The organism is Flectobacillus sp. BAB-3569 (assembly GCF_002270355.1).
GTDB classification, from domain to species: Bacteria; Bacteroidota; Bacteroidia; order Cytophagales; family Spirosomataceae; genus Flectobacillus; species Flectobacillus roseus.
In genome coordinates this window covers 230,685-288,355 of the sequence record NZ_NJFZ01000005.1, presented here as the reverse complement: position 1 = coordinate 288,355, position 57,671 = coordinate 230,685, and the positions used below count along the sequence as shown (strand labels likewise).

Below are 57,671 nucleotides of genomic sequence, written 5' to 3'. Positions count from 1 at the left end.
TAAAATGCTTGTTCCAATTGGCCCTGTGGCTATTTTTGGTGCTAGCAATTTTCCTTTTGCTTTTTCTACCGCAGGCGGTGATACCGCAAGTGCATTGGCTGCTGGTGTTTCAGTAGTAATCAAAGCACATCCTGCCCATCCTGAAACTTCAGCACTGATGTTCTCGGCGATGGAAAAAGCCATTGTACGTTGCCAAATGCATCCTTTTACGATACAACATCTCAACGATGCTAGTAACGAAACAGGTAAAGCATTGGTGATGCACCCACTTACTACGGCGGTTGGTTTTACAGGCTCACAAGCAGGCGGAAAAGCCCTAAAAGCTTACGCCGACCAAAGAGAGGTTCCTATCCCTGTCTTTGCCGAAATGAGTAGTATCAACCCTGTGGTTTTATTTCCTGAATCCTTAAACCAAACAAATACAACGTTAGCAAAAACCCTTGCAGGGTCTATTTCGCTTGGGATGGGACAGTTTTGTACCAAACCGGGCTTGCTTTTGGCAATAGATAGTCCTGCATTAAGTACTTTTTCAGAGACTTTGGAACATGAACTAACACAGGTTGCCTTGCATCCTATGTTGCATACAGGTATCGCAAAAGCCTTTGATAAAGCACGCTACACTATTACATCGCAAGCAGGAGTAGCTTCTGAAGCTTCTCTAGCTGTGGTTGAGGATTTGGAAAAACCTACTCCTAGTCTTGCGAAGGTTTCAGCAAAAGATTTTATTGAAAATCCACTTTTACATGAGGAGGCGTTTGGGCCTTTTGCCTTACTCGTGATTTGTCAGGATGTACAAGAACTGTCACAGGCGCTCAAAGCACTTGGCGGACAACTTACCACAACATTGATGGCGACAGAACAGGACGTTGAAAACTATCCTGAAATTCTATCGCTCCAGTGCTCATTGGCTGGTCGTGTGATTCTGAACGCCGCCCCAACAGGTGTGGAGGTAGCTGCTAGTATGGTTCATGGAGGTGCGTATCCTTCCACTTTCGACGCTCGCTATACCTCGGTAGGCACAAGCGCCATTAAGCGTTGGGTTAGACCAATTTGTTTACAAGGATTCAAAGATTGGATGCTACCAGAAGAATTAAAAGATGGTAATCCATTAAAAATTTGGCGTTTGGTCAATGATACATTTACCAACGAAACAATTTAGTTAGTAAGTTAATGAATGATTACGTGATGAATTATTACTGCTTAGGCACACGAAATTAACGACTATGAGCTTTTGACTATTAGGTGTATGTATGTGGAAAACCTATTACAGTCAACTACTCACAGTTCAATGTAGCCCTTTCGGTGCCTTTGCTGTAATTTTTAATATTTGTAGATCGTGTAAAATTACCTTTAGCTTTCAGCTTCGGGCATTCAGCAAAATATCGGTAATCAAAAATTACACTCCAAACTCATCACTCAAAATTCATCACTCATACTTACCCCTGATAAAACTATGAAAAAAACATTTTTTTGTGTAGACGCCCATACTTGTGGTAATCCCGTAAGACTAGTGGCAGGAGGTGGGCCTGTGCTTGAAGGAAGTAATATGAGCGAAAAACGCCAGTATTTCCTTCAAAATTACGATTGGATTCGAAAAGGACTAATGTTCGAGCCTCGTGGTCATGATATGATGAGCGGAAGTGTTTTGTACCCTCCTCATGACCCAGAAAATGACGTAGCGGTATTGTTTATCGAAACCAGTGGCTGTTTGCCTATGTGTGGACATGGTACCATCGGAACAATCACTATTGCTGTAGAAGAAGGTCTAATCACACCAAAAGTAGAAGGAAAAATCCGTATGGAGGCCCCTGCTGGTTTGGTGTTAATTGACTATAAACAAGAAGGTAAAAAGGTAAAAAGTGTAAAACTTACCAATGTATCTTCGTTCTTAGCAGCCACCGATTTAAGTGTTGAATGTCCAGATTTAGGACCTATCAAGGTAGATGTTTCGTATGGTGGTAACTTTTATGCCATTGTTGATGTTCAAGAAAACTTCAAAGGTTTACAACATTACAGTGCTGACCAACTGATTAGTTGGAGTAGAACCTTACGTAATCGTATCAATGAGCAATATTCTTTTGTTCATCCCGAAAATGATACCATCAAAGGATGCTCGCATATCTTATGGACTGGCGACGTATTAGACCCAACGTCTACAGCTCGTAATGCAGTATTTTATGGAGATAAAGCCATTGACCGTTCACCATGTGGTACGGGTACTTCGGCACGTATGGCACAGTGGTATGCCAAAGGCAAATTAAAAAAAGGTGACGAGTTTATTCATGAAAGTATCATCGGTTCAAAATTCATTGGAAGAATAGAAGAGGAAACTATCGTAGGTGGAAAACCTGCCATGAAACCAAGCATTGAAGGTTGGGCAAGAATCTATGGATATAACACTATTAGCATCGACCCTGAAGATGACCCTTATGCTTATGGGTTTCAAGTACTTTAGCATTAATGCTGAGTTGTGAATTGTGAGTTGTGAATTTAAAATATAAGATTTTAATTATCAGTATCTTGTACCCACAATCACTCAAAATTTTAATTTGTAGAATTATCCTCATAAGTGAACAAGATATATCTGTGCTTCTCCAAGAATATTTTACCTAGTGCCTAAGGCTTACAGCCTAAAGCAATATGATTTTATTTTGCATTAATACCTAACTTTATTGAGTGATTGAGTGGTGGAGCGGTTGAGTGAGTATGAAGATTTGCACTTATTCAATCACTCATTCATCAATCACTAAATCACTCAATTATGTCTCAAGAACAACCATCATTCAAACGCTCCTTTCGCCTTTTCGATGCCACGATGATTGTGGCTGGCTCTATGATTGGGTCGGGGATTTTTATTGTAAGTTCGGATATTGTCCGAAATGTGGGCTCTACTGGAGGGTTGCTATTAGTTTGGATTCTTACTGGATTACTTACAGTAGCGGCGGCCGTTAGTTACGGCGAACTAAGTGGTATGTTTCCCAAAGCAGGAGGGCAATATATTTACCTCAAAGAGGCCTTCAATCCTTTAATTGGTTTCTTATATGGTTGGAGCTTTTTTACCGTAATTCAAACGGGCTCTATCGCGGCCGTTGGGGTTGCCTTTAGTAAATTTTCGGCTTACCTTTTTCCTGTTTTAAGCGAAAAAAATATTCTATTCTCAGTCTTAGGACTCAATATTTCAGCAGCACAGCTTACCTCTATAGCTCTCATCATTTTTCTTTCATTTATCAATACTCGTGGCGTTCAGTATGGCAAATACGTCCAATCAATTTTTACAGTTACCAAATTGCTTGCCTTATTTGGTTTAGTCGTTTTTGGATTTATTCTTACCGCCAATACCGAAACTTGGCATCATAACTGGGAAACGGGCTTTTCTATTCAACAACTTACCTCTTCAGGATTTTTACCATACACAGGCTGGGCCGCTTTCGGAGCAATCGCCGCTAGTATGGTGGGTAGCTTATTTAGTAGTGACTCGTGGAATAATGTGACATTTATCGCAGGCGAAATCCAAAACCCTCAACGCAATATTGGGCTGAGTCTTTTCCTCGGAACACTCATTGTAACAAGCATTTATTTGCTCGCCAACATCATGTATGTTTCGGTGTTAGACCTACCCGCAATTGCTTTTGCCGAAAACGATAGGGTGGGAGTAGTGGCATCCCAACATATTTTTGGAGAAGAGGGCACTATGATTGTAGCCATTTTCTTGATGATTTCAACTTTTGGTTGTGATAACGGACTTATCTTGGCTGGAGCACGAGTGTATTACACAATGGCAAACGATGGTTTATTTTTCAAGAAAGTAGGTGAGCTTAATAAAAATGGTGTGCCCGAAAAAGCGCTATGGATTCAATGTGTTTGGGCTTCGGTTTTATGTTTGAGTGGCAAATACGGCGAACTTCTCGACTATGTGATTTTTGCGGTACTCATTTTTTATGCACTTACCATTCTAGGAATTATTCGTTTACGAATCAAAAAACCAGAACTTGAGAGACCTTACAAAGCATTTGGATACCCTTTTGTACCATTACTGTATATTTTTACTGCAACTTGTATTTGCGTTTTATTACTGATTTACAAACCCAATTATACTTGGCCAGGCTTAGGCTTAGTATTATTAGGGATTCCTGTTTTTTATTTACTTAAAAAAAAATAGTGCGGTGTGAATTATGAATGAGTGAATGAGAGTATGTTAAAAAAATATTTGGCATTTATCGAAAAACAAAATTTCCACTCGCCACTACTCGCCTGCTACTCAAATAGCAGGGTAAAGAAAATAACTACAAACTTCCTCATTGAAATTTAAAAGAATTTAGTTGTTTGACTCATTTCATTCACTAATTCACAATTCACCAACTCACTAATTCAATAAATAGCTATGATACAAAAAACAATACTTTTCTGCTTTTTTTGTTTAGGAGCTTTTGCCCAAAAAGGCGATTATCCTATTCAGCCTGTGGCATTTACACAAGTTCATTTTAAGGATAATTTTTGGACCCCTAAAATGCAGGTTAATGCCAATGTGACTATTCCTTACACGCTTAATCAATGTAAAATCACGGGGCGTATTGACAATTTCCGTAAAGCTGCCAAGCAAATTCCAGCCGATAAGAGCACTTCTTTTACCTTTGATGACACAGATCTTTATAAGGTCATTGAAGGCGCTTCTTACAGCCTGCAAACTCAGAAAAACCCTCAGCTAGAAACCTATCTTGATTCATTAATTACGATTATTGGCTCGGCTCAGGAGGCTGATGGATATTTATACACTTTTAGAACCATGCCAATCCAAAAGCCTCATGAATGGCTTGGCACTAAACGTTGGGAAAAAGAAGAAGATTTGAGCCACGAACTATACAATTCTGGTCACTTGTTCGAGTCGGCGGTTGCACATTATCAGGCTACAGGTAAAAAGAACCTCTTGAATATTGCCATCAAAAATGCAGATTTATTAGTAAAAACCTTTGGTTGGGGCAAAGAAGAACGCTTTCCTGGACACCAAATCGTAGAAACAGGGTTGACAAAATTGTATAGAGTCACTGGCAAAAAAGCCTATCTTGATTTAGCTAAGTTCTTTTTAGACTTAAGAGGAAAAGAAGGGCATCTTAACCAAGAATATAGCCAATCGCACAAAAAAGTCGTAGAACAACACACTGCTGTAGGTCATGCGGTACGTGCCACATATATGTACACAGGGATGGCCGACGTGGCCGCACTTACTGGCGATAAGGCCTATTTGTCTGCTATTGATGATATTTGGCATGATGTAGTAGATAAAAAACTTTACATCACAGGAGGAATCGGGGCGACAGGCAATGGCGAGGCTTTTGGCGACGACTATGATTTGCCAAACATGAGTGCTTACGCAGAAACCTGTGCTGCTATTGCCAATGTATACTGGAACCAACGTATGTTTTTATTACATGGCGATGCTCAGTATGTCGATGTCCTTGAACGAACACTTTACAATGGTTTACTTTCGGGTATTTCATTGAGTGGCGACAAATTTTTCTATCCTAATCCACTAGCTTCTATGGGGCAACATCAGCGCCGTGCTTGGTGGGATTGTGCTTGTTGTGTTTCAAATATGACTAGATTCCTGCCCTCGGTGCCGGGATATACCTATGCTCAAAACCAAAAAAATCTTTACGTAAACCTTTTTGTAGGTGGTACTGCCACTATTCAATTACCCAATACGGCTGTAACAATTACCCAACAAACGGCCTATCCTTGGGAAGGGAAAAATGACATTACGATTGCTCCTGTAAAAACAGCACAATTTGCCTTACGCATTCGTATTCCGGGTTGGGCATTGAGCAAGCCTTCTTCGGGGGATTTATACAAAGATGAAACGCCAGAAAGTCCAATCCAGCTTTTGGTAAATGGTAAATTCTTTTCTTATAAAATGGAAAAAGGCTATGCCGTAATAGATAGAGTTTGGAAAAAAGGCGATCAAGTAAGTTTCACACTTCCGATGGATGTAAGAAAAATTTTGGCTAACAGCAATGTAAAAGCTGACAAATCAAAATTTGCTTTGCAAAGAGGCCCGATGGTATATTGTTTGGAAGGAAATGATAATACCTCAGCATCAGTCATGAGTTTGGTTGTGGATAAAACCGCTCCTATTACAGCTTCTTACCAACAAGATTTGTTGAACGGAGTAATGACTTTGAACATGAAAGGATTTACCACACAGAGACAAGTAGGTTCTGAAGAATTGGTAAAGAAAACGACAGATATCAAGGCTATTCCATACTATTCATGGGCCAATCGTGGAGCTACAGAAATGACAGTTTGGATTCCGTATGAAGAAACGGCGGCTCGTCCAACGCCTGCGCCCACTATTGCCAGCAAAAGTAAGGTATCAGGTTCTGTCAGTAATCTATTAATGCTCAAGGCACTAAATGACCAATATGAAGTAGAAAACTCCAATGATAAAAGTGCCAATTTCTTGCATTGGTGGCCTAAAAAGAATACTACCGAATATCTTCAATACGATTTTGACCAAACTTACACAGTATCCTCGTCAAGCATTTATTGGTTAGATGATAGTCCTTGGGGAGGATGTCGTATTCCTGCTTCTTACAAAATTTACTATCAAAAAGATGGAGAATGGATTCCAGTAAAAGTCATTAATCAAAGCCCAATAGCCAAAGATCAACTCAATACTGTACAATTTGAGCCTGTAACAACCAAAGCAATCAAAATGGAAGTGCAACTACCTGTTGATAATGCTGCTGGGGTTATAGAGTGGGCGGTGAAGTAGGTTTAGGCTATGCCGTAAGCAAAAGATTCAGTACGTATTTTGCTTACTGTAAAAGTTTATCATGATTAAAATCAAAAATCCTCAATCCGATATTATACTAAGAGCTTTGTGTTAGGCGTTTTAATATCAAATACTTTCACTCTCAAAAAAAAGATATTTTCTAATTACCTAACCATTGTAATTGCATGAATCCCAGTCAGAAATCTTCTGATTGGGATTTTTTGTTTTTTCATAAGAATCATTCATATTGAGTCCTGAAACAATCATCAATAAACAAAAAACTATGAAAATTATCGAATGCCCAAGAGATGCCATTCAAGGCTGGAAATCACCGGTTTCTACTGCATTAAAAGTGGAATATCTCAACACGCTACTGCAAGTAGGATTTGACACATTGGATTTTGGCAGTTTTGTCTCTCCCAAAGCAATTCCTCAAATGGCAGATACTGCCGAGGTATATCATCAGCTAAAATTGGAAGGTATTTCTACTAAATTATTGGCAATCGTTGCCAACCTAAAAGGAGCCGAACAAGCTGTTTTGTTTGAGCATATAACTTATTTAGGATTCCCATTTTCTATTTCCGAAACTTTCCAACAACGCAATACCAATAGCTCAATTGTCCAAGCTTTCGAAACGGTCAAGGCAATACAGGGATTATGTCTTAAACATGACAAAAAGCTGGTAGTCTATTTCTCAATGGGTTTTGGCAATCCCTACGGCGACCCGTATAGTCCTGATATTGTCGGAGAATGGGCCGAAAAAATGGCTTTATTGGGCGTAGAAATAATTGCTTTGTCAGATACCGTTGGCGTTGCAGAATCTCCATTAATTGGGCAATTATTTAGTCATTTAATTCCACTTTATCCTCAAATCGAGTTTGGAGCACATTTCCATGCGAGTCCTTTTAATTGGGAAGAAAAAATCCAAGCAGCCTATCATGCAGGTTGTCGTCGTTTTGATGGTGCTCTTGGGGGATTTGGAGGTTGTCCGATGGCGAATGACGAGCTTGTGGGAAATATTAATACCATAAATCTTATAGAAAAATTCAAAGACTCATATCCTATAAATCATCAAGCTTGGCAAAAGGCAATAGACTTGAGTCATAAGATATTTATTTAGCCTTGACAGGGTATTTCAAAACAAACAAAACCATGGAATTTTATCAATCAAACAAAGTGGATAACTTCGAATCACCTGATTTTTATCAAATAGATGATTTATTGACCGAAGAACACCTCCTAATACGTCAATCAGTGAGGGATTTCATTAAAAAGGAAGTATCCCCAATTATTGAAGATGCAGCTCAAAAAGCAGTTTTTCCAGCACATTTAGTCAAAAAATTTGGAGAAATGGGGCTTTTGGGCCCAACAATTCCTGAAAAATATGGGGCTGGAGGATTGGATTATATCGCTTATGGTCTGATGATGCAAGAAGTTGAAAGAGGCGATTCGGGTCTACGCTCGATGGCTTCTGTACAAGGCTCTTTGGTGATGTATCCTATCTATGAATATGGCTCAGAGGTACAAAAACAAAAGTATTTGCCCAAATTAGCCACAGGGGAATACCTAGGCTGTTTTGGTTTGACCGAACCAGATTTTGGTTCAAATCCTGCGGGCATGAAAACCCGAATTGAAGATAAAGGAGAGTATTATCTACTCAATGGTTCAAAAATGTGGATATCCAATGCTCCTATGGCAGATATTGCTGTTGTTTGGGCAAAAAATGAACAAGGACGTATCAAAGGGCTTATCGTAGAACGTGGAATGGAAGGCTTTTCGACCCCAGAAATACATCAAAAATGGTCTTTGCGAGCGAGTTGTACAGGCGAACTGGTATTTGATAATGTCAAAGTTCCTAAAGAAAATCTATTGCCCAATGCCGATGGCTTGCGTGGTCCTTTGGGGTGTTTGGATTCAGCACGCTATGGCATAGCATGGGGTGCTTTGGGGGCTGCGATGGATTGCTTTGATTCGGCAAAAAAGTATGCTCTAGAAAGAATTCAGTTTGATAAACCAATTGCTTCTTTTCAATTAGTACAAAAAAATTAGCAGAGATGCTTACTGAGATTACCAAAGCTCAATTAGTTTGCTGGCGTTTGGGGATGCTCAAAAATGCTGGAAAAGCCACCACAGCACAGATTTCATTGGCCAAACGCAACAATGTTGACATGGCGTTAAAAATAGCTCGTGAAGCACGCCAACTACATGGAGGTATGGGCATTACGGGCGAATATCCCATTATGAGACACCTCATGAACCTCGAATCGGTGGTTACTTATGAGGGTACACACGATATTCATCTCCTGATTTTAGGTGCTGAAATAACGGGTATTTCGGCATTCAAGTAATAAACCGCTTACTCAATCAAGCAAAAGGTGCTCAATAATTTGGGATAATTTTGGGTTTTATAGTCAAACAGCGACTCAACTGGGTCTGTCGTGATTGTTTTATTTTTCATTAAAATCCTTAATCTTATGCTTAACATTAAAAAATTCGCCATCCTTGCTTTATTGTGTGTATGTTCGCCACTTTTAAAAGCACAAAATTTATCTTTTGGTCCTACAGTTGGAGTAAACTCTTCAAGTCTCTCAGGGCTTTCTGACACAAAATCAAGAACTGGACTCTCAACAGGGCTTTTCTTGAATTATAGCTCTACTTCTCACTGGGGCTTTGGAATGCAGGTATTGTATAGCCAACAAGGCGCTAACTATGAGAGAAGCGATGATTATCTCAAATTAGATTATGTACAAGTGCCTTTGCTTGCAACGTATTACTTTGGTTCTCAAAAAACGACAGGGTCATGGAGACCAAAGGTTTTTGCTGGTCCTCAAATAGGGTTTTTAACAAGTGTAGCCAATAAAAGTGGATACGACTATGCCGGTAGCTATAGTTCAACTGACGTAAGTGCTGTTTTGGGTGTGGGTGTAAATTATGCACTTAGCCAAAAAATGTGGTTGAATTTGGATGCTCGTTATGCACTAGGGCTTACAGATATTGCCAAAAGTCCAATTTTAGATGTATCCAATCGTGTGTTTAGTGTTAATGTAGGACTAAGTTTTCCTCTTGGTACTTACAAATAAAAAAGGCCCGTAAGTAACCTTACGAGCCAGAGAACCACTTACTAGGAATAACTTTATAGATTATAGAAGTATTAATTTGCTTTAAGGAAAAGACAATGCAGACGTTTTGTATACTCCCGAAAAATAGCAAATATTCATTAGGTAGTGGTAGCGAATCTTATTAAACGGTCGCACTTTATGCAAAAGCCCCGAAATATCAATATTTCGGGGCTTTTGTTTTACGAATTACAAGTTCTTAGAACTTAATATTTACTCCTAACAAAAAGTTAAATCCTGCTTGTGGATAGTAGAAGTTTTCAGTAACCGTTTTGCCTTCGTAGATATAGCTATAAGTATAGCCATTTGATTCGTAGAGCGTATTGAAAATATTATTACCCAACAAACTCAATCCTAATTCTCTACAGAATGATGGCTTGAATGTATAAAGAATTCGTAAATCGTTGGTAAAATAAGCATTCAACTTGCGGTTTTCATTGCTTGTATTATCCATATATTGCTTTCCAACATATTTTGACAAAAGTCCTAGTTCAAGTCCTTTGGTTGGTGTATAGAGCAATTGCGATCCACCGATTACATTGGGTGAAAAGGCTATGTCTGTTTTAGCGAACTTGTTTTCCACATCAATATAAGGTTCGTCATAACTTGGTACTACCTCAGTGAAATTATTGATTTTGTTGCTTGAGAGGGTCGCATTTACATTCCATTTCACTGCTTTAGTCAATTGGACACCTGCTTGTAGTTCAAGTCCCATTCTGTAGCTACTTGGTACATTGATACGAATTGGAGTGCCCACATCATTCAATTTTCCTGTCAAAACCAATTGGTTTTTATAATCCATCCAATAAGCATTTGCTTCAAAAGCTACTTTTCCTTTTTGTGTTTTAAAACCAGCTTCCAAATCACGCAAGGTTTCTGCTTGTGGTGCTTTTCCTGGGTTATCTACAAAGTCTGAGCGATTAGGTTCTTTGTTGCCAATGCTATATGACAAAAATGCAGATGTTCCTGCCGAAACCTGATAGGTTAAGCCCATTTTAGGGTTAAAGAAATTATAGTTTTTACTTTGAGAAATATCTACCAAGTTATCGTCAATTCCTTTAATGCTGTATCCAACAGTACGATATTGCAAATCAGCAAAGGCATTTAGCTGCTCGCTTAATTGATAATAAACTTTTCCGTAAAGGTTAAAGTCTGTTTTTAGAGCGGTGCCACTGTAGTATTTATCGCCTAGCTTAGCGGTTGAAGCATATTGTGCCCAAATAATTTGTCCGTAGTGACGACCATCATATTGGTTCCAAGCACCACCAATATTGGCACTCAAGCGATTATTACCTTTGTAGTCAAATGAAAAAGTACTTCCATAGAAATCATTATCCAACCATTTCTGACGGACTAAATCGGTTTTTGTGATAGTCGTATTGCCAATAACTACATTGGGCAAACCATATTTCGAGAATTTATCTTGCTCCTTAAATTGCTCATAATAGCCACGTCCGTAAGTATAATGCAAGTTGAAGTTGAAAGACCAATTCGATGAAAGGCTATGCGACGATAATAATTGGTAATGGTCTTGCTGATAATTATCGGTTTGGTTTGGATACGTATAAGGATTGTAAGTACGGTTGGTGCTCAACAAGTACTCAGGAACACCTTCCCATGCTTGGTAAGTTTTTTCTTTACCAGAAAATACATTCAAACGATAAAAAGATTTTTTGGTAAAATAGGCACCTGATAAATAAAACGAACGAAGGTCGGAAGAAGCACGATCGATATAACCATCAGATTTAAGTCTCGACAAACGAGCGTCTAATGTAAAACGATTATTTAAAAGACCTGAACCAACTAAAACGGTATTTTTGAACGTATTAAATGATCCAAATGAATTGTTTGATTCTGCGTAAGCATCTTTTCTAAATTCGTTGGTAGACATATTGACACTTGCCCCAAACGCTCCAGCGCCGTTTGTAGAAGTACCTACACCACGCTGAATCTGGATAGAGTTGGTCGAACTAGCAAAATCAGGCATATTCACCCAATAAACTCCTTGTGATTCGGCATCGTTGAGCGGAATACCGTTGATGGTAACATTAATACGAGTAGCGTCTGTACCACGAATACGAATACCCGTATAACCAATCCCAGCTCCAGCATCCGAGGTTGTTACCAACGAAGGTGTAAAGTTGAGTAATTGTGGGATATCCTGACCCAGATTTTGCTTTTGAAGGTCTTCTTTACTCACATTAGTGTAAGCTACAGCCGATTTTTCATTAGCACGAGTAGCATTTACCACTACTTCGTCGGCCATAAAAGAGCTTTTTTGAAGCGAAAAAGAAATGTTAGTATTTTGCTGAAGCTCAATAGAATTACTTTGTTTCTCAAAACCTACAAAGCTTACCTTGATCGTATAAGTACCTTTTTTGAGATTTTTAATAACAAAATTGCCTTGTGCATCAGTAATTGTTCCACGCATCGTATTGTCGATGGTAAGGGTTGCGCCAGCCAATCCTTTTTTGGTTTCGCTGTCAGTTACTTTACCCGAAATACTCAATTGTGCATAAGCCGATATGGTCAGACTGCACAATAACATAACCATAAAAGCTTTTTGCGCTAACTCGCTTAGAAGAGTTTTTGCGAAAAAGCGCTCAGTCGTTAAATTTTTCATCATTTTTGAAAACATAACGACAGGTAAAGGAGCCAAATCCTGTCCGATTTAACAATAATAATAACCCGTAAAAAATTGATTGATTGAATGATAGAAAGATTGTACCACGATCTATCATCAAAATCCCTTCGACAGCATTACCTGTATCAGGTTCAATGGGTATAATCTCAGCCCGTTGTTATGAGGCACCCCTTTTTTGTGATTGTGACTGCAAAGGTATGATGAAAAGTGATACAATCGATTCGGAAGCTAGAAAAGTTTGAATTATCGTGGTACTTCTATTTTTTGTACAATTCCTTTAAGAACATCTTCTACGTTAGCTCCTTCCATTTCTTTTTCGGGCGTAAGTGCCACACGATGGCGAAGAATGGCAGGCAATAATTCTTGGATATCTTCTGGCGTAACAAAATCTCTTCCACGAATGGCCGCAAAAGCTTTAGATGCTTGCAACATGGCTACCGAAGCACGTGGAGAGGCGCCTAAATAGAGGAATTTTGAACGACGGGTTTCGTGAATCAACTTGGCAATGTATTCTAAAATGTTTTCTTCTACTATAACCTGTTTTACTTTGGCTCTCAAGCTATACAATTGTTCAGAAGACACAACAGGCGAAATACGGTCTTCTACCTTACCTGCGTCCTCTTTAGCACGACTTTGATGACCTTTCAGAATGTCAATTTCTTCGCTGAGATTGGGGTAGCCTACCAAAATTTTGAACATAAAACGGTCAAGTTGTGCTTCTGGAAGGCGATATGTCCCTTCTTGTTCGATAGGATTTTGGGTAGCAATTACTAAAAACGGAAATGACATCTGATAGGTCGTGCCTGCATTGGTAATCTGACGCTCTTCCATCACCTCAAACAAAGCCGATTGCGTTTTAGCAGGCGAGCGATTGATTTCATCGATTAGTACAATATTGGAAAAAATAGGCCCTTTTCTAAACTCAAAATCACTGACTTTGGGATTAAAAACGGCTGTGCCTATTACATCCGAAGGCATCATATCGGGCGTAAATTGAATTCGGCTAAAGTCTACCGAAATCGTGCGTGACAAAAGTTTTGCCATCAAGGTTTTGGCAACGCCAGGTACGCCTTCTAATAGGATATGTCCATCGGCTAAAAGTGCTGTCAGCAATAAATCAACCGTTTGTGGCTGACCAACAACAATTTTGCCTATTTGTTCGCGTATTTCTGTAACCGCCTGATGCAATTCGCTTAAATCTATGCGTGATTCAAAATTCATAATTTTGGTAAAAGAGCGTGAAATGGTATCAATAAGTATAAGTTACAAGTAAAGTTTCACCATCACCTAAGTAATGTATTAATAGGCATAAGTGGCAGAGGCACGAAGGCACAAAGTGGTTTCACTATCACCTGAGTAATGTATTAGTCAGTTTCAAAAGCTCTGTAGGAGATTTTGAAAAGACTTATCGCTGAAAAAATCCTAATAAACAGACATATTAATCATCAGCTTTAAACGATATGTTATAGGCTGAATTATCCGTTCTTTGTAAACCACAGAAATACAGCCAAAAGCCGATTGCTCAAAGCTGACCGCCTAAAGCCTATCTTTTATGATTTGACCATTTGATAAAACTCTTCAATGGCTTTATTGAGTTCAATAAGTTCTTTTTCAGAAATGCTATTCACCGTATTCAAATGCTGAATCGTATGAAAAAGAGCTTGTAGTTTGCCTAATTCTAACCCAGATTTATTACTCAATTCTGTCAAAAAGTCTTCATCGATTTGATAGGTATTGAGATAAAAATTATCTCTGATAAAGTGTAACAAATGAGTTACTTTCTTTTGTGCAATAGTCAAATGTTCCTTTTTGTTAAAATATAACTGTCCTATAGTCTTCACAAATATGACTGAGGTATTTTGAGGAATGTCAATAATAGGAATAATGCGTTGACGGCGTTTTGCCTCAAAAACCATAAAAAGGACAAGACCCAAAAGCGTTAGATAATAGGCCCATCGCAGGGCTGGTTGACTAATAATAAACCTAAATGGTGATTCATCATAAGAGGCCTCACTAGCTTTACGGATAGACTTGTTCATTACCCTAAAACGAGAACCAATAGAAGGTGCCTGATAATATTCGTCCCAATAAATGGTTTGCTGTGGAAGATAGCGCAAAGCGTTTATGGCAAAATAGCAATTCTGAGGTTTGATGAGATAATAGTTACTGAAAGCACTAGGCGTGGAATTGAGCAATAAGGTACCATTCCCCCATTTTACCTTGATAAAAATAGGCTTTTTGAGATGATTATAAGCCAGAACTGTCCACGGTATTGTTGATTTGGTCGTATCAACAAAAAAAGCTTCTGCATCTTCCATTCTAAAAACAAAGGGCTTTTTCTGGCGGAGTTCTGGATGGGTAAAATTAAGCGACGTGGCTGTACCCTTCTTCAAAAAACTAATATAATCGGTAGAAAGACGTAATGTATCGCCAAGTGAGCCAAAGTCCTCGGCCGAAATAAAGGCCGTATTTCCCATTGACACAAACCTTAACAGCTTTATCAATGAAATAGAATCTAGCGTAAAAGTATTACAAATGTTAATATAAGAAGTGTGTTGTAAATCAACACTTTGCTCTGTGTGTCGGGCTAAAACAGGAAATTTTTCGTCGTGAATTTGCTGAGAAGGAAAAAGCTCAGGAAGAATTTTATATAAAACTTCGCCTCCAAATGGAATATCGTCTTGATTGGAATAGGTAGGTGTCCAAATGACTGGCTTGGGCTTATATATTTCAATTAATATAAACCCCAATAGTGTAATACCCAATACAATAAGATATTTAGTTTTCTGCGTCATTCAGCGGTGCGATGTGGTTTTGTGTTAATAAAAGATAGTCTGATATTCCTTCCACACTTTTTCCACAAATCTATGAATCTATGTCAAATAAAAAAGCATTTGAGCTAACTCAAATGCTTTTTTATTTTATTCTTCTTCCTCCTCGTCATCAGTCACCGTTGTGATACTTTTGATCTTTGAGTTTTCGCAGTAAATTTCTAGGAAAGAATCCGAGCTACCGAACTGTACGCTAATCGTAATCCAAGAAGGATTAAATTCGTCGATATCACGGAATTTATAAGATTTAGGAAACATCTTTTTCACCTTTGCAATAGGATCTCCTACTTTCAATCCTCCAAGATTGTCGAGTTGGAATTTTGTTGATTTCAACTCAAAACCGCTTACTATTTCGTCCATTACATAAAATGAATCTTTTCCATAAAGATAGATTTCAAAATGGTCACTATTTTGAGCATCAGGAGTTTCTTCTTTTCTAACAGAATCTGGTGAGCCTAATTTTTCTAATAAAGCGCCATAAGGTCCTCCCAATTTTACACCTGAAACGATGGTTGATTCAAAATTGATGGTATCATATTCAACTTCCTCGATGCGTCTATGTTGGCTTGTTTTTACAATAGTGGTTTTAAAAGAGCTGAATGTTAGGGCTGTTGAAACTCCCAACAAAATAATTAAGCTTATCTTTTTCATGTTATTATCACGCGTTTTAAGGCTAGCGCCTACTTCGTGTTATACTGCGATTAAAGTTGGAAAATTGATTTTGTATAGATTCAAATTCGATTGCACTGATCAAAAAATCTCCGTACCAGATATATTCAAATAGGGTTGTAAGAGATTCGAATTCTTGACGTAACTCCGTCGATTGTAACTCGTAAATATAACTCCGATTAGTTTTATTTAATCGCCATTCGATTAGGTCTTGATTACTCAAAGATTTTAATACTTGTAAATAGTACAAGCGAGTCGCCAACCTAAACTGTTGCGTAGACAAAGCGCCCTCGATTGCTTTTTCAAAATCTAACGCATGAATATCTTGTTCTAGTACTTGATAATCAATAGAAATCGATTGGTCTTTGCGTCCGAAGATATTTGCAAATTCAATACCAATTAGCTTCATAATGACAAAGATTATCACAATTGCCAGAAAAATATACATACCTATCTTCAAAGATTTACCTGTAGTACTTTTCTCAAAAAACTGCGATAACCAACGTAAAAACATTAGCCAAAGCCTACTGCTCAATGACATCTGTTCGATAGGAATGGCTTGATACTGATACTTTTTTTCTTTTCGAAGACTCGTTAACGTTTTGTCTGGTTGCTTGAGCGGACTCAGTTGTGTGAGCGAGTCAACACGACTTATTTGCCCTTGAAGACGGCAAACAGGCATTAGAGTCACCCAAAAACAGAGTATGACGTATTTTAAAGTAATAGGAATATGTCTCTTTTTAACACTCATTTTTGAGTTAGAAAAATAATGGACAAGTTTCAAATCATTGTGAATTTGGGAGCACGGAGCTTCACATTGGCGGTTCAGCTATGCATATGCTTAAGTTCGTAGGCAAAATAAAATTCAACGTTTGGGCTTTCGACTTTCAGCTATCGGCTTTGGGAAAAACATTTTAGCACTCTTTGCCTTGTGCCTGTTGCCTAGTACCTAAAAACCTTATTCTGCACGATTACTTATATGTACTAATGGTTTCCCAAATTATTGATTTGCTTGAATAGACTGTTACCGTCTTTTTTCTCGACAAGATTAAAATACTGGAATCCTAAAGCAATATAGGTAATGGCTGATAAAATAGATGAGCCCACCATCGAAATCACCGTTGATATCACTACCACCCAGTCGCTGGTAATGCCAGATTGGATACCTAGTACTTTTAAAACTGATAAGATAGCAGCGGGAAGACTGAATACAAGTCCAATAAAATAAACAATGATTGATACCACCACGACGAGTCCGAAAGTAGACCACCATTTACCTTCGATAAGATATTTGGCTCTACGAAGCGAAAAACCTGGACTTGCATCTTCAAAAACAATAATAGCAGGACTAAGCAAAAACATAATCATAAAATAGATCATGACTGCAAAAATCACCAAACCAAAAATTCCTATAATCATGGGTCCTGCTACACCACCCACTGCTATACCCAAGGCTCCAGTAGCAAGTGATGCTAAAATGATGATGCCAAAAAAGACAAGCAACACCAAGAAAAAACCTCTAAAAACAGGAAGGAAATGTATTTTCACTTTTTCAGTTACTCTTTCTACCGTAATTCGTGATACTGAATCCTCCAAATAACATTGCATATAACTATAAACTGTTACCACCAAGAGAACCATAGAAATCACTGTGGCAAACAGTAATATAAAATAAGCTGGTCCGATGATATCGATACCATTTCTACTAAATCGTCTTAATATTTCTTCGACACCAGCGTTAGCATCGATGGGCGTGTCAGCGTAATTGCTATTCAATACATTGATTTGATGGAATCCTCCAGCAATGCCTGCAATAAGCAAAACAGGACCAACAATAAACAATAAAGCAAGAAATAAATCTTTGAAATTGAGACGAACAAAAGAGAAAGTATCGTTAATTTTTTGACTAAAATCACGCTCTCTTTCAAGAGGCAGGTACTGTTTTTCCATAATAGTTGTATTGGTAGTAATCGGGGATATAAGCTAAAAATAAGGTTTTCTGAAATAGAATAAGCTTTTGCTCAATGGTCTTTTCGTAAATATCATGTAAAATGGTCAGGGGAGAATTTTCAATTTTTTACGTTCAAAATTCATTCCTCTTGGTATCGTATTTTAACATAATTGACTTTTTTGAAATACTTTTTGAGGATATACGATAAAATACCACACAATAAATAGGAAAGACGGTACAATTATGAGCAAACTATAAAAGGTATTTAGATGCTGTCGTGTAATGAAACTTTCGATGAAGCCAGCCATAATAAACAAAGGTACTAAAGCAATAACGATTTTAATGCCATTTTTTGCGCCAATCTTGAAAGATTCCATACGTGAATAGGTTCGAGGAAATAAAAGGCTATTTCCCATCACTAATCCCGCACATCCTGCCACAATAATCGATGAGATTTCTAAAACGCCATGTAGCCAAATTGTCAAAAGAGATACTTTAAGAAAACCTTGCTGATAACAAAAATATTGAAATACCCCTAGCATAATTCCATTCATGATGAGCATATACGCCGTGCCTGCTGAGAACAAACAGCCCATTACAAAACACACAAAAGAAACTTTGATATTATTAGAGGTAATCTGCAAAAACATCATTAGCGGATCGGTACCTCCGTACACAGCCAAAGGATCTCCTTTTCGTATGTTTTCTAGCGTCATGTCAATATAGTCGTCGCCTAAAATCAGTCGGGCAAAAGTATCGTCGTGTGCCACAGAGATAGCCCCTATGATTGCCGAAATAAACGTAATACAGAAGGCTACCCAAAGCTCTTTTCGAAAACGAAACAAGAGATAAGGCACTTCAAACTTCCAAAACTCAACAAAACGATTGGAGGATTCTTTCTTATTGGCGTAAATTTTTCGGTAAAATTGAGCCGTCAGTTCATTCAAATAACGAGTAGTCGTTGAACTAGGGTAAAACGTCTGTGCGTAGGCCAAATCGTCGGTTAATTCTATAAATCTTTCGGCTAGTGTATCTGAATGAATACTTTGTACATCTTCTTCAAAAGATTGCCATTTATCAAGATTTTGTTTCTTAAATAATGCCTCTCTCATGGTGCATTTTTGCTTAAGGTAGTTTAATTTTAAGCAATATATCAAAATAACTTTACCACTGTGATAGATAATGAGTAAAATAAAAATACGGACAGCTCAAAATGTCGAAGTAGCTTTTACACCAGCTAGTATCGGAGATAGAATTATCGCATATTTGATTGATTTGGTAGTTTATTTCGCATGGATTCTTGTTTTTTCTTTAATTGCTACATGGCTGGATGACAGTCTATTCAACAACAGAATCAGAACGATTCTTTTCTTTGGGTTTGGTATTTTACCCCTCTTTTTTTATGATTTAATCTGCGAAATCTGGCTCAATGGTCAAAGCATTGGGAAAAGAGCTCGTAATATCAAAGTGATTAAACTAGATGGTAGTGCTCCTACCATTGGTGCCTATATCTTACGTTGGATTTTTAGAATTATTGATTTTAGTATTTTTGGTCAATGGGTTGGTGTGGTAGCGATTGCGGCAGGTGGTAAAGGACAGCGTTTGGGTGATATGGTAGCAGGTACAACTGTTGTGCGCATAGAACCTAAGGTGTCGCTCGATGCGCTTCGCCAGCCAGTACTTGATGAAGCCTACGAAGTCATGATTCCAGAAGTAAGTTTATTGTCTGATGCCGATATTGAAATTATTCGTCAAGTAATTCAACGAGTAGAAGAAACCCAAGATGAGCGCTTACTGAGTCAAACAGCTCAAAAGCTAAAGGAGATTATGCAAATAGAGTCAAATCTTGATGATAATGCCTTTTTGACACAAGTTTTAAATGACCATACTTTTTTGATGGCTTATGGCGACGAATAATTACATTGTCTGAAAAAGCTTTCGATAACCAAGGGGACTTTGTCCTGTAAAGGTTTTGAACTGTTTGTTGAAATGCGATACATTGCCAAAGCCACTTTCAAAACATACTTCAGCTACTTGTTTGTCGGTGCCAATCAACAAATTACAAGCATGTTTGATACGATATTCAGTAACTACATCGAGAAAGGTTTTCTTCGTAACTTTTTTGAAATATCTACAAAAAGCCGTTTCGGTCATATTGGCTAAATACGCGGCTGTTTCTAAGTGAACTTCCTGCGTATAGTTTTCAATCACATAGGCATAAACCTTGTTAATTCGTTCTAAATCGACTTTTGCTAATTGATATGCTTGATTTTGACTTTCTAAAATCTGATGGTCTTGTGGCGCTTGTGCTATGGTATTTAACAAATCTAACAAGCCTAAAACTTTCTGAACAGGAGGGACATTGAGTAGGAAAATTAATTCTTTAGCAATTCTGTTTCTCGTCTTTCCTGTGATAACCAAACCTGAAGCCGACTTTTCCAATAAATGACTAACTGCTTGCATTTCGGGGATTGTAAAAAACTTTTCTCCCAAAAAATCTGCTTTAAATTGTACCACTATAGCCTGCGACGAATCCTCTAAGCCAATCGTTTCATTTTTCCAGCAATGAGGCAAGTTGGGTCCCATCAAAACCAAATCTCCAGCACTAAAATCTGCCACATGATTACCGATATATCTTTTGCCTTCACTCTTGACAATGAGAGTCAGCTCATATTCAGGGTGAAAATGGTAAGGAGCGTCAAAATATGGCAAACTAAAATGTCTGAACCCCAAGGATTGATTCAAACCATTATCTAATTGCTCTAAGGAGGCTTTCATTTTGATAAAAATTATACTCAATATAAGGATATTGATAGGAAATAGGTAAAAATGCACAAATATTGGTAAAAAACGACAAAATCTGCCCGAAAAAATTCATGTTATTTTGCCTTCATCTAAAATTAAGATTACGATAATATAACTAAAGCTTGTTATTATTTTAGTATGAAATGTATGGCTGGTTTAACCTTTCCCGACTTATCTTCTATGTATCAGATTAATGCTCAACAACAGTCAGATTATCAGCAAAATGGACATATTTTGTTGCATAACATCGTCAACACCGAAGAGATAGAAATTTACAGACACTTGATTCATCATGGTGTAGAGCGATTCAATACGGAGTTTCGTGACATGTCAGAGCGCGACACTTATGGAAAAGCTTTTCTGCAAGTAATGAATCTTTGGGAGGTAGACGACGACATCAAGAAATTTACCTTTGCAAAACGATTTGCACAAATCGCTGCCGATTTAATGGGGGTCGAAAAAGTACGTTTGTATCATGATCAAGCGCTTTTCAAAGAAGCTGGCGGTGGTCATACCCCATGGCATCAAGACCAGTATTATTGGCCTATCGATACCAGCAATACGATTACAATGTGGATGCCTTTGATAGATATTTCGGAAGAAATGGGTATGCTTACTTTTGCTTCAGGCTCACATGAATTAGGCTTTTTAGGAAACCTAGCCATTTCTGATAAGTCGGATGATGTGCTAAAGAATATTGTTGAAGAAAAAGGGTATCCTATTGTAAGAGCCTCCTCCATGAAAGCAGGAGATGCAACTTTTCATGCTGGCTGGACCTTACATCATGCTCCAGGGAATAACTCTTCAAAGATGAGAGAAGTAATGACGATTATTTTTGTAGCCGATGGGGCAAAAGTTGCTGAGCCTAAAAACTCTCATCAAGAAGCAGACCGCCAACGATGGATAAAGGGTTTACCAGTTGGTAGCTTGGTAGCATCTGAGTTAAATCCTGTTTTGAATGGCTAAGCGTAATAGGTATAACTATTTACTAGAGGTAATATTGTTATTAGTTACTTGTATATCAGTTATTTGAAGGTATTCACAATTAAAAGGTTACACCCAAAGTGAATCGCAGATATACTATTAATGTAAGCTTTAGGCAATCTCCCCTATGCTTTAAGCATGTTTCTCAAGAAAATCATAGAAACTTTTGTCAAATGCCCATAGCTGATTGCCCTAAGCCTAATGTTTAGGACAGCCACAGTCTTTTTTACGGAACAAACCCCATAAAAATCCTTTTTTACGTCTTCTTTTATATGTGCTTTTGGTTGTTGATGCCGAGATATGTGTTTCGGCAGACTTATATTCTACCGTATTAGCTTCCGATTCTAGTTGTAAGCAACATATAGCAAAACCCAATAAAATTACCTTTTTCATAAGTGCTTGGCGTTGTTATATAAGAAAATGACTGAGTGATAACGGACAAAGTTAAAAGCAAAGTAAATAGATATTGCTCAATTAGTAGTTGTTAGATAACGAAAGTCTTGAGATTTAAGTATAAAAAAGGGAGGCAAATGAGCGCCTCCCTTTTTTTATATATTCACCAAAATATTATTTGTTCAATAATTCATCGAAAGTAATGCCAATGTAGTAAGTTGAACCTACTGAAGCACTACCATACGCTTGGAAATATGGATTACCAAATAGGTTAGTTGCACCTACTTTGATAATCGACTTGATTGGCGCTACTTTATAGCTGAATTGAGCATCCAAGTTATTGATAGCAGGAACAATTGTATTTGTGAAAATAGGTACATCAGTTGTTGTAGGTAACGGGAAGCTCGACTCCCAAACAAATGAATTTTGGTGACGGAATGAAACATTATATCCCCATTTGCTACCACTAGTAATACGTTTGCCAAAATTGAACTTCACACTATATGATGGTGTGTTGAAACCAGCATAAGGTACTTCTGTTGAAGCTACGAAGTTATTCATTTGGTTATGTGAGATATTCGCACCTACAGAGTAACCTTTATCTAATGAGTAGTTTAAGCCTGCAGACCATCCTGAAATAGCAATGTCTTCATCAGAGTTGGCTACTCTTGAGTAACCAGCACGAGTGCTACCACTACCCAAACCAGATTCGATTGGTAAGCCAGGACCAGCCGCTGCTGTAGGTACTACGATAGTTGCACCACCGATAAAGTTTTTGTAAACACTGTAGTAATAAGAAGCATCAACAAACAAACGTTTTGCAATTAAGCCTTTGTAACCAATTTCGTAAGACTGAATTTTTTCAGTAGTCAAAGGTTTTGCTTTGTATTTAGGCAATGCAGCCAATGCGTACGCTGGAGTAACTTGAGTAGCCACTTCTGTTACTTTTTGTCTTACAGTATTTTGTACGTTTGTCTGAATCAATGTTTGTACTGGAGCAGACGCCATTTGTTGCGTTACACCCACCTGGATCGCCGCTTGTGCATTGGCAGCTGGAAGTTGCCCTGCTGCTACCTGTGCCTGTACTGCTGCTGTTACTTGAGCTGTTACTTGTGCTTGTACTGCGGCAATTACTGCTTGTTGAATATTTGCTAATTGCGCTGTTACTGCTGCTGTTGCATATTGTACCGCGGCAGCTTTCACTGCGTCTGTAAGGTATTTTGAATTAGCACCATTCTTAGCAAGGTCAGAAGCAAAAGCTGTCAAGGTCTCACGAGTTACACCTGTTGCTAATTTGTAACGAGTATCAAATTCTGGTAATCCACCAATCAATGTTCCTGCTGGAGTAGCTAGGTCGATATATTGGTTTTGAGTTGTAGGAATACGGAAACCTGTTTGATATGACAAACGGATATTGTGGTCTTGGCTAGGTGATAATACCGCCGAAAAACGAGGGGTGTATTGTCCCTCAAAATTCTGGTTTTTATCATATCTCAACGACCCAGTCAATTTTAAGTGGTCATTCAATAGACTTTTTGATGCTTGGACAAAACCGCCATATTCATTAATAGAAATTGAGCCGTTTCTTCCCTCTTTCATATCCGAGAATAATGTCCCTGCCGAACGTAATTCATAATTACGGAAGTTAGCACCTACAGTCAAATCCAAAAACTTGATTTCATTTTTGAAGTTGTAAAAACCTTCTACATGGTACATATTACTTCTATCTGCAAAAGCACCTCCACCTTGTGTAATAGGAAGGTTACGGTATTTTTCTAGTAAAGTATTAAAAGCAGCCGAACCAGGAGCTGGCATATTGCGGTCTGCAAACTGACGAGCCGCTAGGTGTGCTGCATCTTCTGCCGCACCAGCTTGACGAGCTTGTAAGAACGCACCTGCATATTCGGTATACCAAGCAGTATTTGATTTGATTTCGTTGAGCATACCTACAGCCGCTAAACCAGCAGTGTATGAGCCTCCCGAACGCTCTTGAGTAGTGTAAGCACGGAAGCTGAAGTTATCGCCACGTAATTCTAATTTCGCTTGAGTAATATTGAAGTCACGCAATGAATAACGACCTGTACCTGTATAAAGCGTAGTACCTTCACCGTAGTTTAATTGAGCGATAGCTTCTACTTTTTCTGTTAAACGATAGTGTACAGCACCATTAAATTTCAAAGATTTAGTATTGTTATCAACTAAGTCTTTTTCCAAATAACCTGTACGGCTAACGTTTGCATTTGGCAATGCGGCATTCAAGGAACTTAAGTTCGTTTGAATTTCATCGCCATATACGTTCATACCGTCATAATCAGTTTTTGTACCAGCTCCACGACTAGGGTCTGCGTTACCACCTAAGTTGAGGTTGGTGTAATTAGTAGCTTCCCAGTCTTTCGCACGGATATACGAGAAGTTTAATTTGAAGGCAATTTTGTTATTGAATGCTTTAGCAAAACGCACCGACATATCTGTAAATGGCGTAGTAGCTGTGCTACGGTTGCTAGCATGCATAATACCCGATTTTACGTTTGCGCTTAATCCTTGATATAAAAATGGGCTTTTGCTATTCATCAAAACTAAGCCGTTGATAGCGTTTGGACCGTAAAGCGCTGATGCAGCACCAGGCAATACTTCCACATTCTCAACGTCTAATTCTGGCATACCGATAATGTTATCTACTGCAAAGTTCAAACCTGGTGCAGAGTTATCCATACCATCAATCATCTGAACGATACGTGGGTTACCAGTCGAACCAAATCCACGCATATTGATAGACTTAAACAACAAACCTTGTGTAGCCATATCAACACCTTTCAAGTTGGCTAAACCATCATAAAAGTTGTTTGAAGCTGTTTGCTGGATAGCTTTCAAGTCCATTTTTTCAACCGAAACAGGTGATTTCATTACGCTTTCTTCTACTCTGGAAGCCGCAACTACAATTTCTTGTCCCATTACAGTTTGTTCTTCTAAGGCAATAGAAAAATCTGAAGTTTTATCGGTCACCTTAAGTTCCTGAGTAGCATAACCTACGCTTGATACCGTAATCGAGAAAGGAACAGGCGTGTTTGTTTTTAAAGAGAAACTTCCTTTGGCATCTGTAATTGTACCAATCACTTTTCCTTTTACCGCAATACTAACCCCGATGAGCTTTTCTTTGGTAGCAGAGTCAAAAACCTTACCTGTAATAACAGTCTGCGAAAAGCTTGTGAATGCACAGAATAGAAATAAGACACTGGTAAGTAGTCTTATTGTAGTAGATAGTTTGTTCATACGTTTTTTAGTGAATTAAGATTACGAAAACTGTTTACTTCAAAAAGAATAGTAGATTTACAATTGTTTGAAAACTATACCGTTTGTGTTTCAAAACGATTTTAAACTCTTCTCAACTAAACAGTTGTTTGATTCGTAAATCTAACTAATGTTTAGAGAATTTAGTTAATATAAAAATGGTTTTTTTACAAATTTTTCAAAAAATCATACAATAAGATAACTTATGCGTTTTTATCCCTTGATTTTTGCATGGCTTATTCTTTCTTGTCAAAGAGTTCCTTATCAAATACAGAGCCATTATAATGAAAACACCAATCTTGTTAAGCCCAATTATGCCTTAAAGGAATATTGGGCCGCATTACCAGACCAAAATGACCCTGCCGACCAAGTACCCTTGAAGTCAGATTTCACTGATAATCAGGCATTAGCTAAGGTGGATGTTTTTTTTATTCATCCTACTATTTATACGCAAAAACCTCAAGGCCCATCTGATTGGAATGCCGATGTAAATGATGCCGATATGAATCAAAAAGTGGACGAATCTACCATTCTCAATCAGGCATCGGTATTTAATGGCTCGTGTCGTGTATATGCGCCGCGTTATCGTCAGGCACATTATCATGCGTTTGTTACCAAGGATTTGACCGATAAAGTAAAATCCTTAGATTTGGCGTATTCTGATGTAAAAGCGTCTTTTGAATATTATCTTCAACATTACAATGAAGGACGTCCTATCGTGATAGCTTCGCATAGCCAAGGTACTGTTCATGCCAAGCGATTGATAAAAGAGTTTTTTGATAAAAAACCTTTACAGAAACAGCTTGTAGTGGCTTATTTGGTGGGTATCGCCACACAGCCTAATACTTTTGAGTCAATCAAAGCGTGTGAAAATGGAGACCAAACAGGCTGTTTTGTATCATGGAATACTTATGCTAGAGATTATTATCCGTCATGGTATAACGAAGGGCTTAATACTTCGGTAAGTACCAATCCATTGACGTGGAAACTCGATGAGGAATTTGCTTCTCGTTCTTTGAGTAAAGGTGGTGTTGGACTCAAATTTACTTATATTCCTGAAGCGGTAGATGCTCAAAACCATGCAGGAATGTTGTGGATTAATAAGCCTTATGTAAAAGGTAGATTTTTATTAAATACCAAAATTTGGCATCGTGCCGATTACAATCTCTTTTATGGAAATATTAGAGAAAACGTACAGAATAGAGTGGAGAATTATTGGCGAAAAAAATAATTGATAAGTAAGTAATCGTGCAGAATAAAATTTAAGTTATGTGTTTAGGCACTAGGCAACAGGCACAAGGCAAAGAGTGTAAAATGGTTTTTTAGTAACGAAAGATATGTTTTTGCCGAAAGCTGATACCTGAAAGCCTTACCCACTAACTTAGGTATAAATCAAAAAGGCACAAAGTGATCAGTCACTTTGTGCCTTTTTGATTTTAAAACCGCAAACTAAATTGCCAACGACTAAACAAAACCTACTCTTCTGCAAAAGAAATAAGATGCTTTACTTGTGTCAGAATCTCAACATTGTCGGGACAATCTAAGTCTTGACCGATTACTTGATAACCTGTAATTAAGATTTTTGTATTAGGGAAAGTATGAGCTAATTTATAGACATACTTTTGGATTTCATCTTGCGCAGGTACACTCGTTATAACAGTAAACAAATAATCTGGTTTGTGAACGTTATAGGCGAATACGAGCTCTTCAAAAGGAAGGCTTTGTCCCAAATAAACTACCTTATTTTGTCGCGCACGCACCAAATAATTGGCAAACAGTAAACTAGTCTCATGTAATTCTCCCTCAGGTAAAAACAAGAGATATTTTTTGCACCAACTTTTAACGACGGCAACTGTCCATCTATCGCTACGATAATTTTCTGACGAATCAAATTTGAGATAAAATGCTCTTGTGCAGGACCAATCGAGCCTGTCATCCATAGCGTACCAATACGGCTTAAGAAGGGATGAATGATGTTGATCATCATATTTTCAAATCCAAACTGTAAGGTATTAGTACTGATAATTTTTTCGAAACGCTCTTCATCCAAGTCTAACATCGAAATCGTTAAGGCATGTATCTGATCGGGATAGTTCATCTGCTTATCCGAAATAACCATCACCTCACGCGCCATAGATTCAGCACTCATTTGAGCGATTTCCGAAATTTTGTAGCCGTGTTCTTTTAGCAACGCAATATTCAATACGAGCTTCAAATCTACATCATCATAAGTCCTAATATTAGTATCTGTACGTGTAGGTTTGAGAATATCATATCGTTGCTCCCAAATTCTGAGAGTATGTGCTTTTATACCCGATAACTGTTCGAGATCCTTGATAGAATAATTGCTCATGATTGTGGTATTGTTAGTCCTGTTGCTCTTGCACCTAAGCTAGAAAAAGAGGAATTCTAGCCTTAATTTCTTTTTGTTTGAGATATTTATCCAAATAGTATGAGGTAAAGCCTTTGTTCAATAAAAAGGTTTTATTTTTCAACAAAATTAATTCAATTATTCAACAAAAATGAAATTGTATGCCCTGCGAAGAAAAAGCATTGTAAGAAAAGCAATAAAATAGCTAATGGGTTATGCTTGTCAAACTTACTTACACTAAAGTAATAGCCTAAGATGGATGCAATAATCCACCATGCGACATAATTGCGAATAGGAATGATATTGTTTTCCCATTGCCAAAAATCCAATACTATTGCTACGGGTTCTATTAGATAATCTAAGCTCGTCATCAAGGTTCCTATCAAAATTCCTTGGATAATAGGATGCCAAGAAAGTTTGAAATATTCTCTGAATTTTTCCCAAAAAATACCGCTACAATACACCAGAATAAACCAATTGGTACCAATTACCAGTGGTACATTAAACAGCTTTGTTCCTAAACCAGCACCATATTGGTACACGCCAAATATTACGCCTGTGTGTACGCCAATTACTTCAATCCAATAGCCAACTAAATAACAAACGATACCTAAAATGATAAAATTCTTGTGAAAGTCTTGATGAAAAATCAATAATAAGCCAGCAGATACCCATAAATTAAAAGCCGATAATTCTTGAAAAATAGGCGTTAACATCGGAACCTGCAACCCTATTAATCCTACAACATACATCAGGACTAAGATGAATTGGGTTGTTTTTGTATATTTTTCGGTGAGTATTTGCCGTATTGAATGTATTGTCATAAATATTTTTAATCAAAAAAGCCTAATCGAGATTTGTATGGTTGTTGAATAAAAGTTACACATAAGAAATGTGTTATCCTTTATTAGATTAACATATCTATTAACGAAAGGTTTAAAAGGAGTGCGTATATAAAAAAAGTAGGCTTCGAGAAAATCTCAAAGCCTAGCATTTTAAATTTAGTCAAGGTAAAAAAAGTTTATCTAATATAGAGACTTGAAATGCCGTTCTTTACGAATGTCGTGTTCAATTATCTCTAGTGAGAAATCAATAAAATCCTTTATTTGCTTTAGCCATTTCACGAAGCTGGGTGGTTGGTCTAAAACGCTCACCGTAAGTATCGGCTAATCTATCACATTCTTTCACAAAATCCACAATTCCCACTGTATCCACAAAAGAAAGTGTTCCTCCCAAATAAGCAGGAAATCCCCAAGCAAAAATAGACCCTAAATCAGCGTCGAGTGGTGTTCTAAGAACTCCCTCTTCAAAACACTTTACGGTTTCGAGGACTTGACGATAAAAAAGTCGCTGTTTGATGTCTTCGGCAGAAGGTTGTACTGAATTTAAGGGAAATAATTGAGATAATCCTTCCCAAAGATACTTTTTCTTTCCTGTAGATGGGTCAGGGTATTCATAAAAACCTGCTTTGGCTTTTTTACCTAAGCGTCCCATTTCTGTAAACTGCTTACTGATTAGATACGCCGTATCATCTGGCGACAATACACCAGCTTGGACAGATTCGTGCGAAATTTTGTAAGCCAAATCTAACGCAACCTCATCTGAAACTGCCAATGGGCCGACAGGAAAGCCTATTTGTTTGGCTACATTTTCGATAACTACAGGATTTACGCCATCTCTCAACAATTCTAATCCTTCGGCAGTATAAGTGCTAAATACCCTCGAAGTATAAAAACCTCTAGAGTCATTTACGACAATTGGTGTCTTGCGGATTTTCTTGACATAATCCATTGCCATGGCGAGCGCATAATCGCTAGTTTGTTTGCCAACGATAATTTCTACCAATTGCATTTTATCTACAGGTGAAAAGAAGTGAATACCTATAAAATTCTCTTGCTTTTGAGTCGCTTTTGCCAGTTCTGTAATAGGAAGAGTGGAAGTATTTGAAGCAAATACGCCATCTTCTCGTAAGAACTTTTCTGCCTCTTGTGTAACATTGGCCTTGAGGCTTGGGTTTTCAAACACCGCCTCAATAATCAAATCTACGTCTTGAAGTGATTCGTAAATATCAGTAGTTTGAATAAGTGCTAAAATTTGTTCGGCTTTCTCAGCAGTCATTTTACCACGCTCAATACCTTTTTGTAATAATTTACGGGAATAATCCTTACCCTTTTCCGCATTTTCTAGTGAAGTATCTTTCAATACAACTTTCAAACCTGCCTGTGCAGATACGTACGCAATGCCCGCGCCCATCATACCCGCACCTAATATCCCAATACTGTTGATTTGTGTTGCTGGGACATTTTTGGGTCTTCCTGCGCCTTTATTTACTTCATTCAGACCGAAAAAGGTCGTTCTGATAAGATTTTTGGCGACAGAAGAGTTGGCTACTTTTACAAAATGACGAGCTTCTATCACAATGCCACGGTCAATATTGACCAGCAAGCCTTCATATACACATGACATAATTTCGATAGGGGCAGGATAATTCCCTTGAGTTTTGGCGAGAGTCATGGCAGTACCGCCCATCATCAATTGGACACCTTTAGGCGTTAAGACATTTCCTCCAGGTACTTTGAAGTTTTCTCTGGCCTTAATTTTACCCGTTTTTTTATCCACTTCATCCCAAGGCTGTACCGCAATTGGATGTGCTTCTATCCATTCTACAGCCTTCTGAAACATTTCTTCAGGCGAATCAGCTAATTGGTCGACCATACCAAAAGCCAAAGCATCTTTTGGAGAAACTCTTTTTCCTTCGAGCAATAGCGGTGCTGCGGCTTCCATTCCAATCATACGTGGGAGACGCTGTGTGCCGCCTCCACCTGGCAACAAGCCAATGGTTACTTCTGGCAAACCAATGATAGATTTAGGATTGTTGAGGGCTACTCGATGATGACAAGCCAAACAAACCTCATAGCCTCCGCCTAATGCCGTACCATTCATGGCTGCCACAATAGGCTTACCGTTGGTTTCCATTTTTCGGAAAATGGTATTCAGACTCATCGAAAGCTTGAAAAGTTCTTCGGGAGCTCGCCCATTATTTTGAAGAATCATTTTCAAATCAGCTCCTGCAATAAACTCAGGTCGTTCTGAGGTCAGAATAATTCCTTTAACATCAGGATTAGTATAGACTTTTTCAAGTGCCTCAGACAATGCAGGAATAGATTCATTGTTGAGCACATTCATAGGCTGATTAGCGATATTGATACCTAGTACAGCTATATTGTTTTGGATATTGATAGTAATCATTTGTGTCGTCATTAAATAGAAGTTGAATCATCATTTAAGCACTGTGGAGCAAATCCTAAATACGCTCAATAACGGTGGCGATTCCCATACCTCCTCCAATACATAAACTGGCAAGTCCAGTGCCTTTGCCTGTGCGTTCTAATTCATCGAGTAATGTCATCAAAATAATTGCCCCTGTAGCACCAAGTGGATGCCCCAAAGCAATAGCTCCACCGTTTACATTAACCTTGCTATGATCAACTCCCAAAACGTCCATAAATAGCATAGGAATGGCCGCAAATGCCTCATTAATCTCAAATAAGTCTATATCCTGAATGTTCATCCCATTGCGTTTGAGCACTTTTTGCGTCGCGGGTATCGGACCTGTCAGCATAATGGTAGGCTCTGAGCCACAAACCCCAAAAGCTGAAATCTTTGCTCTTGGCTTCAAACCCAATTTTTCTCCAATAGCTTTATTTCCTATCAATATTCCTGCTGAACCATCCACAATTTGTGAGGAGTTTCCTGCATGATGAACGTGGTTGATTTCGTTAAGTTCTGGATATTTCATCAATGCTAACTGGTCGAGTCCCATTTGTCCCATCATTTCGAAAGAAGGGCGCAATTTGGCCAAACCTTCTACGGTGGTGTCGGGTCGCATACCTTCATCGTAGTTGAGCACCTCAATACCGATTTCATCTTTTACCCCAAACATCGAATGACTAAAGCGTCCATCTGCATGAGCTACTGCTGCGCGTTGTTGTGATATTACTGCAAATTGGTCAACTGCCTGACGTGAATAACCATATTTGGTGGCAATCAAATCTGCAGAGATACCTTGAGGAACAAATTTGTGGGTTGCGATAAGTTGTGGATTCATCATCATAGCGCCACCATCGGCACCCATAGCCACACGCGACATCGACTCTATACCTCCTGCAACGATCAATTCTTGTTGACCCGACATGATATAAGCCGCCGCCATATTAACGGCCTCTAAGCCAGAAGAACAAAAGCGGTTGATTTGTACACCTGCGACCGACTGTGGATAACCCGCTGCCAAAACTGCTGTGCGAGCAATATCTGCACCTTGTTCACCAATAGGCGTTACACAACCCATAATTACATCATCGACCAATGAAGTATCGAGTTGGTTGCGGTCACGGAGTTGCTCTAATACTTGTTGGGCTAATTGTACAGGTTGGATATCGTGTAGTGAGCCATCAGATTTACCTCTTCCACGAGGGGTGCGAACGGCATCGTAGATATAAGCTTCGTTCATAGTTAAACGCTAGTTTTTGATGATTTGAATACCAGAGAAGAAAAACTATTTTAAAATTACATAAAAAGTATGCTTGCATAATATTTTTATGTAATTTTTTTTAATAATAAATTTAGTTTTGTAGAGAATTTGGTATCTTGTTTGTGAAAAATCTTCTATGGAGATTTATACATCGAAGAGTGTCATAAGAAGTATTTTTCCCTCGACAATTATGCGTGAGCATAGCGATAAAAAGCATTCGGCTGGAAAAAATAAAATTTATATTCTTGTTAAATCTTTGAAAATGAATTGATAGTATGAGTTTTCTTTCCCAAATTCCTTAATCAACTCAAACATTTTAACCATGCATCATTTACTTATCGCTTCACTGCTTTCGGTGGGACAGCCTACAGCTCAGTCATCTGACATCACTATTCCTCAGACTATTTCAGTACAGGCCGACTCATTGAGCTTCAAAGACTACTTTGGGAATTATAAAATGCAAGCCAATGATCAGATTCCTAAAATCAAGATTTATTATAAAAATGGCTCATTGGTGGCTTTGGCAGGAGATTATCCTGAAACTAAATTGAGCAAAAAACAAGATGATGAATTTGAGGAAGCGAATTACGGAGCTGCTGTATTTTTTATCAGAAAAGATGGGCTCGTTGTTGGAATAAAAGTAGTCGTACAAGGACAAGAAATGCTTGGCGATAAGGAGATATAAAAAAACTTCTGACAAGACAGAACACTATCGTCCAAAGCCGCCACTTTGTACAATGAGTTTGTTTAGTTTGTCAGAAGTTGTATCAATTTTAATTACCCTTTACTCAGCCGCCACTAAGTAAGTTGGTCCAATACATTTGTGATTAGTTATTTAGTAATTACAAATTTATCTGTCGTGACATATATTGACAAAAGTCAATGGATGAAATATGTATTTATTTGACAGTTGCCGAAAATTAATGTTAAATGAAAATGGTGTCAGTTGAATTCTGACACCATCTTTTTAATCTACCGCCTTTGTCTCTCTTAGATACAATTGTACCGTATTTTCGAGTCCATAATAGAGCGCATCGCATACTAATGCATGACCAATAGACACTTCTAAAAGGTTAGGAATATTTTGTTGGAAGTAGCGAAGGTTTTCCAAACTCAAGTCATGTCCAGCATTGATGCCCAGTCCTAATTGATTCGCCACTTTGGCAGCACTGATAAAATCTTTAATCGCAGCTTCACGGTTTTGTAGGTAATGTTCAGCATAAGGCTCGGTATAAAGCTCAATGCGGTCTGTACCTGTTTCTTTGGCTCCTTCAACCATACGCTCGTCGGCATCCACAAAAATTGATGTACGAATACCTGCTTCCTTAAACATCGCAATTAAATCTTGCAAGCGACTTTTATGCGTAATGGTATCCCATCCTGCATTTGATGTAATAGCGCCAAGCGCATCAGGCACAAGGGTTACTTGCGTGGGTTTGGTAGCTAATACCAACTCTACAAACTTGCCTTCGGTAGGGTTACCTTCGATATTGAACTCGGTGGTGACGATTTCTTTCAAATCATATACATCCTGATAACGAATATGGCGCTCGTCAGGACGAGGGTGTACTGTAATACCTTCTGCACCAAAGCGCTCGCAGTCCATAGCGACTTTAACCACATTAGGATTGTTGCCACCTCTTGAGTTACGAATGGTAGCAATCTTGTTGATATTTACACTAAGTTTAGTCATAGTATTCAAAAGCAATGCTCGACAAAAGTGCTCGAATGTCGAGAGTAATGGTGAATGATTGAATAGTTTTGTATTTTTGTAAAAACTGTACAAAATTTCTGTGAAGTTATAGCATAGCTCCTGTTATGGAAATGTTTTGCGGATGATTTTTGTTCAAAAGTAAGAAACAGTATTTTGGGTATCGGGTTTCAGCAATTGGTTTTCGGGTCAATGAGAGAAAGTTGATGATATGCCTTTGGCGGTAGGCTAAATGTTAAATAGTATTTCTTATGAAGTAATAGAAACTTTTTTTGCCTAATGCTCACAGTAAATACCCTTTTAATTTTAAAACAATTATTTATCAAATAGAACTATGTCACTAAAATCAAATATCGAAGGTGGTATCAAAGATGCCATGCGTGCCAAAGATCAAGATCGTTTGAGAGCGCTTCGTGCTATCAAATCTTTAATTTTATTAGAAGAAACTTCTGGTAACAGTACTGGCGAATTGACTACAGACGCTGAAATGAAAATCTTGACAAAAGCAGCCAAACAACGTAAGGACTCAATGGAAGTATTCGTGGCGCAAGGTCGTAGCGATTTGGCAGAAAAAGAACAAGCTGAGTTGACTGTCATTGAAGAGTTTTTGCCAAAACAATTAACAGAAGAAGAATTAAAAGCCAAATTGACTGAGATCATTGCTCGTGTAGGTGCTTCTGCTCCTTCAGATATGGGTAAAGTAATGGGTGTTGCTACCAAAGAATTAGCTGGATTAGCAGATGGCAAAGTTGTTTCTGCTACTGTTAAAGCACTTTTAGGATAATTTTCTTACATTTTTGACTGTTGATTTTGATAGATTTACTCAAAATCAACAGTTTTTCAACCTTCTATTCTGTGAAAGTCATTGATATTTTTATACTTCTTCCAATTCTGTGGGGAGCTTTTATTGGCTACCAACGAGGAATTATCATAGAAGTAATTTCTATATTGGCTTTTATCATTTCTGTCATTATTGGCTTCAAAACCCTAGGTGTTGCATCTGATTGGCTATCGCCTTACATGACCAGCAAGGTAACCGATAGGGTATTACCTTATGTTGGTTTTGGAGCAGTATTTTTCCCGATTGTTTATCTGATTAATAAATTGGGCTGGGTACTCCGCAAATCTATTAAAGCTACTGTATTGGGGCAATTTGATTCCTTAGTAGGTGCTTTGGTTGGTGGAATGACTTGGGCTTTTGGGATTAGTATCATTCTGTGGCTTGGCTCGGCGATTGGAGTGCAAATTCCTCCCAAAAACGAGAAAGGTCCTTACTATTTATTACCTATTGTAAAACCATTTGCTCCTTCAATTATTGAAAAAGCTGTGGATAAAGTTCCTACACAAATTAAGAGATTTAGCGAGCCACATAAATCATAAGATTGTTTTCCTCCAACCAACTCATAGAATATTATTAAATTGTAAAAAACTGTATAACAATTGTTTATAAGTTTTTACAAAAATACCATGAATCCATAAAATGCGATAAATCATTGTATTTAACTACCTCTCTGAATATCAATCCGATAAAAATTAGTCGTACCTTTGCAAAATCAATCACTTGTTTATTAAAACTAGACTATCCGAGGATAGTTGTAGCCACAAAAGATATGAGTTGTGCACAGCATTAAAAATTAGGGCTGTACGAAAGATTTCAAACTATTGCGGATTGAGGATTTCTGATTTCGGGAATAAAGTAAAACAACTCTGTTGTTGATAGAATATTAAGTAAAAAGTGGGTTGTAAGTAGGAAAACGTTATTAGTTAACAGTATATTGGTTATTTGAAAATATTCATAATCAAAAGATTATAGTCAAATTTTGCCTCAGATATACTATTAATTTAATCTTTCCTATTACTTACTTCCGAAATCAAAAAACTAAATCAATACCCTCTAGTATCTTTCGTGGAGTACTCATCAGAAATATTGAGAGTCCTAGAAAGTAGGCATATCGACTCATCTCGATTTAAGTATAAAGTTTATTATGGAAGTTGTAGTAGCTAACAAAAAAGATATTAGAAAGCTGAGCCTTAGCCAAATTAAAGAGTTTTTGGTAGAAAAGGGCGAGCAAGGATTTAGAGCCAAACAGGTATATGAGTGGCTTTGGAAAAAATCTGTACAAAGTTTTGACGAAATGACAAACCTCTCTAAAAAGATGAGAGAGGTTTTGGACGAAAATTTTGAAATTCGTGCCGTTACAGTAGCTGAAAAACAAGTATCTTCTGACAAAACGATTAAGTCTTCGTTTCAGTTATTTGACCAAAATTTGGTAGAAGGCGTACTAATTCCTGCCGATGACCGTATGACTGCTTGTGTATCCTCACAAGTAGGTTGCTCTTTAACGTGTAAGTTTTGCGCTACGGGTTATATGGATCGCAAGCGTAATCTTGACCCTGCCGAAATTTATGATCAAGTGGTGCGCATCCGTGACCAAGCAGAAGGGCATTATCAAACGCCATTGACCAATATTGTGTATATGGGTATGGGCGAGCCTTTATTGAATTATGCCAACGTATTGCAGTCAATCGAGCATATTACATCGCCAGAAGGCCTAGGAATGTCGCCCAAACGCATTACGGTATCGACAGCGGGTATTGCCAAAATGATAAAAAAATTAGGCGATGATGAAGTAAAATTCAACTTGGCATTGTCTTTACACGCTGCTAATGATGTGAAGCGTAATCAAATTATGCCAATCAATGAGAGCAATACATTAGAAGCCCTCAAAGAAGCATTGCAGTATTTTTACAAAAAAACAGGAAGTAGAATTACACTTGAATATATCGTTTTCTATCGTTTCAACGATACCTTAGAGGACGCAAAAGAACTTTGGCAATTTGCCAAACAGTTTCCTTGTAAGATTAACATTATTGAATATAATCCTATTGCGGAGGCCAACTATACTAACACTGATCCATTGACTTTGGAAAAATTTGCGAAGTTTTTAGACGAAAAAGGAATGGTTGTAAATGTGCGTCGCTCAAGAGGTAAAGATATTGATGCAGCTTGTGGGCAGTTAGCAGGTAAAAAAAAGGCTGAAAATTAATACATTTGTAATGCCAAGGATTTATGGCACATTTTTTAAAACAAAAAAATCAACAACTAGTTAATACTCAAAACTAACCCTATAATCTTTGAAGATAAAACTCTGTAAAGGGAATTAAAATTGATTATACAAGAAAACCATCTCAATGGAAAAAGTAAGTTTCAACAACAAGAACAGTGTTTTTTTAATGCATTACGCAAAAAAGTAAACGATTATTTTCAAGCTAACCAGATTAAGCCAACAGGTAATTACAAGTTGTATTTCAAATCAACGACCCTCCTTGCCAGTGCAGTTGCATTGTACTTGATTTTGGTGTTTTTTACACCTACTGCTTGGGTCTCTATTTTGCTTTCAGCTTTATTAGGGTTCAATATGGCTGCAATTGGATTCAACATCATGCATGATGGTGCTCATGGGAGCTTTTCAGAGCGTAAATGGGTAAATGAATTGATGGGGTATTCGTTGAATATGATTGGTGGAAGTGTGTACTTGTGGAAATTTAAACATAATTTCAATCACCACTCATTTACTAATATCGATGGGATGGACGATGATATTGATATTAAGCCTTGGATTCGTGTAAGTTCTACACAGGAAAAATATTGGTTTCACCGTTTTCAATACATCTATTGGGTGTTTTTGTATGGTTGGACATATTTGTTGTGGATTTACTGGCAAGATTTCCAAAAATACTTTACTGGAAAAGTAGGCGAAACAAAATTTAGAAAAATGGATACCAAAGAACATCTTATTTTCTGGATTACCAAAATCGGTTATGTAGCAGTTTTTGTAGCATTGCCTATTTACCGTTTAGGAATTGTAGATGCTATGATTGGTTATTTTGTTATTGCCTTTGTTTGTGGGTTTGTAAGTGCAGTAGTATTCCAATTGGCACACGTTGTAGAACACACAACATTTCCAATGCCAGATGAAGAAACTTCTAAGATTAATGTAGAATGGGCCATTCACCAAATCCAAACTACTGCCAATTTTGCTACTCGTAACAAAATTGTTTCATGGTTTACTGGAGGTCTTAATTTTCAGGTAGAACATCACCTTTTCCCGAAAATCAGTCATATCCATTATCCAAAAATCAACGAGTTGGTAAGAGAAACTTGTCAGCAATTTGGCATTGAATATCTTGAATATCCAAGTGTTTTAAGTGCCTTACGTTCGCATGTGATGTATTTGAAGCAAGTGGGAGTTGCATAAGTAATCGCGAATTATTGATGATTGAGCTTAACACTCAATCTTATGATATAAAGTCCATTGTGTCATTTTTGATGCAATGGACTTTTACTTATATAATGGTCTATGAAAATAAACATTTTGTCTTATAAAATCCTCTTTTGGGCGATTCGCCTACTGATTTTTCCTGTTCACTTTTAATCAACTATTTTTCAATAACGAACTCTCATATTCTCGAGTCACAGGTATGTAATCAATCAAAACCAATCAAGGATATGAAATTCAAAATCACTATTGCAATCGCAATTTTATTTGCCACATTGATAGCCTTTAGCTGTAAACAAGATGACTCTGTTGTTTCTTCTTCTGCTACGGCGTCTATTTCTACCTTAAACTGTTCTTCTACAACCTTTTCGGCTACCCCTGTAGCTGGTACTGCCTTTACGGGCACAGCTACTGTTCCTTACACTGGTGGTAATGGAGGTGCCTATGCTACTGGCACGGCGGTTGCATCGTCGGGAGTAACTGGTCTGACGGCCACGCTCGCAGCAGGAACATTGGCGTCTGGAACGGGTTCTGTAACCTTTGCTATTACAGGCACCCCTGCGACAAGTGGTACTGCTACTTTTGCCATTACTGTTGCAGGGCAATCATGTACTATCTCCATGACTGTCAATACTGCTAGCTCAGGCTCATCGAGTTCAAGCGGAACAGGTACTACTTGGTCTATAGATACAGACATTACCAATATCGTTTCGATGGCGGAGGCATTTAAAGCTACGCTTTCATCTACACAAATTACTTCGTTACAGGATACTTACAACAAAGCTCATGCTCAAAAATGGTCGAACCTTCCCGAAGGATTGTACCGTGGTCGCTCGGGTTTACAGACAAGTACTTTGAATACGGCACAGTGGACAGCTTTTTATAATTTATTAAAAGTAGCTACAAGTTCAGTAACCAATGAAGGTAATGCCGAATATTTAGGCATTCTGGCGGCGGATGACTACTTGAACTCGATTGGTGGAGGTTCAGATTATGGATCTGGCAACTACTATATTGCTTTTATAGGAACCCCAAGTACAACAGGCCTTTGGTGCTTGCAGATAGGTGGTCACCACGGAACCATTATTTATACCTATAATGGTGGAAAAATGACAGGTGGTACCCCTTCGTTTCGTTCTACCGAACCATTTCCTACTTACACATGGAAAACAGTCACATACAATCCCATGCAACAAGAACTAACTGCATTGGCTAATATGTTGAATGGGCTAAGTTCAACAGAATTAGCAACAGCGAAGCGTTCAGCGGCTCAGAATGATTTGATTTTGGGGCCTGCTCAAGATAACAAGTTTCCCACTACTAAAACTGGTATAAAAGTAGGAAACTTGACTGCTGCCAAGCAAGAGTTGGTATTAGCGGCTATCAAAACTTACACAGATGATTTGGATGACAAAGCTGCTGCTGCGGTTTACGCAAAATATAAAGCTGATATAGCAGATACCTATATTTCTTATTATGGAAATACCAGTTTGACCAATAGTGGCGACTACGTACTAATCGACGGCCCTAATGTATGGATTGAATTTTCGATGCAAGGAGGTATTATCGTTCGAAACGCTAATCATCCTCACTCTGTGTGGAGAGATAGAAAAGCTGATTATGGTAGCAACTAGGTGGTATTAATGCTGAATTGCGAGTGGTGAATTGTGAATGTAAATTTTTTTTAGTAATCAGTCATGAGGATTCGGTAACCATATTTCAATCATTTTCTGTAGAAACATTTTATAGTTTTAGACTAAATCTTAATGTGGGTAAAGTGGATAAGATTTTGCCCACATACGTAAGCTCAAAACTCTACATTTCAAAATCGCCACTCGTACTTATGTCGTCCGTTAAACTTAAATCTATATATCTTCTTTTGTTTTTTTAGGAAGTTTTCAACTTTTTAGTCACCCTATGCCAAGTTCGATGGTGGTGCTGAAAGTACATGAAAAAAGTATTTCAGGAGAAATACAATTACCTTTAGGTGAGCTCCAATCTGCCATAGGAATGAGTGTAAATGACAATTCTGAACATTTGGTTGAGCGCCTTGGGGATACGCTTCGTCATTACTTGATGGCGCATATTCGCCCAAAGAGTTTTGATGGCAAGGCTTGGGCAGTTACATTAGGGAAAATGTGGGTAACTGAGGAAAAAACAAATCGTGCCACGGGCGACTATAAAGAGCTGATCGTTGAGTTTATGATAACGCCACCATTGAATTATGATTTACGTAATTTTTACTTTGATTATGATGTAATCTTGCATCAAGTAGCTAGTCATCAAATTTTGGTAAATATCAAAGAAGACTGGCAACAAGGTTTGGTTTCGGAGGATTCAACTTTACAACAAATTGGGGTAATTGCGCTGGACACTCAAACGGGTAAGATTCCCGTTTTTCAAGTCAGTCTACAGGAGGGAAGTGTCTGGCAAGGATTCAAAAATATGGTAGTATTAGGAATCGACCATATCGCAGAAGGTACCGATCATATTTTGTTTATTTTGACCTTGCTTTTGCCAGCCATGCTTGTGGTGGAAGATAAAAAATGGAGTACCTACAAAGGGCTCAAGCCAAGCTTATTGTCCTTGCTTAAAATAGTAACAGCCTTTACCATTGGACATTCGTTAACCTTACTGTTGGGTGCTTCTCAATGGCTGAATTTACCCGTAAAGCCTATTGAAGTCTGTATTGCTATCACAATTTTGATTTCTTCAATACATGCTTTCAAACCTATTTACCCTAAAAAAGAAGTCTTAATTGCAGGAGGTTTTGGGTTAATTCATGGAATGGCTTTTGCCGAAACCTTGACTAATTTGGAGCTCTCTGTCAAGCAAATGATTTTGAGCATTTTAGGTTTTAATATAGGAATCGAACTAATGCAGCTATGTATTATTTTGGTGATATTTCCTTTATTGATTTTACTTTCTCAAACTCGATACTACACCATTTTTCGCCAAATTGGGGCAGTGTTAATGATTATCATGGCAATGGTTTGGATAGTTGAGAGAATGGGTGAATAGTATTTTCTAGTAGCAGGAGCTTTACCTCGCTACTAGAAATAAGAGTTTTTAGACAAGAACATTCATTCTTACACAATACACTCCTGAATTTGGAGCTGTAATGCTTTCCAATCGAGTGGCTCAGATGAAATGAGTTCCAAACGACTATCTCTTCTGTAGGCCAAATAATGGCTTGTTGGCATTCCTTCTACACAATTGTATAAATACCAATCTTCTCCCGTTCGTAAAATTCCTTTAGCTCGGTGGATTTTACTGTCAAAATACCAGCGTACAATCAACATATTGAGCTTGTTGAGGTCGAATACTTCTTTATGAGAAAAAATCCAACCGCATGAATAACTTCCCAAGCCTTTGTTGGGCTTCATGAGGGGTTTTCCTACTCTTGGAACTTGCTGAAATAAAACTGATTGGGTCGTATGATTTTCTACTGGCGACTCATGTTGCAAATGTTCATTTGGGAATTGAGGTAAACGATTTTCATCAATTCCTAAACTTAACCATTCGGGTTTTAAACGTCCTTGCTCAATCCTATCTATAACTAATTTAGGTGGATATAACTCTTCTGCATATTCCCAAAAAAACTCAAGTTCTTCCTCTGTACACAAATCGGTTTTGTTGGCTACCAACACATCTGCCAGCGAAATCTGATCGAGATAAGTACCGTCGGTTTGATAACGCTCACGACTCAGTTGCGCTGGATTCAGGATACAAATGGTGGTATCAACGTAAATATCATTTGAAAAGGCACGACTGCGCAACAAATCCAAAATGCTGGCAGGATGTCCCATACCTGTTGGTTCAATCAAAATACGATTGGGACGCAAACGCGTCAGCATCATTTGAAGCGAAAAGTGCATATTTTGTGCTGCCGAGCAACAAATACAACCTCCTTCTACTTCCATGACTTGCAATTCCTTGTCGCCTTCGGATGCCAACGTAAGGTGGTCGATAGACACTTCGCCAAAGTCATTGACTAATACAGCCCATTTTTCGTCTTCTGGCTTTTCTCTGAGCAGATTGACGATAGCAGTGGTTTTCCCAACTCCCAAATAGCCAGTAATCAAGTTGACTGGTATTCTCTCCAACATAATTTTATCTTTTTACTGAAACGTACGCTTTAATCGTGAATGATTTCAAACTATTGCGGATTGGGGATTTCTGATTTCGGAAATAAAGTAAAATACCTTTATTTTTTACAGAAAATAGAAGCTTACACTCCCGAAATCCAACATCAGATATCCGAAATAGATCAATACAGATTCCCTCAATTATTCTCGTTCCATGTTGCGTTTTACATCTTTTTCCTTGATGGTTTCACGCTTATCGTACAGTTTTTTACCTTTTGCTAAAGCGATTTCAACCTTAGCAAAACCTCTATCCGAAATATACATGCGCGTAGGAACCATCGTTAAGCCTTGGTCTTTTAGTTTGTTTTGTAACTTTCCTAACTCACGTTTGGTCAACAACAATTTTCTATCGCGAAGAGGTTCGTGATTATAGTGAGTACCTTCGCTATATTTCGAAATATTCATCTGACGGATGAATAGCTCTTCATTCAAAAACACGCAATAGGCGTCTGTTAGGTTTACTTTTCCTTGACGAATAGATTTGATTTCGGTTCCCATGAGCATAATTCCAGCTGTATAGGTTTCTAGGAAAAAGTATTCAAAAGAAGCTCTTTTGTTTTTGATATTAATACTTTTTTCAATTTTCTCTTTTCCCATTTTATTAATTGTGATTGTGTGAATTATGAATGAGAGATTGGCACTGTACGAAAGATGATAAAAACTGTTTATTTCGGATATCTGATGTTGGATTTCGGAAGTATAATCTTCTATATTTTGCAAAAAACAAAGGTATTTTACGTTATTTCCGAAATCAGAAATCCCAAATCTGCAATAGTTTGAAATCATTCGTACAGCCCTAATGAGAGATGTATCTCATTCATTTCAATTTCATAAATAGTTTTTTGCTCTAGTTATGACAAAAAAAGCCATACAGTTTATGGCTGTATGGCTTTATGAGCAAAAGACTTATAGCTAAGTCGGGCAGATAAGATTATTTCTTAGCAGCACCTTTTTTCTCAGCGTATTCTTTGTTAAGACCGTCGATAATTTGCTGTGTTACATCTACTGCGTTGTCAGCATATAGAATACCACCACCATTTGAACTATAACCTAAAACAAACTCGTATTTGTTCTCAGCATTGTGCTTTTTGATATACTCACGAATGTTTGAGTAAAGTTCTTCTTGTTTTTTAGCTTGCTCTTGAGCCAAAGCAGCTTGCTTTTGTTGGCTGTATTGTTGCAATTCGCCAGCTTTCTTTCTCAACATCATGTCTGCTGCTTGCAATTCTGCTTGAGTCATTGCTTGAGCACGTTGTTGGATTGCAGCGCCTTCAGTTTGAAGAGCACGCTCACGTTGACCTAAATCAACTTGCAAACGGTAACCTTTGTTTTCAAATTCTTTTTGAGCGTCTTTGTAAAATTGATAGTTCGTCAATAAAGAATCTGTATTTACAAAAACTACTTTTTTTCCGTCAACTGAGATTGCAGCAGAAGATGAAGAAGCTGTACTTGCTTTTTCTTCGCCTTTGTTACAAGAGAATAAAGTTGTTGCAATTGCCAAACCTCCACACAAAATTAGGGATAATTTTTTCATTTTTAAATTGTTAATAGTATTGATAAATCAGATGATACTGGTTAAAAAATGTTCGCAAAGATAGTTTTTTTTAGGAATTATCCATCGTTTTCTCACTGTTACTCAGCATAGTATTGGTGTGGGTGACTGCCTATCTATCTGATGCTAATCTTTGACAAGATAATCATTCTTGACCCAAAAATGCAAATTGAGGTTTGGTAATAGCTACTTTTAGAAGTATAAGGGGGAATTCTACCCTTATTTCTTGATTAATTGTCTTATTTGAAAACCACTGAGTGCTCCGAGTCCTCCGATTAATCCTCCTACGACAAGGGTCACCACAAATAGGGCAACAGCGCTGCCACCTAAGGGTAAAACGCCTGCAATTTTAGTCGTCAGAATGCCTTCGCTTCGCCAATGGCTCCAAAAGGCTAGTGCTAGCCACACAAGTATATTGATGAATGCACCTATTCGAAAAGCTCCTCCCGCCGAGCTTGCTAACAAAAATGCAGCTATAGCACTTGCCAAAGCCATAGACCACCACGGTAATAGATACTGAAATAAGATGGCTAATGCCAATAAGAGTCCTGTAAAAGGGCTGAATATGCTGTTATTTGAGGATGTGCTCATTTTCTTTCTACTATTTTGAATAAAACACCGTAAAATGACATGAATAGGTAATCTGATTATTTCTTTTTCAAGACCAAGGTTTGCTTGATTCTTTCACTCTTTTCTTCCTTGTTTTGTAAGAAAAGTAAAGAGTTCAATTCTCCCTTACGCCAAGTTTCGACCATATCATCATAATGTGGACTTCCCGGATTACCTGATTGTCCGCCAGGGAATACACCATATCCTTTTACGGATTTGTCTTTGCCTAACTGTACAATCATACGCCAAGATGGTCCAGTACGACCCGTTGTAGCATTGACTATTCCACTTCCACCGCCGATTTTAACGTCCATTTTACTCAAAGCATCTAAGCCTGGAATCAAGTGTTTGATGTCTGTTGATTTATATTTTTCCCAAGCCCAAGCTGTTCCTATTGGTGCATTTTGCCATTTGGTCAAACTGTCAATTGTTGCATTGAGTGTTACATTGGCTAATTCTTCGATGGTTTCTTTCTTATCTTTTGTTCTAAGGTCATCGAACCATGCGGCATTAGGTTGCTTCAAAATCAATTGTAGCGTACGTGCGTGCGATGGCGATTTCATGGGAATGTTTTTGTCGTAGCCAAAGTCATCTTCCCAGATAGCATTGTTCAATAAATCTACCCAGACAGTAAATATGGTTGGACCTATTTCATCAGGGTTATTATATTTGTTCCAAAGTTGCAAGACACGCAATGCTGCCATTTGCTTTTGGGTAGGTTTTTTCACAAAACTCAACATCGTTGGCAACCAGTCTTCTGCTTTGAGGTTATAATTATCATTTTGTAATTCTCTCAGGCTATCCACTATGGCCTTATTCATCGTTTGCAAACGAGTATTGATACGGCGTCCACGTTCGGCAGGAGCAAACTCCCAGTTGATATAATAAGGATATTTAGGATCAGTCGAAGATTGGTTTGCAGAGCTCACAAAACCACGTTTAGGATTTTTCACATGCGGGTTATGCAACTGAGGAATAAATCCTTGCCAATCTGCCGCAGGGTTAGTGCCATCCAAAATATATTTACCTTGCTCACGAGCCTTTAACGGGAATTTTCCATTGACCCACAAGGCAATATCGTTTTGATTACTAGCAAAAATAAAGTTTTGGGCAGGAGCCGAATAATATCCTAATGCTTTTACATATTCATCATAATTTTTGGCTCGGTTCAAATGATAAAAAGTACTCAATTCTTGTGATTTTTCATGAGCAATCCAACGCAAGGCGTGCCCAGTTGGGATATTGTCCCGAATAGGCTTTTCGTTATCCAAATACACAACAGGACCATGGTGTGTATAAAGAACGGTATCCACGACTGTTTTTCCACCCTTTACGGTATAGGTTTCTATACGTTTTTGTATTTTTTTCCATTGGTTATCGTGCCAATATTCTTCTTTTTTAGCATCCTTAAATTTTACTTGATACCAGTCTACCACATCTGCGCCCACATTGGTTACGCCCCAAGCAATATCGTTGTTGAAACCAATGATTACATTGGGCGTTCCTGGCATAGTAGAGCCATAGACATTTACCCCTGGGGCAGTCAACTGAACTTGATACCAAATAGAAGGCAAACTCAGGGTTAGGTGAGGGTCATTAGATAAAATCGGTAAGCCTGTCACAGATTTTTCGCCACCCACAGCCCAGTTGTTGGAGCCGATTCCCTTATCACGCTCTTCAGCAACTTTGTTACTTCCAATTCCGATAAAATCAACAGGAGCTTTGGGTAATGGGATAGGCTTAAAATCTAAAGGGGTTCCTTCTGGAATAATGGGGCTTTCTTTGAAAGGATAATTAGGAAAAAGCTCTTCAGCTACGGCTTTACCATATTTTCCTAAAATATTTGTCATGCGCAAATCGTCTGTACCAGAAGCAAGTACAAATGACATATTTTTGAGAAACAAAGCACTTTTGATAGGTGTCCAAGGTTCTGGAGCATAACCCAGTAATTTATATTCAACAGGGTAATCTCTTGGTTTGAGTTGTGTAATATAGGCGTTGATTCCATCAGAATAAGCTTCAAGTGCAACTTTTCCTTTAGGGTCTTCCATCATTCCTTCAAAAGATTTTTCTGCGCCAAAAACTGACCCCATTCTTCGTTGATAGCGGTCTTGTTCGAGGGCTTTTTCGCCTACAATTTCTGTTAGACGACCTGCGGCAAAATGCGTCTGAAATTCCATCTGCCAAAGACGGTCTTTGGCTGTTACATAGCCTTGGGCAAGATATAAATCATGGTCATTTTGTGCAAAAATATGTGGTACGCCAGTTTCATCGTATTCTACGGTAACTTCATCTTGTAAGCCTGAGATATTTAAGACTTGAGGTTCAGGTTTAGAAGAAATAGCCTCTGCATTTGTCCAAAAGCCAGTGAAGGGACTTAGAAAATTTCCCATAGGAGGAACATTTCCCCAACCACGATTCAAGGCATAACAAAGACCTACAGTGATACCGACGGTAACAAGAGTTTTAACAACTTTCATTGGGTGCTTGCGTTTTAGTTTGGTGAATCGGTAAGTTTACAGTGTTCAATTATTGAACAATTGCAATATTTATTATAAATATAAACATTAGAAGTAGAAGAACAATTCGTAGATTGAATACATTCTGTAATTAGTCGTACTTTTTGAAGAAGATAGCAATTAGAGGCCAGAAAAATTTGTAATATGCTATTATCAAAAAAGGTTCTTAAGGACAAATTACTTAAAATTAAGTACTTTTCTATTTTTACCACAATACACTTTTTATCATGATGCAATCTATTATTTTTCAAGGACATAGAGGTTGTAGAGGGCTTTTACCAGAAAATACAATCCCAGCCTTCTTGGAGGCATTGAAGTATCCTATCGACTATTTGGAGCTGGATGTTTGTCTAAGTAAAGACCTTGATGTTGTTGTTTCGCATGAGCCTTACATGAACTCACTTTTTTGTTCGTATCCAACAGGGAAAGTTGTGCGTAAAAGTGAGGAGAAAAACCTTAATTTGTTTCAGCTTTCGTATGAACAAATTCGCAGTTTTGATGTTGGTCAAAGGGGAAATAAGTTATTTCCTGAACAAAAGCCACAATCTGCTTATAAACCATTATTATCAGAAATGATTGAAGCTTGCGAGGCCAAACGCAGCTCTTTCCCTAATTTTGGCTATAATATTGAGATAAAATCTGAGGTGAAAGAATATGGAATTAGTCAACCATACGATGTAAAGGTATTTTGTGATAAAGTATTTGAAGTCTTGAAAAATATCAATCCTAAAAAGGTTATTGTTCAGAGTTTTGATTTTAATATTTTGAAATACTGTAAACAACAAATGGATTTGGGAGTTTATCCTAAAGTACAACTTTCAGCTTTGGTGACTAATGAGGGGGTTCGTCCTTCATTAGAAAAATTAGGCTTTTTACCTGATTTTTTCAGTCCGTATTATAAGAGTTTGACAGCGGGTAAAATAAAAATTTGTCATCAAAAAGGCGTTCGTGTAGTGCCTTGGACTATCAACAAGGTAGAAGATATGCGTCATTTGATTAGCATAGGAGTCGATGGAATTATCACTGATTATCCGAATAGGATTGTAGAGATTTGAAGCTTTTAGACTTTACCCAAAAATAGCCCAAGTCTGAGACTTAAACTAGAGTGTATCAACATAAACTACGTCTCTAGTATATTTGTGACTATTAAACATTAAACTTATCAGAATTACGCAAAATGCTAACTTTTCCCAACGCCAAGATTAATATAGGACTTTATATCACCGAGAAACGTGCTGATGGATTCCATAATTTAAGTTCATGTTTTTATCCTGTGGGTTGGAGCGATGCGCTAGAGATATTACCAGCAGAGACTTTGAGTTTTGAGAGTACAGGTATCGATATTCCTGGTGATGCTAGTCAAAACCTTTGTTTGAAGGCCTATCATTTGCTCAAAAAAGATTTTCCAGAAATGCCTCCTGTGCGTATTCATTTACACAAAGTTGTGCCAATTGGAGCAGGTTTGGGGGGAGGGTCGGCAGACTGTGCTTTTACGATTAAATCACTAAACTCGTTATTTGATTTAGGGCTAGACAATAAAGCCATGCAGACGTATGCTAGTCAGTTGGGGAGTGATTGTGCTTTTTTTATTGAAAATAACCCAAAATATTGTTTTGGAAAAGGCGACCAATTTGATGAAATAGCTGTTTCTCTAAAAGGAAAATATATTGTATTGGTCAACCCCAATATTCATATTTCAACGGCCGAAGCTTACGGTTCTATCAAGCCCAAGCCAGCCAATGTTGATTTACCAATAGCCTTATCGCATCCATTAGCGACTTGGAAAGATACTATTTTGAATGATTTTGAAACGAGTCTGGCGCCAAAATATCCTGTAATTCAAGAAATTAAAGATACGCTTTATGAACTAGGTGCGGTATATGCCAGTATGACAGGGTCTGGCTCGACAGTATTTGGTATTTTTGAAAGTACTCCAACAATAGAACAAGCATTTAAAGATTATATGGTTTGGCAAGGGATTTTAGAATAAATATAAGAGATTGCCTTTCTTCAATTTAAAATTATGCAACGCAAAGAACCTTTTAAGTTTATGCTACAGTTGGCCATGTTTGGAAGTGGCTTATTGTTTTTGGGCTTATTGGTATTCTATACCATATTGAACAGACCCGAAGCTGGTTTTGGCAAACTGATTTTACCCGAAATTTTTTGGGCAAGTACTTTACTAATGCTTATTAGTAGCCTAACGCTGTATCTTGCCGAATGGAGTTTCGATAAGCATCATTTCAAGAGCTATCGGTTTTATATGGGGACTACACTTACTTTAGGTATTTGCTTTATTATTATGCAATTGTTTGGCTGGAAGGAACTGTTTGAACTCAATGCCAACTCGGCGATTCGCACCTCACGAGGATTCATTATCATGATTTCTGGACTACATATTCTCCATATAGTTGTAGGATTGATTTTTTTAATAAAAATCTTTATTGAATCACTCAAAAGGCTCTCTTATGTAGAATCTTTTGTGTATTCGGTAAACCCTCCAAATCAGCTCAAAGTCAATCTAATTGTATTTTATTGGCATTTTGTAGATATTCTCTGGGTAATCCTGTTTTTGTATTTGTGGTGGCAGAATTAGATTTAAGTTTTTTATTGAAGGCATTAGGGAACAGGCACAAGGCACATAGTGTTTAAATGTTTTTAACGACCTTGGACATGCATTTTTGCCATAGCCCACCGCCGAAAGCCGATACCTGAAAGCTTAAAGCACAATCTTAAACTTTATTTTGCCCACTAACTTAAGTATTAGTACTGAATTACGAGTTGTGAATTGTGAATGTAAAATTATAATTATCAGCATCTTACATCTTATATTGATTAAATCTTATTTTGCACGATTACTTAAGTAATCGTGCAGAATAAGATTTAAGTTATGTTGTTTAGGTACAAGGCAACAGGTACTAGGCAAAGAGTTGTGCTTGCCTAATGCCTACAGCTTACCGCTTAAAGCTTACTAATGCAATTGTATGTAGCATCAATACTTATTTCTTGTAATACAGCATTTTTTTACCTGTGTTATAATCCGTTAATAGTAAAGCTCCTTTTTCGATATAGTATTTCGAATTGGGAACATCGGTTACTTTGCCATTGATAGTAATGCGCCAGTACAACATATTCCCTTTGGTAAACCAGCGAGCTCCCGCTGCTTTGATTTGAGCAATTACAGAGTTATCTCCTCCTCCTGAAGAGTTTCCAGAGCTATTGGGGCCACTTACATAAGCGCTTGAGCCTCCATCGTCGATAGTGCCATCGGCATTGAGTACAATAGTAGTGCTACTTCCTCCATAAAATCCTCCGTTTGAAGAATAATTTTCATGATGTGTCCATGCGCCAACAAGATTGGGGTCACGAAATAATCCATCAGGTTTTGTGGCTACGGTAGCAGGCTTTGTAGGCTCTGTTTTTTGGCAAAACTCCCTTGTAAAATAACCTGATTATTGTAGCTAATCTGTTGTTGGATTGTGTTGTTTTGCCAAATCATCTCAAGACCAAATACGGTTCCATCTTGGTATGAAAGCGTGCCAATGGCATTGGGAGTATTGACGGTACATTTTAATTCGTAGCTTTCAATATTTGCACCTGAGTGCACATGTAGTTTGCCAACGATTTGACTGTTCCCAGCACTTGTAATGGACATTTCGGCAGGTAAAGAACCTCCGCTGCCTTGAACTTGTCCTTGCCAGTTACCAATAAAATTTTGAGCAATAGTTTCAGATAGAGACATAAAGAAGAAAGATAGATATATGAGCGTTTTCATACCGAGCGTTTAGGATTATTACCTAACTAAAATAGCTCATCATGTGGCATTCTACAAAAAAACAGGAGGTTTCTGAGTAAGTGGAGATATATTCATATTTGATTTTCAGTAGCCAACTAATTGAGTGAATTGAGATTGAGAGAATGAGTGATTATTATAAAATTTGAATGCCAACTGTAGAGAGGCAATGATTGCGCCTTGAGCCGAGTTATATCAAAAAAGCGGTCAGAAATTATTTTCCGACCGCTTTTTAGACGCAAAGCATTGCGTCTCAACTACTAAAGATTCATGTTTCTCTCTACTCTTCACCTTCGCCACCTGCTAGCATTGCTTGTAAAACAGAAGCATTTGCTTTGACGATTTCTTTTGATGGTAGCGTTTTTTCAAGGATAATTTCTACCATACCATTTTCGGTAATACCTAGTTTTACAGGAATTTGTTGATAACTATTGGTTTTGAGTCTTACAAAAATAAAACCACCTTCTCCGCGACGAACCACTGCATCTTCGGGCAAGGTCTGAACAGCTTTTTTACCTGTCAAAATCTTGGTATTTACGTATTGTCCTACTACTAATTTTTGTTCCAAAACCTCATTATCTAGGTGTCCATGAACCAAAATAGCTTTGGTTGGGCCTTCGATGGTTTGTCCGACCAAAATCACTTTCCCTGTTAAAGGCTTATCGGCAAGTCTAGGATTTTCAAGCAAAAATGTTTGACCCACTTGTACTTTATTAGCATCCTTTTCAAAAACATTCAACTCCAAGTGCATGTGCTCACGGCTCACGAGTTCCATCATGACATCAGTAGGAGCGATGTTTTTCCCAATATTGACATACACCATTTTGGTTACGCCATTAATGGGAGAAATAACGTTAATTGATGGCGTAATTGTGCCCGCTTTGAGTTTTGCAATATTGCACCCAATCAATTTAAGTTTTTCCTCTAAACCGTTAATAATTGCTTTACCTGTTTGGTATTCAGCATCAATTTGTTGCAATTTCTTTTTTGAACCAACATTCTCTTGATTTAGGGTTTCTTGACGGCTCAAATCCTGTTCTTGGAATTTTTGTTTGCTCAAGGCTTGTAAATATTCCTGTTGAAGCTGCACATATTCCATACTCTGTACTACTGCCAATACTTGCCCTTTACGTACTGGCGTGCCAGGCAATAAATCAATTCTTTTGACAAAACCTGCAATCGGCACGCTCACCGAAATCATTTGTTGAGGTGGCACTTCTACCTTGCCATTAGCAGTAACCTCTTCGCCTACAATGGTTTGTTCAAAATCACCCACTGGCAACTGAACATTTTTCGCTTGAGCGTCGCTCACATGAACGATATCTACCACTTTTTCGGTAATTGCTTCAGTTGCTGTTTCGGATTTTGGGTCTTTTGAGCAGTTCCATAAAAGTAAACTAGACAAAAGAGTAATATATATAGGGGCTTTCTTATTCATGACCTACAAGAGTTTCGATATTGATAATTACTTGATTAAAATTGTGTACTTCGCTCAAATACATTTCTTTGATTTGCCAAGCCTGCGTAATGCTTTGGACAAACTCTACATACTCGATTTCACCAGCTTGATAGCTTTTGTGTGCCGTGCTAATCATCAAATTAGCCTGCGGAATAGCTGAGCTTTGATAATACTGTACCGACTTTTGCAGTTTATTGAGCTGAATCTTTAATGATTGTAGCTGCTTGGCAGTTTGCTGTTCGGCTAGAGACAAGCTTTCTTTGGCAATTTGCTCATTGATACCCGCGGCATTGATTCGTGCCTTTTGTGCCTTGGCAAAAAGAGGAAAATTGAGCCCTGCTTGAACAAAGTTTTGGTTATAATTTCGCTCAATACTTTGGTTGGTAATTCCTACTTTAAAATCAGGCTTCAAACGTTCTTTCTCAAGTTTTGTTTGTAATTGACTTACTTCAATTTGCTGTCTAAGCAATTCCAGATATGGATTATTGCTTACTTCTGTTATTTGAAGCTGCAAAGGCTTTTGCATATTGATCTGGGTATCAATCACAAAATCAGCAGGAATATTGAGTAAAAATGAAAGGCTTTGATAGAGACTCTTTTCATCAGACAAAATACTTTGAATTCTATTTTGAATTTCACGCAGACGAGTTTCGGTCGAAACCTTTTCGAGTAAATTGGTTTCACCTGTCTGGTAGCGTAAAGATGCCGCCTTGAAAGCACTTTGGTACAAGCTATCTTGTTGCTGAACCACCTTGAGTAATTGGGTATTGAGTAAAATTTGATAATACAAACTTTTTACCTCTGCAACTACTTGATTCTTCGTCATATTTAGACGTTTTTCGGACGAAGTGGTATGACTTTTCAACAAATTTTCTTGTGCCTTGTACAAAGAGGGAAAAGCAAATGATTGACCCAAACTAAAGGTTACATCATTGTTGGTATAGGTCTGCGTGCGACCAAATTGGGTATCAAAACTAGTTTTGGGCAAGTCCTTCGCTGTTTTTTCTAAAGCCCTATTACCCGAAATTTCAAGTTTGCCCACCTGTATACTTTGATTTTGTTGAACAGCTTTTTCTATACAGTTATCCAGCGTCAAAACTGGCGTGTTTTGGGCAGGCGCAGTTTTAACTATTCCGAAGCTCAACAATACAATAATCGTTGCTATCGAAGGTTTGATTTTGACCCTAGTAGCCACTAAGCTATAAATGGCAGGTAATACCACCAAGGTCAATAACGTTGCAGAAATCAAACCTCCGATTACTACTGTAGCCAAAGGACGTTGTACTTCAGCACCCGGCGAATGTGAAAGTGCCATTGGCAAAAAGCCTAAAGAAGCTACAGAAGCCGTCATAACTACGGGGCGAAAACGAGTTTTAGTACCTTCTATAATTCGCTCATAAATATCAGTAATACCCTGTTTTTCAAGACTATTGAAATAAGCGACCAATACGATCCCGTTGAGTACAGCTACACCAAACAGTGCAATAAATCCGATACCCGCTGACACCGAAAACGGCATTCCACGAAGCCATAGCGCCATTACGCCGCCAATAGCAGATAACGGAATAGCGGCAAAAATGATAAGTGCTTCTTTGAGAGAATTAAAGGTAAAAAACAGTAAAGCAAAAATTAGGAATAGCGCAACGGGCACTGCAATTGCCAAACGACTTTTGGCTGCATTGAGGTTTTCAAAAGCTCCTCCATATACAAAATTGTACCCTACAGGAAGTTCTACTTTTTTGTCTAATACCTGTTGTATTTCATGCACCAAGCTTTCAACATCGCGGTTACGAACATTAATCCCAATTGTAATACGACGGCGTGCATTATCACGAGCAATTTCGGTAGGAGCGTCCTGATATGAAATATTGGCCACCTGAGACAATGGAATTTTACCCCCATTTGGCAAATCGACATACAAATCGCTGATATTTTGTAAATCTTTGCGATATGCAGAATCAAGACGAACTACCAAACCGAAGCGTTTTTCTCCTTCATACACTACCCCAGCTTCTTCGCCAGCAAAAGCAGTTTTTACAAGAGCGTTCAATTCTTTTATTTTAAGACCATACTGAGCGATTTTCTCACGATTATAGTCCACAACCATTTGTGGTACGCCCTCGATTTGTTGTACCTTTAAATCTCCTACACCGTCGATTTTAGCGATATGCTTGGCACATTCTTGTGCTTTTTGATATAAAATATCCAAGTCCTCTCCAAAAATTTTAATCGCAACATCAGATTTTGTACCTGCTATTAGCTCATTAAAACGCATTTGAATAGGTTGTGTAAACTCAAAATTTACCCCAGGCAATTCCGACAAAGCATCATCCATTTTGGCAGAAAGCTCTTCCATCGTTTCTGCTTTTTTCCAGTGCTTCATGTCTTTTAGTTCAATAATCAAATCGCAAGAATTGATGCCCATTGGGTCGGTAGGAATTTCGGATGCTCCAATACGTGATACTACTTGACTTACCTCATCTGGAAATTCTCGAAGAATAATTTGTTGCGCTCGGGTATTCATTTTAATACTTTGAGATAAAGAAGCATTACTATGTAAAAGCGTCTCCACCGCAAAATCACCTTCGTTTAGTTCTGGAATAAACTCACCACCCAACGAACTGAATAGCAATAAACTACCCGCAAACATTGCCACTGCCGAACCAACTACCACCGTCTTGTGATGCAATACCCAACGAATAATAGGGGCGTAGAATTCGTATAAAAAGTTGATAATTTTATCAGAAATTGTCTCCTTCAAATTGACTTTTTTACTCAATAACAAAGATGACATCATGGGGACATAGGTCAACGATAAAATCAATGCTCCAATGATAGCAAAGCCAACCGTTTGGGCCATAGGCTTAAACATTTTTCCTTCAATACCCGTCAAGGCTAATATCGGGAAATACACAATCAAAATGATAATCTCACCAAAGGCTGCTGATTTTCGGATATTTACTGCTGAATGATATACTTCATCATTCATCTCTTGTTGTGTCAATGTAAGTGTATGATTTCCTGCCTTTTGAGCTCGCTCGTGTAAATGATGAATAATGGCTTCGACAATAATCACGGCGCCATCCACAATCAACCCAAAGTCAATAGCACCCAATGACATCAAGTTGGCAGATACGCCAAAGAGGTTCATCATACTAAATGAAAACAGCAAACACAATGGAATCACAGAGGCCACCACAAGCCCAGCACGAAGATTCCCTAGGAGTAAAACCAAGACAAAAATGACAATCAGACCACCTTCTACCAAGTTTTTCTCCACAGTACCTATTGCCTTGTCAATCAATTTACTACGATCCAAGAAAGGTTGAATGGTAATACCTTCTGGAAGTGATTTTTGAATTTCTTTGATTCTAGCTTTTACGTCTTGAGTTACGACCTGAGCCGAAGCGCCTTTGAGTAAGAGTACAACCGCACCAACAGCCTCACCTTCGCCATTGCGAGTCATTGCCCCGTAGCGCACAGCGTGTCCAAACTGCACAGAAGCCACATCTTTGACCAACACAGGCAACCCTCCGCGATTAGCTACTACGATATTACCGATATCTTCGACATTTTTCACCATCCCTTCCGAGCGGATAAAATAGGCATCTGTTCCTTTTTCGATATAGCTACCTCCAGAGTTCGAATTATTATCTTGCAGCGCAGTAAAGAGCTCATTTAAAGTAACATTAGCCGCACTCAGGCGTTCTGGATTAATGGCAACTTCGTATTGTTTCAGATTTCCTCCAAAAGAACTAACTTCTACAACTCCCTTAATACCAAGCAATTGCCTTTTTACAATCCAGTCTTGAATTGTACGAAGTTCGGTGAGAGAATAGTTGTTTTTAAATTTTGGATCAACTGCTAGCGTATATTGATAAAACTCTCCAAGTCCTGTCGTAATAGGTGCTAATTCGGGACGCCCAGCACCTGCAATCAGATTGGGCTCCGCTTCCTTAAGCTTTTCAGTTACCTGTTGACGAGCTTTTTCAATAGGTACATCGTCTTCAAATACTACAGTAATAATCGACAAGCCCATTCTCGAAAAAGAGCGAATTTCCTTCGTATTCGGAACGGTTCTTAAGGAGATTTCTAGTGGAATAGTGATAAATTTTTCAACCTCAGTAGCTGGTAACGCAGGAGATTGAGTGATTACCTGCACTTGGTTAGATGTAATATCTGGCAGGGCATCTACGGTAAGCTGAGTCAAGGAAATTCCACCCCAAGCAATTAAGCTCAAGACAAATAATCCAATAATCAGCTTTTGATTTATGCTGAATCGAATTAATGAATCTATCATTAGTGTATTAAAATAAAGGTAGTGAGGCTGGTTATTGAGCGAATTGGTGATGGAGCAATTGAGTGATTATAATGGTTTATTAATCTCTCAAAACATGAATACAAGTAGGAGGGCTGTGTAGTGATTTGAATCGTTGAAACTCATTATTACACTCAAACTTATAGTCATGCTGATTATTGAGAACAGAGTAAATACATGAGATTTTTAAAATCCATTTACGTATTTAACCACAAAATGCTCAATAGCAAATCACTCATTCACTTTCTCTCAATAAAGAGCCGAGAATGTTAATTTTAAATAAAAGGAAGATATTCGATTAGAATCGGGGTGGATTGAGTAGCGACGAGGCTAATAGGAAGTCGTAAAGGTTTTGCCAAACAAAGTTTGGACCAACAAAACCCTTAATAATAGGCTTAAATTTCAGCGAAATTTGCTGAAAAAAGGATGGCAAAAAGGCATGAACCGCCTGAGAGTCCAGACTAGGCAAGTGTGAGTGTGAGTGCTTGGCAGTTTTGGTATGATTTGAGGCTGCCGAATAGTGCATTGCTAAAAAGCTCAAAAAGCTCATATTGCTTTTTTCGGTTTTGCAATGCCACTGGTAATGCTTCACTAACTCGCCTATTTTTGCCAACTGCAAAGTATCCACCTTTGGAAAAAGACTTCCCAAAAGGATAGTGACACTTAGAAATATGGCAATAATTTGTTTCATGAAACAAAGGTAGTTGTTAAATCCAATCTAAAGGTACTTCGCCATAAAAACTTTTCCAGATTGGATTATTTTTATTTTTTGATTGGAGCAAATTAAGACTAGAAAGTTTAATCTTATTACTCATTTTTATAAAAATGTTGAAAAATAGATAGTCAAATGCCCTTTCTTATACATTTCCAGTCAAAATATAACAATTTTCCACAAAAGTTATCCACATTTTAAACTTATACACTGTGGAA

Annotated in this window: 44 protein-coding genes, 2 pseudogenes and 1 riboswitch (1 of these 47 only partly in view); of the genes and pseudogenes, 20 read left to right on the top strand and 26 right to left on the bottom strand. The window is 38.0% G+C overall.

What is annotated here, in order from left to right:
• From BWI92_RS04960 to BWI92_RS04930, 7 genes and pseudogenes are all read left to right on the top strand, one after another.
• Window positions 1–1,159, top strand: the 3' portion of a protein-coding gene (locus BWI92_RS04960; RefSeq protein WP_095161014.1) for an aldehyde dehydrogenase (NADP(+)). 308 nt of this gene lie to the left of the window's left edge; 1,159 of the gene's 1,467 nt are visible here — the last part of the coding sequence; its start codon lies off the left edge, out of view; its stop codon occupies window positions 1,157–1,159.
• Window positions 1,160–1,453: 294 nt separating this feature from the next.
• Window positions 1,454–2,455, top strand: a complete 1,002-nt coding sequence (locus BWI92_RS04955; RefSeq protein WP_095161013.1) for a 4-hydroxyproline epimerase — start codon at window positions 1,454–1,456, stop codon at window positions 2,453–2,455.
• A 306-nt stretch (window positions 2,456–2,761) separates the two neighbouring features.
• Window positions 2,762–4,159, top strand: a complete 1,398-nt coding sequence (locus BWI92_RS04950; RefSeq protein ID WP_095161012.1) for an APC family permease — start codon at window positions 2,762–2,764, stop codon at window positions 4,157–4,159.
• 222 nt (window positions 4,160–4,381) lie between these two features.
• A complete protein-coding gene (locus tag BWI92_RS04945; protein WP_095161011.1) occupies window positions 4,382–6,769 on the top strand; it encodes a beta-L-arabinofuranosidase domain-containing protein in 2,388 nt (795 codons plus the stop codon).
• A 283-nt stretch (window positions 6,770–7,052) separates the two neighbouring features.
• Complete coding sequence (locus BWI92_RS04940; RefSeq protein WP_095161010.1) at window positions 7,053–7,889, top strand: hydroxymethylglutaryl-CoA lyase; 837 nt, start codon at window positions 7,053–7,055, stop codon at window positions 7,887–7,889.
• A gap of 32 nt (window positions 7,890–7,921) precedes the next feature.
• Window positions 7,922–9,117, top strand: a pseudogene (locus BWI92_RS04935) (acyl-CoA dehydrogenase family protein).
• A gap of 126 nt (window positions 9,118–9,243) precedes the next feature.
• Window positions 9,244–9,849, top strand: coding sequence for a porin family protein (locus BWI92_RS04930; protein ID WP_095161009.1), 606 nt, complete (start codon window positions 9,244–9,246; stop codon window positions 9,847–9,849).
• Window positions 9,850–10,084: 235 nt separating this feature from the next.
• On the opposite strand, the gene BWI92_RS04925 is transcribed toward BWI92_RS04930, so the two are convergent.
• From BWI92_RS04925 to BWI92_RS04895, 7 genes are all read right to left on the bottom strand, one after another.
• Entirely contained in the window at window positions 10,085–12,439 is a 2,355-nt protein-coding gene (locus BWI92_RS04925) for a TonB-dependent receptor (protein WP_095161175.1), read from the bottom strand.
• Window positions 12,440–12,614: 175 nt separating this feature from the next.
• Window positions 12,615–12,711, bottom strand: a riboswitch (TPP riboswitch).
• Between the two features lie 61 nt (window positions 12,712–12,772).
• Window positions 12,773–13,750, bottom strand: a complete 978-nt coding sequence (locus BWI92_RS04920; protein WP_095161008.1) for a MoxR family ATPase — start codon at window positions 13,748–13,750, stop codon at window positions 12,773–12,775.
• 329 nt (window positions 13,751–14,079) lie between these two features.
• A complete protein-coding gene (locus BWI92_RS04915; protein ID WP_095161007.1) occupies window positions 14,080–15,324 on the bottom strand; it encodes a DUF4350 domain-containing protein in 1,245 nt (414 codons plus the stop codon).
• A 126-nt stretch (window positions 15,325–15,450) separates the two neighbouring features.
• Window positions 15,451–16,011 (bottom strand): hypothetical protein, encoded by a 561-nt coding sequence (locus BWI92_RS04910; protein WP_095161006.1) that lies wholly within the window; start codon window positions 16,009–16,011, stop codon window positions 15,451–15,453.
• Between the two features lie 22 nt (window positions 16,012–16,033).
• Window positions 16,034–16,780, bottom strand: coding sequence for a DUF4129 domain-containing protein (locus BWI92_RS04905; protein WP_095161005.1), 747 nt, complete (start codon window positions 16,778–16,780; stop codon window positions 16,034–16,036).
• Window positions 16,781–17,013: 233 nt separating this feature from the next.
• Complete coding sequence (locus BWI92_RS04900; RefSeq protein ID WP_095161004.1) at window positions 17,014–17,979, bottom strand: hypothetical protein; 966 nt, start codon at window positions 17,977–17,979, stop codon at window positions 17,014–17,016.
• A gap of 162 nt (window positions 17,980–18,141) precedes the next feature.
• On the bottom strand, window positions 18,142–19,092 hold the full coding sequence (locus BWI92_RS04895) for a stage II sporulation protein M (protein ID WP_095161003.1): 951 nt from the start codon (window positions 19,090–19,092) through the stop codon (window positions 18,142–18,144).
• 70 nt (window positions 19,093–19,162) lie between these two features.
• On the opposite strand from BWI92_RS04895, the gene BWI92_RS04890 reads away from it, so the two are divergent.
• Window positions 19,163–19,897 (top strand): RDD family protein, encoded by a 735-nt coding sequence (locus BWI92_RS04890; RefSeq protein WP_095161002.1) that lies wholly within the window; start codon window positions 19,163–19,165, stop codon window positions 19,895–19,897.
• On the opposite strand, the gene BWI92_RS04885 is transcribed toward BWI92_RS04890, so the two are convergent.
• Window positions 19,898–20,758, bottom strand: a complete 861-nt coding sequence (locus BWI92_RS04885) for an AraC family transcriptional regulator (protein WP_095161001.1) — start codon at window positions 20,756–20,758, stop codon at window positions 19,898–19,900.
• Between the two features lie 174 nt (window positions 20,759–20,932).
• Between BWI92_RS04885 and BWI92_RS04880 the strand changes: the two genes are divergently transcribed.
• Complete coding sequence (locus tag BWI92_RS04880) at window positions 20,933–21,751, top strand: phytanoyl-CoA dioxygenase family protein (protein WP_095161000.1); 819 nt, start codon at window positions 20,933–20,935, stop codon at window positions 21,749–21,751.
• A 216-nt stretch (window positions 21,752–21,967) separates the two neighbouring features.
• Here the strand turns inward: BWI92_RS04880 and BWI92_RS04875 are convergent, their stop codons facing one another.
• Both BWI92_RS04875 and BWI92_RS04870 read right to left on the bottom strand, forming a co-directional pair.
• Window positions 21,968–22,162: a hypothetical protein gene (locus BWI92_RS04875; RefSeq protein ID WP_095160999.1), complete on the bottom strand. Its 195-nt coding sequence runs from the start codon at window positions 22,160–22,162 to the stop codon at window positions 21,968–21,970.
• 174 nt (window positions 22,163–22,336) lie between these two features.
• A complete protein-coding gene (locus BWI92_RS04870; RefSeq protein WP_095160998.1) occupies window positions 22,337–25,432 on the bottom strand; it encodes a TonB-dependent receptor in 3,096 nt (1,031 codons plus the stop codon).
• 223 nt (window positions 25,433–25,655) lie between these two features.
• On the opposite strand from BWI92_RS04870, the gene BWI92_RS04865 reads away from it, so the two are divergent.
• Window positions 25,656–26,681 (top strand): DUF3089 domain-containing protein, encoded by a 1,026-nt coding sequence (locus BWI92_RS04865; protein WP_095160997.1) that lies wholly within the window; start codon window positions 25,656–25,658, stop codon window positions 26,679–26,681.
• 244 nt (window positions 26,682–26,925) lie between these two features.
• Here BWI92_RS04865 and BWI92_RS04860 read toward each other — a convergent pair.
• The 4 genes and pseudogenes from BWI92_RS04860 to BWI92_RS04845 all read right to left on the bottom strand — a co-directional run bounded on the left by BWI92_RS04860 (window position 26,926) and on the right by BWI92_RS04845 (window position 32,331).
• Window positions 26,926–27,803, bottom strand: a pseudogene (locus BWI92_RS04860) (MerR family transcriptional regulator).
• 152 nt (window positions 27,804–27,955) lie between these two features.
• Window positions 27,956–28,645, bottom strand: coding sequence for a carotenoid biosynthesis protein (locus BWI92_RS04855; RefSeq protein WP_095160996.1), 690 nt, complete (start codon window positions 28,643–28,645; stop codon window positions 27,956–27,958).
• 265 nt (window positions 28,646–28,910) lie between these two features.
• Window positions 28,911–31,082, bottom strand: coding sequence for a 3-hydroxyacyl-CoA dehydrogenase NAD-binding domain-containing protein (locus tag BWI92_RS04850; RefSeq protein WP_409024743.1), 2,172 nt, complete (start codon window positions 31,080–31,082; stop codon window positions 28,911–28,913).
• Between the two features lie 43 nt (window positions 31,083–31,125).
• Complete coding sequence (locus tag BWI92_RS04845; RefSeq protein ID WP_095160995.1) at window positions 31,126–32,331, bottom strand: acetyl-CoA C-acetyltransferase; 1,206 nt, start codon at window positions 32,329–32,331, stop codon at window positions 31,126–31,128.
• 343 nt (window positions 32,332–32,674) lie between these two features.
• Here BWI92_RS04845 and BWI92_RS04840 point away from each other — a divergent pair, with 343 nt between their 5' ends.
• On the top strand, window positions 32,675–33,037 hold the full coding sequence (locus BWI92_RS04840) for a hypothetical protein (protein ID WP_095160994.1): 363 nt from the start codon (window positions 32,675–32,677) through the stop codon (window positions 33,035–33,037).
• A 282-nt stretch (window positions 33,038–33,319) separates the two neighbouring features.
• Here the strand turns inward: BWI92_RS04840 and BWI92_RS04835 are convergent, their stop codons facing one another.
• Window positions 33,320–34,045, bottom strand: coding sequence for a pyridoxine 5'-phosphate synthase (locus BWI92_RS04835; protein ID WP_095160993.1), 726 nt, complete (start codon window positions 34,043–34,045; stop codon window positions 33,320–33,322).
• 352 nt (window positions 34,046–34,397) lie between these two features.
• Between BWI92_RS04835 and BWI92_RS04830 the strand changes: the two genes are divergently transcribed.
• The 6 genes from BWI92_RS04830 (at window position 34,398) to BWI92_RS04805 (ending at window position 41,364) form a co-directional block, all read left to right on the top strand.
• Complete coding sequence (locus BWI92_RS04830) at window positions 34,398–34,847, top strand: GatB/YqeY domain-containing protein (protein WP_095160992.1); 450 nt, start codon at window positions 34,398–34,400, stop codon at window positions 34,845–34,847.
• 71 nt (window positions 34,848–34,918) lie between these two features.
• A complete protein-coding gene (locus tag BWI92_RS04825) occupies window positions 34,919–35,443 on the top strand; it encodes a CvpA family protein (protein ID WP_166576923.1) in 525 nt (174 codons plus the stop codon).
• A gap of 605 nt (window positions 35,444–36,048) precedes the next feature.
• A complete protein-coding gene (gene rlmN / locus BWI92_RS04820) occupies window positions 36,049–37,110 on the top strand; it encodes a 23S rRNA (adenine(2503)-C(2))-methyltransferase RlmN (RefSeq protein ID WP_095160990.1) in 1,062 nt (353 codons plus the stop codon).
• Window positions 37,111–37,230: 120 nt separating this feature from the next.
• A complete protein-coding gene (locus tag BWI92_RS04815; protein WP_229362696.1) occupies window positions 37,231–38,322 on the top strand; it encodes an acyl-CoA desaturase in 1,092 nt (363 codons plus the stop codon).
• Between the two features lie 251 nt (window positions 38,323–38,573).
• Entirely contained in the window at window positions 38,574–39,977 is a 1,404-nt protein-coding gene (locus BWI92_RS04810; RefSeq protein ID WP_095160989.1) for a DUF3500 domain-containing protein, read from the top strand.
• Between the two features lie 283 nt (window positions 39,978–40,260).
• Window positions 40,261–41,364 carry a HupE/UreJ family protein gene (locus tag BWI92_RS04805; RefSeq protein WP_095160988.1) on the top strand — a complete coding sequence of 368 codons (1,104 nt, stop codon included), beginning with the start codon at window positions 40,261–40,263 and terminating at the stop codon, window positions 41,362–41,364.
• Window positions 41,365–41,432: 68 nt separating this feature from the next.
• Here the strand turns inward: BWI92_RS04805 and BWI92_RS04800 are convergent, their stop codons facing one another.
• The 5 genes from BWI92_RS04800 to BWI92_RS04780 all read right to left on the bottom strand — a co-directional run bounded on the left by BWI92_RS04800 (window position 41,433) and on the right by BWI92_RS04780 (window position 47,132).
• Window positions 41,433–42,452, bottom strand: coding sequence for a GTP-binding protein (locus tag BWI92_RS04800; protein ID WP_095160987.1), 1,020 nt, complete (start codon window positions 42,450–42,452; stop codon window positions 41,433–41,435).
• A 180-nt stretch (window positions 42,453–42,632) separates the two neighbouring features.
• Window positions 42,633–43,088 carry an SsrA-binding protein SmpB gene (gene smpB / locus BWI92_RS04795; RefSeq protein WP_095160986.1) on the bottom strand — a complete coding sequence of 152 codons (456 nt, stop codon included), beginning with the start codon at window positions 43,086–43,088 and terminating at the stop codon, window positions 42,633–42,635.
• Between the two features lie 334 nt (window positions 43,089–43,422).
• Window positions 43,423–44,025: an OmpH family outer membrane protein gene (locus BWI92_RS04790; RefSeq protein WP_095160985.1), complete on the bottom strand. Its 603-nt coding sequence runs from the start codon at window positions 44,023–44,025 to the stop codon at window positions 43,423–43,425.
• A gap of 237 nt (window positions 44,026–44,262) precedes the next feature.
• Window positions 44,263–44,634 carry a hypothetical protein gene (locus BWI92_RS04785; protein WP_095160984.1) on the bottom strand — a complete coding sequence of 124 codons (372 nt, stop codon included), beginning with the start codon at window positions 44,632–44,634 and terminating at the stop codon, window positions 44,263–44,265.
• A 56-nt stretch (window positions 44,635–44,690) separates the two neighbouring features.
• Window positions 44,691–47,132, bottom strand: a complete 2,442-nt coding sequence (locus BWI92_RS04780) for a penicillin acylase family protein (RefSeq protein ID WP_095160983.1) — start codon at window positions 47,130–47,132, stop codon at window positions 44,691–44,693.
• Window positions 47,133–47,398: 266 nt separating this feature from the next.
• On the opposite strand from BWI92_RS04780, the gene BWI92_RS04775 reads away from it, so the two are divergent.
• The 3 genes from BWI92_RS04775 to BWI92_RS04765 all read left to right on the top strand — a co-directional run bounded on the left by BWI92_RS04775 (window position 47,399) and on the right by BWI92_RS04765 (window position 49,767).
• Complete coding sequence (locus BWI92_RS04775) at window positions 47,399–48,226, top strand: glycerophosphodiester phosphodiesterase family protein (protein WP_095160982.1); 828 nt, start codon at window positions 47,399–47,401, stop codon at window positions 48,224–48,226.
• A gap of 122 nt (window positions 48,227–48,348) precedes the next feature.
• A complete protein-coding gene (ispE, locus tag BWI92_RS04770; protein WP_095160981.1) occupies window positions 48,349–49,161 on the top strand; it encodes a 4-(cytidine 5'-diphospho)-2-C-methyl-D-erythritol kinase in 813 nt (270 codons plus the stop codon).
• 33 nt (window positions 49,162–49,194) lie between these two features.
• Window positions 49,195–49,767 carry a cytochrome c oxidase subunit 3 gene (locus BWI92_RS04765; RefSeq protein ID WP_095160980.1) on the top strand — a complete coding sequence of 191 codons (573 nt, stop codon included), beginning with the start codon at window positions 49,195–49,197 and terminating at the stop codon, window positions 49,765–49,767.
• Between the two features lie 403 nt (window positions 49,768–50,170).
• Here the strand turns inward: BWI92_RS04765 and BWI92_RS28455 are convergent, their stop codons facing one another.
• The 6 genes from BWI92_RS28455 to BWI92_RS04745 form a co-directional block, all read right to left on the bottom strand.
• Window positions 50,171–50,302 (bottom strand): hypothetical protein, encoded by a 132-nt coding sequence (locus tag BWI92_RS28455; RefSeq protein WP_255406674.1) that lies wholly within the window; start codon window positions 50,300–50,302, stop codon window positions 50,171–50,173.
• Window positions 50,303–50,400: 98 nt separating this feature from the next.
• On the bottom strand, window positions 50,401–50,550 hold the full coding sequence (locus BWI92_RS27225; protein ID WP_176464354.1) for a hypothetical protein: 150 nt from the start codon (window positions 50,548–50,550) through the stop codon (window positions 50,401–50,403).
• Between the two features lie 12 nt (window positions 50,551–50,562).
• A complete protein-coding gene (locus tag BWI92_RS04760) occupies window positions 50,563–50,946 on the bottom strand; it encodes a hypothetical protein (protein ID WP_141234689.1) in 384 nt (127 codons plus the stop codon).
• A 298-nt stretch (window positions 50,947–51,244) separates the two neighbouring features.
• Window positions 51,245–52,402, bottom strand: coding sequence for an efflux RND transporter periplasmic adaptor subunit (locus tag BWI92_RS04755; protein WP_095160978.1), 1,158 nt, complete (start codon window positions 52,400–52,402; stop codon window positions 51,245–51,247).
• Complete coding sequence (locus BWI92_RS04750) at window positions 52,395–56,723, bottom strand: CusA/CzcA family heavy metal efflux RND transporter (RefSeq protein ID WP_095160977.1); 4,329 nt, start codon at window positions 56,721–56,723, stop codon at window positions 52,395–52,397. Before BWI92_RS04750 ends, BWI92_RS04755 begins: the two co-directional genes overlap by 8 nt.
• A 316-nt stretch (window positions 56,724–57,039) precedes the next feature.
• Window positions 57,040–57,432, bottom strand: a complete 393-nt coding sequence (locus BWI92_RS04745; RefSeq protein ID WP_095160976.1) for a hypothetical protein — start codon at window positions 57,430–57,432, stop codon at window positions 57,040–57,042.
• Window positions 57,433–57,671 lie beyond the last annotated feature (239 nt).

What these genes read in the sequence shown, in the direction of transcription:
- BWI92_RS04955 (WP_095161013.1), top strand. Translation starts at nt 1,454, where the DNA reads ATGAAAAAAACATTTTTTTGTGTAGACGCCCATACTTGTGGTAATCCC.
- BWI92_RS04950 (WP_095161012.1), top strand. Translation starts at nt 2,762, where the DNA reads ATGTCTCAAGAACAACCATCATTCAAACGCTCCTTTCGCCTTTTCGAT.
- BWI92_RS04945 (WP_095161011.1), top strand. Translation starts at nt 4,382, where the DNA reads ATGATACAAAAAACAATACTTTTCTGCTTTTTTTGTTTAGGAGCTTTT.
- BWI92_RS04940 (WP_095161010.1), top strand. Translation starts at nt 7,053, where the DNA reads ATGAAAATTATCGAATGCCCAAGAGATGCCATTCAAGGCTGGAAATCA.
- BWI92_RS04930 (WP_095161009.1), top strand. Translation starts at nt 9,244, where the DNA reads ATGCTTAACATTAAAAAATTCGCCATCCTTGCTTTATTGTGTGTATGT.
- BWI92_RS04925 (WP_095161175.1), bottom strand. Translation starts at nt 12,439, where the DNA reads ATGGTTATGTTATTGTGCAGTCTGACCATATCGGCTTATGCACAATTG.
- BWI92_RS04920 (WP_095161008.1), bottom strand. Translation starts at nt 13,750, where the DNA reads ATGAATTTTGAATCACGCATAGATTTAAGCGAATTGCATCAGGCGGTT.
- BWI92_RS04915 (WP_095161007.1), bottom strand. Translation starts at nt 15,324, where the DNA reads ATGACGCAGAAAACTAAATATCTTATTGTATTGGGTATTACACTATTG.
- BWI92_RS04910 (WP_095161006.1), bottom strand. Translation starts at nt 16,011, where the DNA reads ATGAAAAAGATAAGCTTAATTATTTTGTTGGGAGTTTCAACAGCCCTA.
- BWI92_RS04905 (WP_095161005.1), bottom strand. Translation starts at nt 16,780, where the DNA reads ATGAGTGTTAAAAAGAGACATATTCCTATTACTTTAAAATACGTCATA.
- BWI92_RS04900 (WP_095161004.1), bottom strand. Translation starts at nt 17,979, where the DNA reads ATGGAAAAACAGTACCTGCCTCTTGAAAGAGAGCGTGATTTTAGTCAA.
- BWI92_RS04895 (WP_095161003.1), bottom strand. Translation starts at nt 19,092, where the DNA reads ATGAGAGAGGCATTATTTAAGAAACAAAATCTTGATAAATGGCAATCT.
- BWI92_RS04890 (WP_095161002.1), top strand. Translation starts at nt 19,163, where the DNA reads ATGAGTAAAATAAAAATACGGACAGCTCAAAATGTCGAAGTAGCTTTT.
- BWI92_RS04885 (WP_095161001.1), bottom strand. Translation starts at nt 20,758, where the DNA reads ATGAAAGCCTCCTTAGAGCAATTAGATAATGGTTTGAATCAATCCTTG.
- BWI92_RS04880 (WP_095161000.1), top strand. Translation starts at nt 20,933, where the DNA reads ATGGCTGGTTTAACCTTTCCCGACTTATCTTCTATGTATCAGATTAAT.
- BWI92_RS04875 (WP_095160999.1), bottom strand. Translation starts at nt 22,162, where the DNA reads ATGAAAAAGGTAATTTTATTGGGTTTTGCTATATGTTGCTTACAACTA.
- BWI92_RS04870 (WP_095160998.1), bottom strand. Translation starts at nt 25,432, where the DNA reads ATGAACAAACTATCTACTACAATAAGACTACTTACCAGTGTCTTATTT.
- BWI92_RS04865 (WP_095160997.1), top strand. Translation starts at nt 25,656, where the DNA reads ATGCGTTTTTATCCCTTGATTTTTGCATGGCTTATTCTTTCTTGTCAA.
- BWI92_RS04855 (WP_095160996.1), bottom strand. Translation starts at nt 28,645, where the DNA reads ATGACAATACATTCAATACGGCAAATACTCACCGAAAAATATACAAAA.
- BWI92_RS04850 (WP_409024743.1), bottom strand. Translation starts at nt 31,082, where the DNA reads ATGACGACACAAATGATTACTATCAATATCCAAAACAATATAGCTGTA.
- BWI92_RS04845 (WP_095160995.1), bottom strand. Translation starts at nt 32,331, where the DNA reads ATGAACGAAGCTTATATCTACGATGCCGTTCGCACCCCTCGTGGAAGA.
- BWI92_RS04840 (WP_095160994.1), top strand. Translation starts at nt 32,675, where the DNA reads ATGCATCATTTACTTATCGCTTCACTGCTTTCGGTGGGACAGCCTACA.
- BWI92_RS04835 (WP_095160993.1), bottom strand. Translation starts at nt 34,045, where the DNA reads ATGACTAAACTTAGTGTAAATATCAACAAGATTGCTACCATTCGTAAC.
- BWI92_RS04830 (WP_095160992.1), top strand. Translation starts at nt 34,398, where the DNA reads ATGTCACTAAAATCAAATATCGAAGGTGGTATCAAAGATGCCATGCGT.
- rlmN (WP_095160990.1), top strand. Translation starts at nt 36,049, where the DNA reads ATGGAAGTTGTAGTAGCTAACAAAAAAGATATTAGAAAGCTGAGCCTT.
- BWI92_RS04810 (WP_095160989.1), top strand. Translation starts at nt 38,574, where the DNA reads ATGAAATTCAAAATCACTATTGCAATCGCAATTTTATTTGCCACATTG.
- BWI92_RS04805 (WP_095160988.1), top strand. Translation starts at nt 40,261, where the DNA reads ATGCCAAGTTCGATGGTGGTGCTGAAAGTACATGAAAAAAGTATTTCA.
- BWI92_RS04800 (WP_095160987.1), bottom strand. Translation starts at nt 42,452, where the DNA reads ATGTTGGAGAGAATACCAGTCAACTTGATTACTGGCTATTTGGGAGTT.
- smpB (WP_095160986.1), bottom strand. Translation starts at nt 43,088, where the DNA reads ATGGGAAAAGAGAAAATTGAAAAAAGTATTAATATCAAAAACAAAAGA.
- BWI92_RS04790 (WP_095160985.1), bottom strand. Translation starts at nt 44,025, where the DNA reads ATGAAAAAATTATCCCTAATTTTGTGTGGAGGTTTGGCAATTGCAACA.
- BWI92_RS04785 (WP_095160984.1), bottom strand. Translation starts at nt 44,634, where the DNA reads ATGAGCACATCCTCAAATAACAGCATATTCAGCCCTTTTACAGGACTC.
- BWI92_RS04780 (WP_095160983.1), bottom strand. Translation starts at nt 47,132, where the DNA reads ATGAAAGTTGTTAAAACTCTTGTTACCGTCGGTATCACTGTAGGTCTT.
- BWI92_RS04775 (WP_095160982.1), top strand. Translation starts at nt 47,399, where the DNA reads ATGATGCAATCTATTATTTTTCAAGGACATAGAGGTTGTAGAGGGCTT.
- ispE (WP_095160981.1), top strand. Translation starts at nt 48,349, where the DNA reads ATGCTAACTTTTCCCAACGCCAAGATTAATATAGGACTTTATATCACC.
- BWI92_RS04765 (WP_095160980.1), top strand. Translation starts at nt 49,195, where the DNA reads ATGCAACGCAAAGAACCTTTTAAGTTTATGCTACAGTTGGCCATGTTT.
- BWI92_RS28455 (WP_255406674.1), bottom strand. Translation starts at nt 50,302, where the DNA reads ATGTTGTACTGGCGCATTACTATCAATGGCAAAGTAACCGATGTTCCC.
- BWI92_RS27225 (WP_176464354.1), bottom strand. Translation starts at nt 50,550, where the DNA reads ATGGATTATTTCGTGACCCCAATCTTGTTGGCGCATGGACACATCATG.
- BWI92_RS04760 (WP_141234689.1), bottom strand. Translation starts at nt 50,946, where the DNA reads ATGAAAACGCTCATATATCTATCTTTCTTCTTTATGTCTCTATCTGAA.
- BWI92_RS04755 (WP_095160978.1), bottom strand. Translation starts at nt 52,402, where the DNA reads ATGAATAAGAAAGCCCCTATATATATTACTCTTTTGTCTAGTTTACTT.
- BWI92_RS04750 (WP_095160977.1), bottom strand. Translation starts at nt 56,723, where the DNA reads ATGATAGATTCATTAATTCGATTCAGCATAAATCAAAAGCTGATTATT.
- BWI92_RS04745 (WP_095160976.1), bottom strand. Translation starts at nt 57,432, where the DNA reads ATGAAACAAATTATTGCCATATTTCTAAGTGTCACTATCCTTTTGGGA.